The following is a 57,671-nucleotide window of genomic DNA, read 5'->3' as shown; positions in this document are numbered from 1 at the left end:
TCATCTGGCGGACGGACCCGGCCGAGCGATGACCGGCCTTTTGTCCCGGCAGCCCGGAAAAGCAGAAGACCCCAGATGAACTGGGGTCTTCGCCGGTGTCCGAGGGGGGACTTGAACCCCCACGCCCGATAAAGGGCACTAGCACCTCAAGCTAGCGCGTCTGCCATTCCGCCACCCGGACCAGGTGTCTGTCGGCCTCGGGTCTCCCCGCGGCGACATGGACAACAATACCAGGGCTCGGGAGTCCCCCTCACCTGTATATCCCGTGGTCAGTGGGGTACCGCCGGGGCGTCGGCGGCGGGGCGGCGGGGCACGTCAGGCCAGGCCCCTCTCGCGCAGCGCCAGCCAGGTGCGGCTCGCCGTGTCGGGGTCGTCGAGGTCCGCGTCCAGCAGCCGGGCGGCGGTCGTCATGCGGTGTCGCAGGGTGTTGCGGTGGACACCGAGGTCGGCGGCGGCGCGCTCCCAGTGGCCCCGGTGGCGCAGATAGGCGGCGACCGCGCCGACCAGGTCGGTGCGGGTGTAGCCCAGGATCGGGTCCAGCGACGGGGCGGCGGGCGCGCCGTGGGCGGCCAGGTCACGCAGGGTGCCCGGCGGGAGGGAGGCCAGGGTGCGGCCGAGCGCCGGGAGCTGCCGGTGGAGTTCGGCCACGGAGGCCGGGGGGCCGAGGACGGCTCTGGCCCCGGGCAGCCGTTCCCCGGTCAGCCGCCGCACCGCGGCCCGGACCGCCGCTGAGTCGTCCGGCCCGGTCAGGGCCCAGACCTCGTCCGGTTCGGCCACGGCCAGGAGCTGGCGTCCCCCGCCGGCGGCCACCGGTTCGAGCAGGTCGAGCACGTCGTCGACGCCGCCGGTGAGCCCGGCCACGGCGAGCAGCCGGACCCGGGGGGCGATCGCGGGCAGGCCGAGGTCCGCGCCCAGGGACCGGGCGGCGTCGAGGTGGCCGCTCAGCAGCAGCCGGGCCACGCAGGACCGCGCGGTACGCGCTTCCGTGATGCCCCGCCGCCGCTGCTCGCCCCGCAGGGCCAGCAGTGCGCACGCGGTCAGGACGAGCTGCCGGTCGGGGGCCTTCATGGGGCGGGGGCAGCCGGTGGCGACGAAGCCGTTCAGCGGCCCGCGTCCGGTCAGCGGATGGAGGACGACGTCGTCGGCCCCCAGCGGAAAGGTCGCCGAGGAGTGCGGGCCCGCCATCCGCAGCCGGGCGACCTCCGCCGCGATCCGCCGGGCGCTCGCACGGTGCTCGCGCGGCCAGACCGCCACGACCTCGCCCTGGGGGGTGAGCTGGGCGGCCCAGCCCTCCACCGCGTCGGCGAGGGTGCGCACCACGGCGCGGACGGGGTCCGGCCCGGCCGCCGAGCGGACCAGTTCGCGGTGGGCGCCGAGGGCCGCGCTGAGTTCCTCCTGCCCGGCGGCGGCGGTCAGTGACCAGTAGGTGCGCGCGACGGTGAGGAAGGGGGTGGGGGCGGGGACGGCGAGCAGCGGCAGCCCGGCGGACTCGCACGCACGCAGGAGGGTCTCGGGAACGGTGGCGTGCACCGGCCCGAGGCCGATGCCGAGCGCGGTGACGCCGTGGGCCGCCAGCCGGGCGGTGTACGCCCGGACCTGTGCCGTCTGGCCGGTGAGTCCCATCCCGGTGGTGAGCAGCAGTTCCCCGCCGGCGAGATAGGGCGTCGGGTCGGTCAGCTCGCTCACATGGACGCCGGTGACCTCGGCCGGGGGCGCGGCGGTGGGGCTGACGGGTTCGAGGTCGGCGCCCAGCAGGCGTACGAGGTCGTCGAGCGCGGGCACGGGCTCTCCCGGGGTCGGATGTTGTGCGGTTCGCACAGGGTCCGGTGATTATCGGTTGGAACGTCCAAGGATTTCCAGGCCCGCCGCGCATAGCTTCGGATCACCAGCGACCCCGCCCCACGGAAGGACGTCCCGGATGTCCCCTGCTGCTGTCCCCCCTCCCGAGGCACACCACGGCGCCGGGCCGGATGCCGAAGTGAGCCGTACGCCCGAGCCGAACCGCGCCACCGAGGTGAGCCGTGATCCGCGGACCGGCGCCGCCACCCCCGGGCCGCCCGCCACCACCCCGGCGGAACTGTCCGCCGCCCTCGCCGCGGCCGCCCGGGACGCCGATCGGTTCGCCGCCACCGCCCCGGCCGTACGGGCGGGGCTGCTCGCCGCCGTCGCCGACGCCCTGGAGGAGCACACCGGGGAGCTGGCCGCGCTCGCGGACGCCGAGACCGCCCTCGGCCCGGAGCGGCTGCGCGGCGAGGTGGGACGCGCGGCGGCGCAGCTGCGCTTCTACGGGACGGTCGCCACGGAGGGCGGCTGGCTCGGCGTACGCATCGACGGTCCGGGCACGACCGGCTCGGGCGAACTGCGCAGGATGAACCGGCCGCTGGGCCCGGTCGCGGTCTTCGGCGCGAGCAATTTCCCGTTCGCGTTCGGCGTCGCCGGGCACGACACCGCGTCCGCGCTGGCCGCCGGGTGTCCGGTACTGGTCAAGGCGCACCCCGCCCATCCGCTGCTGAGCCGGCGTCTGGGCGATCTGGTGTCCGCCGCACTGCACGCCGCCGGGGCGCCCGAGGGCGCGTTCTCCCTGGTCACGGGCTTCGACGCGGGGCTCGCCCTGGTGGACGCGCCCGAGGTGGCGGCCGTGGCGTTCACCGGCTCGCAGAGCGGCGGCACGGCACTGGTCGAACGCGCGGCGCGCCGCCTGGTGCCCGTGCCCGTCTTCGCCGAGATGGGGACCGTCAACCCCGTGGTGCTCACCCCGGCGGCCGCGGGGGACCGCGGCGGACTCGCCGGGGCGGCCGAGGGCTTCACCGGGTCGTTCACCCTCGGGCAGGGGCAGTTCTGCACCAAACCGGGTCTGCTGCTGGCTCCCGCGGGCAGCGGCGCCGCGGACGCCGTCGCGGGCGCGCTGAAGGAGGTGGCGCCCGGTGTGCTGCTCACCGAGTCCATCGCGGCCGCCTACCGGCAGGGTGTGGCCGATCTGGTGGCGGCGGGGGCCTCTCCGGTCGCCTCCGTACCGGCGCTCACCAGGGGGTTCGCCGCCGAGCCGACCGTCCTGACGGTGCCCGCGCGGGCACTGCGGCCCGGCTCGCGGCTGCTGGCGGAGTGTTTCGGCCCGGTGGCACTGGTCGTGGAGTACGGGAGCGGGGCGCAGCTGCGCGAGATCCTCGCCGCGCTGCAGCCGTCCCTGGCCGCCGCGGTGATCTCCGCCGGTCCGGCCGATCCCGAGCTGCCGTGGCTGGTGGAGCACCTGGCGCGGAGGTCCGGGCGCGTGGTCGTCGACGGCTGGCCGACCGGTGTGGCGACGTCCTGGGCCCAGCAGCACGGCGGTCCCTGGCCCGCGACCAGCAGGCCCGAGGCCACGAGTGTCGGGGCGTCGGCCCTCGACCGCTTCACCCGTCCGGTCGCCTACCAGGGCGTGCCACAGGCCGCGCTGCCCGTGGCGCTGCGCGACGGCAACCCGTGGGGTGTGGTGAGGCGGCTGGACGGTGTGCCGACACCGGCGGCGGCCGGCACGGCGGGAGGCCGGGGATGAGCGGGCCGCTGGAGGGGGTGCTGGTCGCGGACTTCAGCCGGGTGCTGGCCGGGCCCCTGTGCACCATGACGCTGGCGGACCTGGGCGCCCGTGTCGTCAAGGTGGAGCGGCCCGGCTCCGGCGACGACACCCGCTCGTGGGGGCCGCCGTGGTCGGCGTCGTCCAGTACGTACTTCGAGAGCGTCAACCGTTCCAAGCTGGGTGTCGCCCTGGATCTGGCCGACGGCGCCGATCTCGCCCTGGCCCGGGAACTGGCCCGTCGCGCCGATGTCGTCGTGGAGAACTTCCGCACGGGCTCGCTGGACCGGCTCGGCCTCGGCTACGAGCAGGTCGCCGCCGTCAACCCGGGGGTCGTGTACTGCTCGGTGACCGGTTTCGGCAGTGGCGCGGGGGCCGGGCTGCTGGGGTACGACTTCGTCGTCCAGGCGGTCGGCGGTCTGATGAGCATCACCGGTGAGCCGGACGGCGACCCGGCGAAGGCCGGTGTGGCCCTCGTCGACGTGCTGACCGGCAAGGACGCCGCGATCGGGGTGCTGGCCGCGCTGGCGGACCGGGCGCGGACCGGGCGCGGCTGCCGGGTGGAGGTCAATCTGCTCTCCAGCCTGCTGGGCTCCCTGGTCAACCAGGCCCAGAGCACTCTGGAGACCGGTCGTCCGCCGGGGCGGATGGGCAACCGGCATCCGTCCATCGCCCCGTACGAGACCCTGCGCTGCCGTGACGGGCTGCTGGCGGTGGCCTGCGGCAACGACGGCCAGTTCGCCAGGCTGGCCGCGGTGCTCGGCGTACCGGAGCTGGCGGAGGACGGGCGATTCGCCACCAACGCCGCCCGGGTCGGCCACCGTGAGGAGCTGGTGGCCGCGCTGGAGGAACGCCTCCTGGGCGACGACGCCGCCCGGTGGCAGGCGCGGCTCACCGCGGCGGCCGTGCCGGCGGGCCGGGTCGGCACCGTCGCCGACGGCTTGGCGCTGGCCGAGGACCTGGGGCTGTCGCCCACCGTCGCCCCGGCGGGGGGCGGCACACCGGCGCCGAGGCATCCGGTGACGTACTCCACCGGGCTGGTGCGCGGGGCCGAACCGCCGCCGGGGCTGGATGAGCACGGGGACGCGGTACGCGCCTGGCTCGCGGGCCCCGGCACCGGCCCCCTTCCCACCGCCGGCTGACTCACGGAGGCCGCCCGTCCGCGCCACCGGCCCACCCGGTTCCACCGGGTCGGTCCCACGGCCGCCCGCCGCCGGACACCGTCGGCCCGGCCCGGTCGGCGGATGTCCCGTCCGGGACCGGCCCGGACCACGGGCCGGCAGTCGTCGGCGCAGGCCCCGGGGCGCCGTGCCCGTACCGCCGGGCTCAGGCCCCCCGACCTCCCGTCCCCGAACCACCGGCTTCCCCGAACCACCGACCTCACCACTCCCCACGTCCCCGACCTCCGACGAACCGTTCGGATCCGCACGCGAAAGGCAGGACGCCCCATGTCCACCACATCCGGCAAGGCCACCGGCACGGCCCGTACCAGGACCGACCCGCTCGACCTGGCGGGCATCGACGACATGCTCAGCCCCGAGGAGAAGGCGGTCCGGGCAGCGGTCCGGCAGGTCTGCGACTCGGCCGTCGACCCTCATGTCGCCGAGTGGTTCGAGAACGGCGAGCTCCCCGCCATCCGCGAACTCGCCAGGGAACTCGGCGGTCTCGGTCTCCTCGGCATGCATCTGGAGGGCTACGGCTGCGCGGGTATGAGCGCGGTCGACTACGGTCTGGCCTGTCTGGAGCTGGAGGCCAGCGACTCCGGTATCCGCTCCCTGGTCAGCGTCCAGGGGTCGCTGGCGATGTACGCGATCTGGAAGCACGGCAGCGAGGAGCAGAAGCAGCGGTGGCTGCCTCCGATGGCCGCCGGTGAGGCCATCGGGTGCTTCGGTCTGACCGAGCCCGACCACGGCTCCGACCCGGCCGGGATGCGGACGCGGGCCCGTCGTGACGGCGGCGACTGGGTCATCGACGGGCGCAAGATGTGGATCACCAACGGGTCCGTCGCCGATGTCGCCGTCGTGTGGGCCCGTACCGAGGACGAGGACGGCGGGGTGCGCGGCTTCGTGGTGCCGACCGGCACTCCCGGGTTCTCCGCCCCGCTGATCAAGCACAAGCTCTCGCTGCGGGCGTCGGTGACCAGCGAACTCGTCCTGGACGGGGTCCGGCTGCCCGCCGACGCGGTGCTGCCCGGGGTGCGCGGGCTGCGCGGCCCGCTGTCGTGCCTCAACGAGGCGCGCTACGGCATCGTCTGGGGCGCGATGGGAGCCGCGCGCAGCTCGCTGGCGGCGGCACTGGAGTACGCCGGGCAGCGTTCGCAGTTCGGCAAGCCGATCGCGGGCTTCCAGCTGACGCAGGAGAAGCTGGCGCACATGGCCGTGGAGCTGACGTGCGGGACCCTGCTGGCCCTGCATCTGGGCCGTCGCAAGGACAGTACGGGACTGCGGCCCGAGCAGGTCAGCATCGGCAAGCTCAACAATGTGAACAAGGCCCTGGACATCTGCCGCACCGCGCGCACGGTCCTGGGCGCCAACGGGATCTCGCTGGAGTACCCGGTGATCCGGCACATGACCAATCTGGAGTCGGTGCTGACGTACGAGGGCACCCCGGAGATGCACAAGCTCGTCATCGGCCAGGCGATGACGGGGCTGCCCGCCTTCCGCTGAGGCGGCGGCAGGGGAACACCGGGTGGGCCCGGCGCGGTATTCGCGCCGGGCCCACCCGGTGTTCCCCCGAAGGCTCCGCCGTCAGACGTCGGCGGGCTCCCGCTCGCCTGTGCCGCCGGTGTCCGCGGAGACGGGCGCCCGCCGGGGGATGGCGTCGTCGTACGGGGCGTCGCTGCGGCCGTGGGAGCGGTGGACGGCCATGTAGACGAGTCCCGTGACGACGACGACCGCACCGGAGAGCAGCACGATGTAGTTGTCGTACCAGGGCGCCTCCGGCGTGCGGGGCCAGACCATGGTGACGATGGCCACGAGGCCGTAGACCAGGGCCGCGGCATTGACGGGCAGGCCCCACTTGCCGAGGGTGTAGGCGCCGGAGGGCTTCCAGCCCTTGAGCCGTGCGCGCAGCGCGGCGAGCACCACCATCTGGAAACCGAGGTAGATGCCGAGCGAGGCAAAGCTGATGATCTTCGTCAGGGAGTCCTCGGAGAATTTCGCGCCCAGGACGATCACGGCCGGGACGGCCCCGGCGATCAGCAGGGAGTACGGCGGGATGCGCCGGGTCGCGGAGAACTTCCGCAGCAGCCGGCTCCCCACGATCATCTCGTCGCGGCCGTAGCTGTAGGCGAGCCGGCTGGCGGCGGCCTGGAGGCTCATGGCGCAGGAGACGAAGGACAGCAGGACGATGCCCAGGATGACCTTGGTCCCGGCAGTGCCGAAGACGGCCTCCAGCACCCCGGAGACGGGGTCGGTGTTCTCGCCGGAGACGACGGCGGGGATGTCGGCCACGGACAGGACGAGCGCCACGGCGACGAAGGTGGCCGCCGCGCCGCCGACGTAGATGGTCCGGCGCATCGCCTTGGGGATCATCCGGCCGGGGTTCCGTACCTCCTCGGCGACGTCACCGCACGCCTCGAAGCCGTAGTAGTTGTAGATGCCGACCAGGGACGCGGCGGCGAAGGCCCAGAGGTAGGCGCTGCCGTCGCCGGCGCCGAAGCTGTCGAACAGGATGCCGAGGTTGTGGTGACGTTCCGTCAGCAGCAGCCAGACGCCCACCGCCACGGCCCCCAGCAGCTCGGCGGCGAAGCCGATGATGGCGGCGGTGGCCAGCACCCGGGTGCCGAGGTAGTTGATGACCGTCGCGAGGGTCAGGATCGCCAGGGAGCAGAGGATGACGGTGTTGACCGAGGTGTCGAAGCCGAACATGGCGGCGAGGTACGGCCCCGCGCCCGACACCACGCCCGCGATGGTGGTGAAGAGGGCGATCAGATAGATCCAGCCGGTCATCCAGGCGTACCTACGGCCCCACAGACGGCGCGCCCAGGGGTAGACGCCGCCCGCGACGGGGAACTGGGCCACGACCTCGCTGAAGACCATGGCGACCATCAGCTGTCCGGCGCCCGCGATGACCAGGGACCAGATCATCGGCGGGCCCGCCGCGGCCAGGCCGACGGCGAACATGGTGTAGATGGCGACCACGGGGGACAGATAGGTGAACCCGAGCGAGAAGTTCGCCCAGGCACTCATGTCCCGCTTGAACTCGGAGGCGTACCCGAGCGAGGCGAGGTGCTCGTCGTCGCTGCCGTGATGCCCCGTGGGAAGGGTGGGACTCATGGAGACTCCCGTTGATTCGTACCGGAAAGGGAAGGTGACCGGAAGGGGAGGGGAAGGCGCGGTGGGGGAACGCGGGTGTACTGCTGTGTGCGGAGCGGCCGGCGCCGGCTCCGGAGCACCCAGCGGGATGCGTCGTCGGCCCGTGAGCGGGGCCGGAAGTGCGTGGCCCGTAGGATGCTCCGTGATGCGTGGGCGAAAAACTACAAGCCCATGTCTTATTGCACAAGAGCCTTCACTGTTACACGCTGGTGTCGGCGTTCCGGGCGCCGGACCAGTGGTGGCCCGGGGCGGGGCGACCGGACCGTGGGGCCGGAGGTCATGGACGAGGAGAGCGGATGACCACGAGCGGCGCACCGGTGATGCGCGCCCTGCTCATCTCCCCCCTGAACGCGGGGGGCCGTGCGGAGGAGGTCGTGGAGCGCATCAGCAGGGCCATCCTGCTGGGCCTCGTCGTGGACGGTGAGCAACTGCCCACCGAGGTGGAGTTCGCGGGCCAGCTCGGCGTCTCCCCCATGACCCTGCGCGAGGCGCTGGCGATCCTGCGGGAGCAGGGCCTGGTCGCGACGCGCCGGGGCCGCAACGGCGGCACCTTCGTACAGCGGCCGGACAGTCCGCCGCCGGGTCCGCTGAAGGAACGGCTCGCGTCCACCACCGTCTCCCGGCTGCGCGACGCGGCCGACGAGCAGTTCGCCGTCTCGGGCGCCTCCGCGCTCCTCGCCGCCGAACGCGCCTCGGCGGCCAGTGTGCGGCGGCTGCTGCACCTGGTCGAGCAGCTCGCGTCGGCCGACGAGTACGGTGCCCGCATAAGGGCGGACAGCCGCTTCCACATCGAGGTGGCGATGGCCTCGCAGTCCGAGCGGCTGACCCGTCTGGAGGTGAACCTCCAGGCGGAACTGACGGCCCTGCTGTGGCTGCCCGTCGAGCCCCAGACGGTGCTGGAGGAGACGGTCGCCGAGCACCACGCCATCGCCACGGCCATCGCCGAGGAGGACGGAGAGCGTGCTCGCGCCCTGGCCGAGCGCCATGTCCAGCGCAATCTGCGCCGATTGATCGAGTTGCATCTTGTGGTGGCGGAACGATGACTGTGGAGGCGTCCGATGTACCCCGAGAACACCGCGCCCGAGGGCGGGACGGCAGAGGTGGGTAAGGAGCTGGAGACCCTGCTGGAGCAGGTCAGGGGCCTGCTCACGGAGGTCTTCGACCGGCTGGGGACGATCGCCGACGAGGTGGTGGCCCGGCGCAGGTCCGCGCTCGCCGACAAGGGCGCCTTCTCCGTGCGCGATGCGGCGGGCGTCAAGTCGGCGCTCGTCCGGCAGCTCGCCGAGCAGCCCGGCGCGGACGGATTCGGGTTCTTCACCGCGCCCGGTGTGCTGCGGGACCGCGACCGGCACTTCGAATGGTGGCAGCGCGGCGGAGCGGGAGTCGTCCGGCTCCAGCTGAACATGGACCCCACCAGCGTGGACGTGTACGACTACTTCGAGATGGAGTGGTTCACCGCCGGGCGTGACCGCGGGCGGCGCTCGGTCTTCGGTCCGTACGTGGACTACTACGGCGCCGACCGGTACGTCATCACCCTCACCGCCCCCGTCACCGACGAGGTCTTCGTCGGCGTGGCCGGGGCCGATCTGCGGGTCGCCGAGTTCGAGCCGCTGCTGCTCGGGGCGCTGCGCGAGACCGGGCACGACGCGGTGCTCGTGGGGCCCGAGCGGCGGGTGATCGCCGCGAACACCTCGCGCTGGCTGGTGGGTTCCCGGCTGCCGCGGGTGCCGCGGGCAAGCGAGGGCGGGTTCGTCGCGGTCGGGGAGGTCGGACTGGACAGCGACTGGGTACTGGCGCTGGCACCCCGCGCGTAGCCCGTCCGCTCGCGGAACGGGGCGCCCGGCCCGCCGAAGCACGGGACGCGCCGGAGCGCGGGGCCCGCCACAAGCGGGTCAGGACGGGGAACGGCGGGACGAGGGACCGTACGGCCGACGGGGCCGTACGGTCCCTCGTCGTTTTCCGCCCCCGTACCGGGCTCGGGTGAACCGCACCCGGCCGGCACGGAAACAACTTCGGCGGACCTATTGACTTACAAACTCTAGGTTTAGAGTATTTGCCTCACCACTGCTCGCCGCGAGAAGTTGGAGAGTCCCACGATGACGGGCACCGCAACGACCGACGCCGCCCCCTACTTCGACGTCGCCGACCCGGGTTTCTCGATCACCTCTGCCGCCGTGCACGAGGCGCGCGAGAGCGGCTGGTACGCCCGGACCAACTACGGCCTGGCGATCCTGCGCTACGACGAGGTCGGCAGACTGCTCAAGCACCCCCGGCTCCGCCAGGGCAGCGTGGCCTGGCCCGCGCACAACGGCGTGACCGAGGGCCCGTTCGCCGACTGGTGGGCCAGCTGGGTGCTCAACAAGGAGGGCGAGGAGCACCACCGGCTGCGCCGGCTGATGAACCCGGCCTTCTCCCCCAAGCTCATCGGCTCCCTCGTACCCCGGTTCCAGGCGCTCGCCGACGAGCTGATCGACGGTTTCGCCGAGGCCGGCCGGTGCGAGTTCGTCTCGGAGTTCGCCGAGCCCTACGCAGCGCGCGTGATCGCCGTCATGCTCGGCATCCCCGAGTCCCAGTGGCCGGTCATCGCCCGCGAGTCGACGACGCTCGGACTGGCGATGGGCGTGACCGTCCGCCAGGACCTCGGCCGGATCGAGGAGGCCCTGGCCGCGCTCTACGCGTACGCCGACGAGCTGATCGCCGACCGCCGCCGCCACGAGCGCGACGACTTCGTCTCCCGCCTGGTGAGCGCCAGCCGCGACACCGACAAGCTCAGCGACGCCGAACTGCGCGACGGCCTGCTGCTGCTGATCTTCGGCGGCTTCGACACCACCCGCAACCAGCTGGGGCTGGCCATGCAGTCCTTCGTCCGCCACCCCGGCCAGTGGCGGCTGCTCGCCGAGCGGCCCGACCTCGGCACCAGGGCGGTCGAGGAGGTCATGCGGGTCAACCCGACCGTCCGCTGGGTGACCCGCGAGGCCGTCGAGGACTTCACCTTCCAGGGCCTGGACATCGAGGCCGGCACCACCGTCCATCTGTGGAGCGAGTCGGCCGGCACCGACCCCCGTGTGTTCAGCGAGCGCTCCTTCGACATCACCGCCGAGCGCAAGCCGCACTTCGGTTTCGGCGGCGGCGCCCACCACTGCCTCGGCCACTTCGTCGCCCGCAGCGACATGAGCGAGGCCCTGCCGCTGCTGGCCCGGCGCATGCGCGACCCCCGGATCGGCGAGGGCGCCGAGTGGCTCCCCGACTCGGGCAACACCGGCCCCGTCCGGCTCCCCCTCACCTTCACCCCCGCCTCCTGAACAGGGAGCGGGCGCACCAGAGCGAGAGGAATCCCCATGAAGGTCACCGTCGACATGGCCCTGTGCCAGGACCACGGCCAGTGCGCCATCGCCTCGCCCGCCGTCTTCCGCATCAACGACGAGGGCAAGCTGGAGTACGAGAGCGAGCCCGACGACCCGCTGCGCGACGAGGTCGAGGAAGCCGCCGACGTCTGTCCCGTCCAGGCCATCCTCGTCCAGGACTGACGGAGAACGCCCATGACCGCACACGTCGCCGTCGTCGGAGCGTCACTCGCGGGCCTGCGGGCCGCCGAGCAGCTGCGGGCGGCCGGTCACACGGGACCCGTCACGGTCTTCGGCGCCGAGCCCCATCTCCCGTACAACCGGCCCCCCTTGTCCAAGGAGCTGCTGTACGCGCCGGGCGCGGCCACCCCCGCCGAACTGCACACCAAGGTGGCCTTCCGCCGCCGGGCGTCGGTCGCCGACGTCACCTTCCGGCTCGGTCTGCCCGTCGTGGCGGCCGATCCCCGGGGCGGGCGGCTGTCGCTGGGGGACGGTTCCTCCGTGGCCTTCGACGCGCTCGTCGCCGCCACCGGGCTGCGGCCCCGGCGCCTGGAACTCCCCGGCCCGCTCGCCGGCCGCCATGTTCTGCGCACCCTCGACGACTGTGTCGCGCTGCGCGGCGCCCTGCGGCCGGAAGCAGCGGTCGTCGTGCTCGGCGCCGGCTTCATCGGCTGCGAGGTCGCGGCGACCGCGCGCCGGCTGGGCTGCCGGGTCACCGTCGTGGAACCCTGCGGCGGGCCGATGCAGCGCGTCCTGGGCACGCGGCTGTCCGAGGGGGTCCGGCGCCACCACGAGGCCGCCGGGGTGGAGTTCGTCATCGGACGGTCCGCCGCCCGCTTCCTCGGCGACGGCTCCGTCACCGGGGTGGCCCTCGACGACGGGAGCACGCTCGCCGCCGACGCCGTCGTCGAGGCGGTCGGCTCGGTGCCCAACACCGAGTGGCTGGCGGGGAACGACTTCCTCGATCTGAGCGACGGCGTCCTGTGCGACAACCGGCTCATGGCACGGGGTGCCGAACGCCTCGTCGCCGTCGGCGACATCGCCCGCTTCCCCAACCCCCTCTTCGACGACGTGCCCCGCCGCGTCGAGCACTGGTCCATCCCCACCGACACCGCCAAGCGGGCCGCCGCCACCCTCATCGCGGCCCTCACCGGGGCCGAGTCGGGCCCGGACCCGTTCGCCCCGGTTCCGTCCTTCTGGAGCGACCAGGCGGATCTGCGGTTCCAGAGCTTCGGCTCACCCGCCCTCGCCGACGAGGTACGGGTGGTGGAAGGCGACCCCGGCCGTCCGGCGGACGGCGTCCTGGCCACCTGCCACCGGCACTCGGCCCACGTCGGAACCGTCGCGATCAATCTCCCGCCCGCCCGTCAGCGCGAACTGCGCGGGGCCTTCGCCACCCTCCCCGCGGCCGTCTGACCGCCGGGAACCCCTCCGCGCCACCGTTGCCGGCAACCACCCCGCGACACCGTTCCTCCCGTCTGCCGCGAGACCACTGCGAGGTACCCATGACCATCACGTCCCCGAGCACCACCACCGCCCTGGACCGGCACCGCGAACGCAATGCCGACCAGGACGCGGTCGACGCCGTACAGAAGCGCATCGCCGACGCGGGCGTCGAGTACGTCTACTACCAGTCGGTGACCGTCAACGGCCGCGTCATCGGCAAGGTGGTGCCCGCCGTGCACCTGCTCCGCAACCTGGAGAAGGGCGTACAGATGCACCGCACGGTGCTGGCCGACTTCCAGGTCGACCGCGCCGGCAATCTCCTCGGCGGCGGCACCCAGGCAGCCGAGTTCACCGCCGTCCCCGACCTCGACACCTTCGCCGTACTGCCCTGGGACACCGGCGTGGGCCGGTTCTTCTGCCGCCTCTACGAGCCCGAGCACCGCGCGGAGATCGGCGGAAGGCCGCTCGCCACCGACGTACGCGGCAATCTCATCCGGCTCCACGCGGAGTTCACCGCCCGCACCGGCCTCGAACTGCGCTCCGGCTGTGAACCGGAGATGACCTGGACCGGCCCGGGGCTGGAGGTGCGCCACCGCCCCGACGACAGCCCGGCCTACCGGGTGGACCTCCTGGAGCGCAGCCGCCCGATCTACCAGAAGGTGATGACCTACGCCAGGGCACTCGGCTTCGACATGATCGAGGGCGACTACGAGGACCCGGGCCAGATCGAGCTGAACTGGATGTACGACCACGCCGACCTGACCGCCGACCGGCTCGTCACCTATCGGCAGATCTGCCGCCAGGTGGCCCGTGAGCTGGGTGTCACCGCCAGTTTCATGCCCAAACCGGCCACCGGCGCGATGGGCAACGGCTGCCATCACAACCTCAGCCTGTGGCGCGGCGGGGAGAACGTCCTGGCCGAGCCCGGCCGCCGGGACCTGCATCTGACCGAGACCGGCCGCCACGCGCTGGGCGGCATCCTGTCCCATGCCGCGGGCGCCATGGCCGTCATGGGGCCGACCGTCAACTCCTACAAGCGGTACTGGGACTCGGGCCAGTTCGCCCCCTCGCGGATCAACTGGGGCATGGACAACAAGACCTGCACGGTGCGCCTGTCCGCCAACGGACGGCTGGAGTTCAAACTCCCCGACGCCATGGTCAACCCCTACCTCTCGCACGCCGTCCTGATCGCCGCGATCTCCGACGGCCTGGACAACCGGATCGACCCGGGCCCGCCGCAGCAGGGCTCCAGCTACGGCGCCGGGTCCCGGTTCACGGCGCTCCCGCTGACCCTGGGCGAGGCCCTGACCGCCTTCGCCGGCGACACCGTGGTCCAGCGGGCGCTGAGCGAGGAGACCGCCGACCTCTACCACGCCTACAAGTCGGACGAGTGGGCCCGCTTCTGCGGGGCCGTCACCGACTGGGAGCACATGATGTACTCGGAGGACACCCCGTGATCACACCACTGCGTCTCGCCTGCATCGACTCGGACGCCCCGCCCCTGTTCCTCCTGGACGACCCCGTCAAGGGACGGCTCGGCTACGAACCGGCCGTCGGCGAACTCCTCGCCGCGGAGCTGGGCCGCCCCCTGGAGTGGGTCTTTCTGCCCTGGTCCCAGATGCTTCCCGCCGTCCGGCGCGGCGACGCCGACGGGGTGCTGTGCGGCCAGGGCGTCACCGAGTCACGGCTGCGCGAGGTCGACTTCACCCGGCCCTACGCGGTGTTCCACGAGTCGGTGCTCGTACGCCGGGGCGATCCGGTGCGCACCCCGGCCGATCTGCGGGGCCGCCGGGTCGCGGCCATCGCGGGCAGCACCAACATGGCCCTGGCCGAGACGTTCGGCGGCGCGGTGACGGTCGCCTTCGGCGGTGACACCCACGATGTGTTCGGCGACATGCTCGCGGCGCTCAGATCCGGCGAGGTGGACGCGGTCGTCGACGACGACGTGGTGTTCGTACCGCTCGGCGAGCACCCGGACTTCGAGCAGGCCTTCACCGTACGGACGGGAAACCACTGGGCCGTGGGCGTCGCCAAGGACCGCCCGGGCGACCTCGCGGCGCTGGACGGCGCGCTCGCCCGGATCATCGCCGACGGCAGGCTGGAGCGCGCGTGGGCCGAGTGGCTCCCGGGCCTGGAGTACCCCTTCGCGGGTCAGGGCGCCGGGCCGGGCCCGTCCCCGGGCGCGGTCGCGCGGGGCCCGGCGTGAGGCCCCGTATCGCCGTGATCGGCCGCCGTGCCGTCTCCGTCTCCGGCCTGCGGTTCAGCGCCACCGTCGCCGCCGAGGCCATCGGTGACGCCGTCTTCGGCGCCGGCGGGGAGCCGCTGGTCCTGCACGGCGGGCAGCGTGACCGGCTGGCCGAACTGCCCGCGCGGCTGGCCGGGTTCGACGGTGTCCTGCTGCCCGGCGGCTCCGATCTCCATCCCTCGCGCTACGGGCAGGCCCCGCACCCGCGGACCGAGCCGGACCACGACGAGCAGGACGAACTCGACCTCGCCGTCGCCCGCGCCGTCATCGCCCTCGGAATCCCCGCGCTGGCCGTCTGCCGGGGCATGCAGGTGCTCAACACCGTCTGCGGCGGCACCCTGGTCCAGCATCTGGCGGACGGCCCGGTGCCCCATCTGGACGCACTGCACGAGGTCACGGTGGAACCGGGCTCCCGTCTGGCGTCCGTGGTCGGGGACAGCGCGTTCAAGGTCTCCTCCTACCACCACCAGGCCCTCGGCCGGCTCGGTGACGGGCTGCGGGTGGTGGCGCGGGCGGCGGACGGCTGCGTCGAGGCGGTGGAGCACACCGAGGCGGACGTACTCGCCGTCCAGTGGCACCCGGAGGACCTGTTCGACCACTCCGGCCAGGACGCCGCTCTCTTCCGCGATCTGACCGATCGTGCCGCCGCACGGCGTGCCGCGACCCGAAAGGAACGCCCAGCATGACCAAGCCCACCGAAAGCCGGGCCCTGGCCGTCCGCGCGGAGCTGGAGCAGCGCTTCGCCGGGCTCGCCCTGCCCACCCGGCCGTACATCGACGGGCGGTGGACCGACCCCGCCGCCGGGGGCACGTTCGACCGGATCTCCCCGCGCGACGGGCGCCTGATCGCCCGCGTCGGCGCGGGGGACGCGGAGGACGTCGACCGTGCGGTGAGAGGTGCCCGGCGCGCCTTCGACAGCGGTGTCTGGTCACGGCTCCCGCCCCGGCGACGGCGCCTGGTGCTCCAGCGGCTGGCCCGGCTGGTCGAGGAACACGCCGAGGAACTGGCCCTCGTCGAGTCCGTCGACATGGGAAAGCCCTACACCGACGCGCTCGCCGTCGATCTGCGGGTGACGATCCAGTCGCTGGACTTCTACGCGGAGGCGGTGGACAAGCACTACGACGAGGTGGCGCCCACCGGCCCGGACACCCTCGCCACCATCACCCGGGAGCCGCTGGGGGTGGTCGGCGCGGTCGTGCCGTGGAACTTCCCGCTGATGATGGCCGCCTGGAAGATCGCGCCCGCGCTGGCCGTGGGCAACTCCGTCGTCCTCAAGCCGGCCGAACAGTCCCCGCTGACGGCCCTGCGGTTCGCGGAACTGGCCACCGAGGCGGGCGTCCCCGACGGCGTCCTCAATGTGGTGCCCGGCCTCGGACCGACCGCGGGAGCGGCTCTCGGCCGCCACCCCGGCGTCGACGCCATCGCCTTCACCGGCTCGGGCGAGGTCGGCCGGGAGTTCCTGCGCTACGCGGCCGACTCCAACCTCAAGGAGGTCTCGCTCGAACTGGGCGGCAAGTCCCCGCAGATCGTCATGGCCGACGCACCCGACCTGGCGGTGGTCGCCCGCGCGGTCGCGAGCGGCGTCTTCTTCAACCAGGGGGAGGCGTGCTCGGCCGGGTCGCGGCTCCTGGTCCACCGGGACATCGAGGAGGAACTGCTGGAACGGGTCCTCGCGGAGAGCCGCCGGCTCGTGGTGGGCGATCCGCTCGACCCGCGCACCGACATCGGCGCGCTGGTGGAGGAACGGCATCTGGAACGCGTCCTCGGGTATGTGCGCGGCGCGGCCGACGACGGTGCGCGGCTCGTCCTGGGCGGCGACCGGGTCCTCGCGGAAACCGGCGGCTACTACGTCGAGCCGACCGTCTTCGACCGGGTCGACCCGCGGTCGCGGATCGCCCGCGAGGAGGTCTTCGGACCGGTGCTCTCGGTCTTCTCCTTCGAGAACGCCGAGGAGGCGGTGCGCCTGGCCAACGACACCGACTACGGTCTGGCGGCCGCGGTGTGGTCGAAGGACCTGTCCACCGCGCACCGGCTCGCCCGGTCGGTCCGCGCCGGCACCGTATGGGTCAACTGCTTCGACGACAGCGACATCACCGTCCCGTTCGGGGGCTACGCGCAGTCCGGGTTCGGAGGCCGCGACAAGTCCCTGCACGCGCTGGAGAAGTACACCCAGCTGAAGTCCACCTGGATCCGGCTGTGAGCGCGCCGGTGCGGGTGCCCGTCGTACGGCGGTCCGAGGTGGAGCCACCGGGCGGCGCGCCCCCGGGCGGGCGTCCGCGGATCGCGGTGGCCGTGTCGCTGAACTTCCCCGGGATGACCGAGCCGGTGGCCGGCCTCGTACGGCGGTTCACCCGATGGTGCTCGGGGGGTGGGCCGTGGGGGCGGGCGGTCGGGGGGCCGTGGGACCGCACTCCGGACAGTGACCGACGCGCTGTATTTTTTGTGGCTCGGTTCTCCCCCCAGACTCCGTCCGGGGGGACCCCCACCGGGGGGCCTTCAGTGTGTGTCGACGGTCGATCGTGCTCGACCGCTCGTACCTCGCGGCCTCCGCGCGTTCTCCCTTTCGACACCCACGGCCCCCTTCGGCTCACTCACCAGGCACAAGGCGTGAGGGGACGGTGCAGGCGACCACAACCGGTGGGGACAGGCAGGGTCGACACCCACGGCCCCCTTCAGCTCACTCACCAGGCCCAAGGCGTGAGCGGGCGGTGCAGGCGACCACAACCGGTGGGGACAGGCAGGGTCGACACCCACGCCCCCTTCGGCTCACTCACCAAGCACAAGGCGTGAGGGGAGGGCGGAGGCGGCCAGAACCGGTGGGGACAGGCGGGTTCTCCCCCTTCGGCTCAGGGGGTGGGCGGCGACACGCCGTGGGAACACACGTACAGCGGGTATGCGTACGAACACATCAGGTGACGCTACCGTCGCATGCGTGACCGCTCGTACGCCTCCTCGCCCCCGCCCCCTGTCGCCCCTGCGTGAGCATCTGCGCGACACCTTGTGGTTCGCCCCCACGGTGGGGCTCGCCTGTGCCGTGCTGCTGTGGTGGGGGGCTTCGGCGGTGGATGCCCGGCTCGTCGAGTACCTCCGGGAGGAACGGGCGTACGAGGAACTCGGTCGGCTGGTCTCGTTCACCGAGGACGCCAAGACGATCGTGACGACGATCAGTTCGGCGATGATGACCTTCATCGGTGTCGTCTTCAGCATCTCGCTGGTCGCGGTGCAGATGGCCAGTGGACAGCTCACGCCCCGGGTGGTGCGGATCTTCGTCCGGAGCAGGATCAGCAAGCTCACGCTGACGGTGTTCCTGGCGACGTTCCTCTTCTCCCTGCTGGTGCTCACCTCGTACGAGAGCGTCACCGATCCCCGGCGGGTGACCTCGGTGCCGCTGCTGCAGAGCCTGATGACGATGGCCTTGCTCGGGCTGAGCCTGCTGCTGTTCATCGCGTATGTGTCCTCCACACTGCGGCTGATGCAGGTGGGGCCGGTGGTGGACCGGATCGCCCACGATGCCGTACGGATGCTGGCGCGGGAGCCGGGCGGGGGCGGGGAGGCGCCGGAGCTGCCGGGTGAGGTGGCGCGGCTCGCCCACCGGGGGCGGGCCGGGGTGCTGAAGGATGTGCATGTCGCGCGGCTGGCGCGGGTCGCCCGGCGGCACGGTGTGGTGCTGCGGCTCATTCCCCGGATCGGGGACTTCGTGGTGCCGGGGACGCCGGTGCTGGCCGTGCACGGTCGTGAGGAGGCGCCGATCGTACGGGTCCCCCGGTTCACCATGTCGGTGGGCACCGAGCGGACCTTCCACCAGGATCAGGGGCTCGGGCTGCGGCAGCTGTCGGACATCGCCATACGGGCGCTGTCGCCCGCGGTGAACGATCCGACGACCGCGGTGCAGTGTCTCGACCGGATCGTGCAGTTGCTGTCGGTCATGGCGGACAGGCCGCTGGGGGCGGTCCACCACCGGGACGGCGGCGGGGTGCTCCGGCTGGTGCAGCCCGTGCCGACCTGGACGGATCTGGTGGATCTGGGGCTGGCCGAGATCCGGGGGGCCGCGGCCCCGGCACCGCAGGTCACCCGGCGGCTGATGGCCGCGATCGACGATCTGCTGCTGCTCGTTCCGCCGGGGCGCCGGGAGCCATTGGAGCGGCACCGGACCCTGCTGGAGCGCGAGGTGGTGCGCGCCCAACCGGAGGAGGCCGAGCGGGAGTTCGCCCTCCGGCCCGACCGCCAGGGAATCGGCTGAGCGGGCCGGCAGGGGCACGGACTGTCACAGCCGGCACCGCCAGGCGCCGAGCGGGGGCGTGTGCGACACCGAAGGGCGCTCCCCCGGCGCCCTGCGCTTGGTGCCGAACGGGAAGGTGCGCGGGGAGAGGCTCTCGGCGGTCCGCGGATCGGTGACGCTCGACCGGATCTCGGACCGGACGAACTCGGCCGCCGTCTCGTTCGCGTTCTCGTCGACGAGCAGGTCGGTGTACGAGCGCAGCATCGCGCTGAGGCCCCCCGCGCTCCAGGCGGCCTCATAGGTGGCCGTGCGCTCCTCCTCGCTCACCTCCAGGGCCGACCGGGTCGGCATCTCGCAGACGGAGCCGCCCTTGGAGCGGCGCTGGGCGGCCCGGAACTCGGGATAGCCCGCCTTGTGCTCCTCGACCTCGGGACCGGACAGCGGGCGGTTCCAGGCGGGCAGGGCATAGGCCGGGGTCCGCTGGAAGACGGTCAGTTCGGCGGCCTGTTCGGCGATGACGGGGATGATCTGGACACCGGAGGACCCGGTCCCGATCACGGCGACCCGCCGGCCGGTGAAATCGGTGCGCCCGGGCCCGGCCGCGGGGCCCGGCGGCCTCCGGTCCGACGGCTGCGGCGGTGTCCCGGCGGAGATGGGCTCAACCCCCGGGACATGACTGTGCGGCCTTCCGGAGCGCTCCGGAAGGCCGCACGGTCATCAGCAGGGGCCGATCGGCCCGGCGGGGGCGGGTGCGCCGGTAAGCCGGCGCTCATCGGCGGTGCCTCAGCGCTTGCGCCGCAGCGCCGCGATGTTGTCGTAGCCGATCCGCGCGTACTCCAGCGACTGGCCGGGCACCGAGCCGCTGGGCGCGTTGTCCTGTTCGACCATCGGGTTGTGGTAGTTGCTCTCCCCGACCCGGGAGAAGAACCGCTCGTAGTCGATGTCGCCGGTACCGAAGGGCACCATGTCGTATCCCATGCCGCTGCCGGTGTTGATCACACCGTCCTTGGCGTGGAACAGCGGGTAGCGCTTGTTGTAGCGGTCGACCAGCCGCGCGGGGTCGAAGACGCTGGTGCGCTGCTGCCCGTCGTGCGCGGTGTAGGTGTGGAACTTGTACCGGGCCACGTGCGCCCAGAAGATGTCCATCTCCAGCCAGACGTTGCGCGGGTCGGTCTGCTTGAGGAAGTACTCCAGCTTGCGGATGCCGGAGCTGCGGGTCGGACGGCCCTGCGCGTCGAGCGGACCGCCGTCGAGCAGGAAGTCGTACGCGCCGTCGTGGTTGTGGGTGTAGAGCTTGATACCGGCACGGCGGGCGATGGCGCCCATCGCGTTCCAGCGTTCGGCGGCGACGTCCCATTCGGCCTTGGTGGAGCCCCAGGTGGGGTCGCCACCGGTGCCCATGTGGTCCATGCCGAGGATGTTGGCGATCTCCAGGGCCTGCTTGAAGCGGTCCAGGTCGGGGGTGCTCAGCGGCCACGAGCCGGGGATGAAGCCGTGGTTGCCCTGGGCCCGCAGACCGAAGTCGTCCAGCCAGGAGCGCAGCAGATGGGCGCCCTGGACGGTGTCGAGGTTGCCGCCGCCGGGGGCGTTGGCGTGCTGGCCGTACCCGGCGAACTCGACCTGCTTGTAGCCGTAGCGGGCGAGCTGCTTGAAGACCTCGCGGAAGCCGGACGGGAGATCGCTGGTGAGCGGGTCCCGGCCGATCGCGTCGCGGACGGTGTAGAGGATGAGGCCGCGCTTGTGGGCGGGGACCAGGGCCTTCTTGTCATGGCCGTGGCCGTGACCCTTGCCGCGGCCCTTGTCGTCCGCGAGGGCGGGCGAGGCGCCGAACACCGGGGCGGCGACGGCCGCGGCCCCGACGGCGGTGCAGGTGGTGAGGAAGCGCCGGCGGTCCACGCCGAGGGTGCGGCGCAGGGAGTCGTCGGTGCCGGGTTCGTCCTTGAACGGGGTCACGGTCTCTCTCTTTCGGCTGGGGTTTCGAGTGGTGCGGAGCCTCGGTTGAGGCCGGCGAGGTGGAGCAGCAGGGACTTCACGTCGGTGGCCGCGACACGGCCCTCGACTGCGCGGGGGGTGGAGCACAGGATGAGCGGACCTTCGTCGTCGCTCGGGGGGAGGCGGCCGTGGCTGCCCCGGATGGGTGAGGGGTCGAGGGGCACGACCGCGAGGCGGTAGCGCATGCCGAGCTTCTTGCGGGCGACCGCCTTGGCGGCCTTCAGCCGGACGTAGGGGTCCTGGGGGTCCATGAACAGCTCGACCGGGTCGTAGCCGGGCTTGCGGTGGATCTCGACGAGCTGCGCGAAGTCGGGGGCGCGGTCGTCGTCGAGCCAGTAGTAGTACGTGAACCAGGCGTCGGGCTCCGCGACCGCGACGAGTTCGCCGGAGCGCGGATGGTCGAGTCCGTGGGCCTTCTTGCCCTCGTCGTCGAGGAGTTCCTCGACGCCGTCGAGTCCGGCGAGGGCCTCCCGGGTGGCTTCGAGGTCCTCGGGCCGCTTGACGTAGACATGGGCGAGCTGGTGGTCGGCGACGGCGAAGGCGCGGGAGGCCATCGGGTCGAGGTACTCCATGCCGTCCTGGGTGTGGACCTCCAGCAGCCCGGCCCGGCGCAGGGCGCGGTTGATGTCGATGTGCCGGCTGACCCGGGTGATCCCGTACTCGGAGAGGGCGACGACCGTGCGTCCCTCCCGCCGGGCGTCCTCCAGCAGGGGGGCCATGGCGGCGTCGAGTTCGGCGGCGGCGCGGTGGGAGCGCGGGTCGTCGGGGCCGTACCGCTGGAGGTCGTAGTCGAGGTGCGGGAGGTAGCACAGCGTCAGATCGGGGTGGCGGGTGCGCATGATGTGCCGGGTCGCGTCGATGATCCACTGGCTGGAGACGAGGTCGGCGCCCGGTCCCCAGAAGTGGAAGAGGGGGAACTCGCCGAGCCGGGAGACGAGTTCGTCGTGGAGCTCCGGGGGGCGGGTGTAGCAGTCGGGCTCCTTGCGGCCGTCGGCGTAGTAGATCGGCCGGGGGGTGACGGTGAAGTCGGTGTCCGCGCCCATCGCGTACCACCAGCAGACATTGGCGACCGTGTAGCCGGGGTGGGCGCGGCGGGCCGCGTCCCACACCTTGTCGCCGGAGACCAGTCCGTTGTGCTGGCGCCACAGCAGGACGTCGCCGAGTTCGCGGAAGTACCAGCCGTTGCCGACGATGCCGTGCTCGGCGGGGAGGGTGCCGGTGAGGAACGTGGACTGGGCGGCGCAGGTCACGGCGGGCAGCACGGTGGACAGGGGCGCCTGGGAGCCGGAGCTGCCGAGGGCCTTGAGATGGGGCATGTGGTCGAGGAGCCGGGGGGTGAGACCGACGACGTCCACGACCAGGAGGGGGGTGGGGCTCGGGGTGTCCGTCATGGCAGCTCCTTGAGGCCGAGGCCGACCAGCAGATCGCGGGCGAGAGTGAGTTCGGCGGCGATGCCCTCGGCGAGCTGGGTGCGGGTGCGCGGCCGCAGCTCGGCGGGGAGGGCCTGCCAGGTGTACGTCTCGACCTCCAGGTGGCGGGTCAGAGGTACGGGGCCGCCGACGAGCCGGGTGAGGGTGTCCTGGAGGACGGGGAGGGTGGAGGTGAGCGGCGGGGCGGGCGGGGCGTGGAGGGGGACGTGGAAGTGGGAGCGCCAGGGGGACGATTCGGGCAGGACCTGGCCGAGAACGGCCTCGTCGAGGTCGTCGGTGCCCCGGAGTCCGGCCGCGGTGCGGGTACGGGTCTGGTGGAGGAAGCGGGGTTCGGCGAACGCGCCGAGGGCGGCCCGTACCTCGGGCAGATGGGGTTCGCCGGCGTGCAGGGCGGCGGACAGCTGCGCCTTGGGGATGGTGATGGAGGCGTCGGCGAGCGCGGCCAGCGCCTGCCCGGGGTCCTCGAAGGAGGTGGCGAGGTGGCAGGTGTCGATACAGACGCCGATGCGGGGGGAGCCGACGGCGGCCAGCGGTGCGATGGCGTCGGCGGTGGTCTCGACGACACAGCCGGGCTCGGGTTCGAGGGCGATCCGGATGGACTTCCCGGTGAGTTCGGCCTGTGCGTCGAGCCGTTCGGCGAGTGTGGTGAGCGCCGCGGTGGCGGTGACGGACGCGGTGGCGTCGAATCCGGTGCGCCAGGCGAGCGGCAGGGTGGAGATCGTGCCCTCGGCGACGTCGTCGGGGAGGAGGGCGGCGAGCAGCCGGGCCAGATCGGTGGTGTGGACCAGCCGCTCGGGCTCGGTCCAGTCCGGCCGGTAGACGCGGTACTTGACCTCCTCGGCGCCGAATCCCTCGTAGGGGAAGCCGTTGAGGGTGACGACCTCCAGTCCGCGGCGGTCGAGTTCGGCCTTGAGTCCGCGCAGCGCCGACGGGTCGGTGATCAGGGCGCGGGCCGCCTCCCGGGCCAGCCAGAGGCCGATGCCGAGGCGGTCGCGGCCGAGCCGCCTGCGCACGGGTTCGCAGTGGTCGCGGAGCTGGGCGAGGACCCCGTCGAGGGTCTCCGCGGGGTGGACGTTGGTGGAGTAGGAGAGGTGGACGGTGGAACCGTCGGGGTGGCGGAAGCGCATGCGTCCCTCCCCTCATTCCCCGCCGCGGAGGATGGAGTTGCCCTCGTGCAGGGCGTCCGGCGCGGGGAGGTCGAGCTGGAGCCGGCCGCTGATGCCGTAGAAGGCGACGGGGTTGCGCCACAGGACCTGGTCCACGTCGTCGTCGGAGAATCCGGCGGCGAGCATGGCGTCGCCGACCTTGCGGGTCTTCAGCGGGTCGCTCCTGCCCCAGTCGGCGGCGGAGTTGACCAGCACCTTCTCCGTGCCGTACGTCCGCAGGATCGTGACCATGCGGTCCTCGTCCATCTTGGTGTCCGGGTAGACGGAGAAGCCGAGCCAGCAGCCGCTGTCCTTGGCGTGCTGCACGGTCGTCTCGTTGAGGTGGTCGAGCACGACGTGCTCGGGGGGCAGCGCGGACTCGCGGACGGCGTCGACGGTGCGGTGCAGTCCGGCGAGCTTGTCGCGGTGGGGGGTGTGGACGAGGGCGGGCAGCCCGTGGTCGGCGGCGAGCTGGAGCTGGGCGGCGAGCGCGGTGTCCTCGGCGGGGGTCATCGAGTCGTACCCGATCTCGCCGACGGCGACGACGGAGTCCTTGACGAGGTAGCGGGGCAGCTCGTCGAGTACGGGCGCGCACCGCGGGTCGTTGGCCTCCTTGGGGTTCAGCGCGATGGTGCAGTGGTGGGCGATGCCGTACTGGGCGGCCCGGAAGGGCTCCCAGCCGAGCAGCGCGTCGAAGGAGTCGTAGAAGCTCTCGGGCGAGGTGCGGGGCTGGCCCAGCCAGAAGGAGGGTTCGACCAGGGCGCGGACTCCGGCCGCGTACATGGCTTCGTAGTCGTCCGTGGTCCGGGAGGTCATATGGATGTGGGGGTCGAAGATGCGCATCAGGACTCCTCGGAGTGCTCACCGGCGAGGGCCAGCACACGGATCAGATCGGGGGGTGTGGCGCGGCCCGCGGCCGTGCGCTCTGCGGCGAAGTCGGCGAGCATCCTGGCGAGTTCGCCGTCTCCGGCGGCGCGGCGCTCCAGGTCGGCGACGGCGTCGACGTCCACACCGGTGAACAGGCATTTGAGGACGGCGTGCCGCCAGGCGTGGGTGTCCAGGTGCTCGGCGGCGTAGGGACCGACGGCCGCGGCGACCAGCCGGGTGTCGTTGGTGCGCAGGGCGTCCTCGACGAGCGGCAGCGCGGCACCGGGCGGGGTGAGGCCGCCGAGCCGGGGCAGGGCGATCAGGAGCGCGCGGCGCTCGGCGGCGGTGCCCCGGGCGTAGAGCCGGGTGAGGGTGTCGGCCCCGGCTCCGGCCGCGGTGAGCAGCAGGACGCGTACGGAGTCGGCGTGCTCCTGGCCGCACAGGCGGCCCGCCTCGGCGAACCGCAGCTCCCAGACGGGCGTTGTGCCCCGGCCCGGGGTGGGGACGGTGGCTCCGGTGGCGGTGCCGCTCGCGCCGGCGGGACGGTCGCCGTTGCCGGGGCCGTTCGCCCCGGCGGCCGATGTCAGGGCCGCGTCTAGCCAGGCCCGGGCGCTGTCGTCGAGGAGTGCGTCGAGTTCCTCGCGGGACCTCAGCATGCCGGTGTTCCCTTCGCGCGGAGGAACTCGATGGACCTGCGGGCCTGTTCGGGGCCCGCGTGGGAGTGACGGGGCAGTTCCACGACGGTCAGGCCCTGGTAGCCGGTGGCGGCGAGCGCCTCAAGCACCGGCGGGAAGTCGATCTCGCCGTCTCCGAACGGAAGGTGCTCGTGGACGCCCCGGCGCATGTCCTCGATCTGGACATGCCGCAGCCAGGGCGCCGCTTCCCGTACGCACTCGGCGGGCGGGAGCTCCTCCAGACACTGGCAGTGCCCGATGTCGAGCGTGAGCCCGAGGTGTTGGGGGCTGCCGAGCAGCGAGCGCAGATGGTGGAAGTCGTCGATGGTGGCGAGGAGATGCCCGGGTTCGGGCTCCACGGCGAGGGGGACGCCCGCGGCTTCGGCCGCGTCGAGCACGGGCGTGAGGGACTCCACCAGCCGCTTCCACGCGGTGTCCGGGTCGGTGCCCTCGGGGGTGATGCCGCTGAAGCAGTGCAGGGCGCGGGCGCCGAGATCCGCGGCGACGCGCACGGAGGTGATCAGCAGGGCGGTACGGGCGGCCCGGCCGCCGGGATCGGCGTCGAGGAGCGTGGGGCCGTGCTTGCGGCGCGGGTCGAGCACATAGCGGGCCCCGGTCTCGACGGTGACGTCGAGCCCCAGCTCGGCGAGGCGGGCGGCGGTCTCCCGGGTGCGGCCGGCGAGGCCGGGCGCGAGCGGGTCGAGGTGCATATGGTCGAGCGTCAGCCCGACACCGTCGTATCCGAGGTCGGCGAGCAGCGCGAGCGCGTCGGCGAGGCGGAGGTCGGTGAGCCCGTTGGTGCCGTAGCCGAAGCGGAGGCCGGATACCGGCGCGGGGCCGGGGACCTGCCCGGTCGCCGGGGTCGGCGCGGGCCCGGGGGTCGGCGCATGGCTCATGTGAGGCTGACCTTTCGTGCGAGTGCGCGGGCGAGCGGGACGAGGCCCGTCAGCGCGAGTGCCGTCGCGGTGCCGGTGGTGTTTCCGGCGCGGGCCGCGAGGGCGGCCTGGAGCGGGATCATGGCCCGGATGCCCCCACCGACGGCCCGCTGGGTGAGCGGCGGGGAGGGGTTGAGCGCGGCGTGCGCGAAGCCCTTCCCGGCGGAACGGATGTACGCGCCCGCGAGTGCGGTGGCGATGAGCGAGGCCGGGGCGCGCCCCGTGCGCTCCCCCGCGGCGAACAGGCCGGTCCCCAGGGTCGCGGCGAGCGCGGCGAGCGGGGTGCCGGTCGATCCGCCCTGCGTCTCGTGCCGTGACACGGAGGTGACGGCGTAGGTGTGCGCGCCGAGCGCGAGCGCGGCGGGCAGGGCGGCGGCCGGGCCGTGCCCGCGGGCGATTGCCGCCGCTGCCGGGGCGCGGCTCACCGTACGGGTGCCTGGGGCCGGGCGCGCCGACCCGCCTCCGGGGGCCGACGCGGCCCACGCGGCGGACGCGTGACGGAATCCGTGTGGCGGTGCGCCGGTACGGGAGTTCGGCTGTGGGGCGCCCGTGCCGGCGGGGGCGGGGGCCGGTGCTGCGCCGGAGCGGTCCGGCCGGCCGGCAGCGGGCGCCCGGGACGCCGTGGCCGTGGCGCCCAGGAGCAGATCCAGGGATCGCGCCGCCGCCATGGCCGCCGGGCCCGCCTTGGTGTGCTTGAGGTGGAGGTCGTAGGACCAGACCGTGGCGGCGAGTGCGGTGGCCACGGCCAGCGCGGGGCGGCCCGCGCGGGAGGCGAGGGTCAGGCCGGTGGCCGTGAGGACGGCCGCCGCCGTGAGGGCGGCCCGGGGGGTGATCCGCCCGGAGGGGATCGGGCGGTGCGGGCGGTCGATCGCGTCCTCGTCGCGGTCCGCCCAGTCGTTGAGGGCCATGCCCGCCTCGTACAGGCACAGCGAGGTGCCGATGGCGAGTGCGGTGCCCCGGCCGGGGCGGACTCCGAGGGCGGCGGCTCCCGCGAGGGCGTCGCCGGGGACGGTGAAGAGCGCGGACACCCGGAGCAGTTCGGCCCATGCGCCGAGCCGGTCGCGGGTGGTGGCACCGCCCGCCGGGTCCCGGCCGTAGTCGCGCGGGGGTCCCCCGGGGACCTCCTGCCCACCGCCGCCTCCGGAGGACCGTACGGGATCCGGCTCCCGCCGGTCGTCGGGCGCGGAGCGTACGGCGGCCTCGTGCCCGGCTCCGGACCCCTGACCGGAGTCGGGCACCGCGGCCCCCTGTCCGCCCGGCGCCCGCCCGGACAGACCGGACAGACCGGACTCGCCGGCTGCCGGCGCCGCCCCGCCGAGGGGCGCTGCGGCGCCGGACCCGGCGTCCGGGGACCCGAGCGCCGTGCGAGCGGCCCCGGTCACGGCCGGGATCCCCGGCGATGTGTCCCGGGGGCGCGCCGACCGCACCCCCGGGACGGGCTGCCCGGGCGCCCGGGCTGCTCCGGGCGCCCGGAGTTCCTGGGTCCCGCGCCGGGGCAGGGCGGCGGGTCCGGGGCGGCGCGGGCGTGCCAGCCCGGCGAGAGCCTCGGCGGCCGCCCGGCCCGCGATCGTGGCGCGGCTCAGGCGCGTACGGAGGAATCCGCCGAGCGCGTCGGTGCCGCCGCCCCCGGGTCCCGCGGTGGTCATCCGGCCCAGGAGGGTCACCGGACCTCCCGCAGCCGCCGGGCGAACGCGAGCAGTTCGCCGTACTGCTCGGACAGCGCGGCGGGGCCGCCGTCCGGGTCCTTGAAGTAGAAGCCCAGCGCGGGCAGCGGCCCGGAGAGCCCGGCCTCGTGGGCGCGGGCCACCAGCCGGGCGAGGTCCAGGACGAGGGGCGCCGCGAGCGCGGAGTCGCAGCCCTGCCAGATGGTCTGGAGGATCATGCGGGAGCCGAGGAAGCCGTCGAAGGCGATGTGGTCCCAGGCGGTCTTCCAGTCGCCGAGCGCGGGAACGTCGTCGATGTGGACCTCGCCCTCGGGAGTCCGCCCGAGGACATCGCTCAGCACCCGTTCCTTGCCCGCGTTCTTGGCCGCCGCCGCGGCCGGGTCGGCCAGCGCTGCTCCGTCCCCGCCGCCGAGGAGATTCGTGCCGGACCAGGCCCGTACGGGCAGGGCGCGTTGCACGAACATCGGGGCGAGCACGGAACGGAGCAGCGTCTGACCTGTCTTGCCGTCGCGGCCCGCGTGGGGAAGTCCACTGGCCTCGGCGGCGTCCATGAGGTCCGGGGTGCGCAGCCCGGTGGAGGGGGTGAAGTTCACGAACGGGCAGCCGGCGCGGATGGCGGCCGCCGCGTAGAGGGAGCTGGGGGCGAGCCGCCGCGCGCCCTCCGCGGGGAGGGGTTCGGTGGAGGAGACGTTGACGACCACGACGCGTGCCAGGTCGTGGCGGTCGCGGAAGGCGCGGAGGTCGTCGGCGAAGGTGCCGATGAGTTCCTCGTCGGTGCGGGCGTCGCCGGGCAGCGGGCCGCCGGGGCGTATCTCCCCGTCGGCCGCTTCGAGCTCGCCGCGGATCGCGGTGGCGAGACCGTGCGGCAGCACTCCGGCCCAGGTCAGCTCCTCGGCCCGCTTGGTCAGCGGGGTGCAGGCGGTGTCGTGGCCGCCGAAGACCAGGGACGGCAGGGAGGGCAGTCCGGCGTGGGTGAACGGCTCGGTCTCGGTGACCATGCCCGTCGGCGGATGCAGCCCGGCGGTGACCGCCGCGCATCCGGCGACGGCCGTGGTGGCCACGGAACCGCGCGCTCCGACGAACCAGACTCCGGTGCGTACCCGGTCACCGACGCCTGCGTTCTCGACGGTGCGTGCTGTGTCGCTCGTCACGGACTGCCTCCCTGCCAAGATCACGTACTCGTGTCACTGATGGTCACCGCTGTGACCGGGTTGGTTGGGTGACGGCGGGCGGGGGGTACGGCGCCTCCCCGCCCGCCGCCGTCTGAGGGGCCCTCTAGGAGGACAGCTCCTTCAGGGTGATGTTGCGGAAGGACGCCTGGTCGCCGGCTCCGTGGTTCTGGAGGCCGATGTAGCCGTCCTTCAGGCTGCGCTTCGGGTCCTTGTTGGTGAAGTCGTTGATCTTCGCGCCGTTCAGGAAGACCTGGACACGCTCACCCTGGACCTTGATCTCGTAGTTGTTCCACTGCCCCGGAGGCCGCAGCACCCGGTCGCGGGCCTTGAGGTCGGCCGACTTGAAGCCGTAGACCGAGCCGGTGGTCCGCGCGGGGGCGTCCGTGGCGTCGATCTGGATCTCGTAGCCCTTGTTCACGGCCGACCAGGGGTCGTCGGAGGCGGGGAAGCCGATGAAGATCCCGGAGTTGTCGTCACCGTCGAGCTTCCAGTCCAGCTTCAGGGAGTACGACTTCAGCTCCTTGGCCTGGTACCAGAGCATTCCCATGCCGCCCTCGGAGCGCAGCTCACCGTTGACCACGTTGAACTTGCCGGGACCGGCCTGCTTCCAGCCGTTGGTGGTCTTGCCGTTGAAGATGGACCGCTCGCCCTTCTGGGGCTTGCAGTCGGCCTTCACCTGGCCGGACGCGTAGCGCAGACCGCCCAGCAGGTGGTCGCGGAAGGCCGGCTCGGCGTACGACTCCTTGGTGTGGCCGCCGCCGGTGTAGAAGGAACGGCCGCCCTCGTAGGTCTGGCACCAGGCGATCGGGTGGTCGCCCTTCATCGTGCCGCCCTGGTAGGTGGTCTCGTCGAGGGACGCCAGCACCTTGGCCTGCTCACGCGGGTTGGTGCCGTAGTTGTACCACTCGTCGGTCCGCACCCACTCCTCGCCCAGGTGCTTGGTGGCGGGGTGCTTGTGGTCCTCGACCCGCACGGTCGCGGGCTGGATCTGCGGGTGACCGGAGAAGTAGGCGCCGACGAGGCCGCCGTAGAACTTCCAGTCGTACTCGGTGTCGGCCGCCGCGTGGACGCCCATGTAGCCGCCGCCGGTGGCGACGTAGTTCTCGAACGCCTTCTGCTGCTCGGCGTTGAGGACGTCACCGGTGGTGGAGAGGAAGACAACCGCGTCGTAGCGCGCGAGGTTGCTGGTGGTGAACTGCGCGGCGGACTCGGTGGAGTCGACCGTGATGTTGCTGGTCTTGCCCAGCTCCTTCAGGGCCGCGGTGCCGGCCGGGATGGCGTCGTGGCGGAAGCCGGCCGTCTTGGAGAAGACGAGCACGCGCTTGGCGGTGCGGTCCGGCGGGGTGTTGGAGAGCTCGAAGTCGTCGACGTCGTAGAGCGCTCCGGCGCCGCCCTTGAAGACCAGGAACAGCTCGGTGGACTTCTTCGGCACGCCCCTCAGCGGGATGTCGATGTCCTGGAAGGTCTCCCAGCTGCCGGTCACGGGCACGGGCCCGGAACCGAGGATCTTGCCGGTCGGCGATCCGGTGCGGACCTCCAGGAAGCCGCCCGCGCCACCGCTGGAGATGCGCGCGGTGAGCTTGGTCGAGCCGGCCAGGTTGTACGGCTTGAAGGAGATCCAGTCGTCGTTGTCGATGTCACCGACGGTCTTGCCGCCGTTGGCGGCCGGCTTGTCGTAGGTGCGGATGCCGGACTGGGCGCTGAAGTGCTCGGCCTGGCGGTGGCGCGGCTGGAGCTGCACCTGGTCGTTGGTGGTCAGCGGCGCCTGGCCGCCACCGCCGTTGTCGGTGTACTCGGCCGCGAAGACGCCGTAGATGTTGGCGTTGGGGTCGTGCCCGCCCTCACCCGAGGTCTTGATGGTGCCCGAGCAGCCGTTGGCGGAGGTCAGCTTGTGCGCGTGGCTGTCGTGGCCGAGGAGGTAGTTGACCGTGACCTTCGTGCAGTCGATGGCCCCGGCTTCCTGGTCCTCGGGGTCGGTCACCTTCACCTTGAAGGGGATCTCGTCGCCGAAGTTGAACAGCGCGCCGTCGGCGGGCAGTTCGAGCGTCACCTTCGGGGCGGTGTTGCCGACCACGATCCGGACGCTGGCGGCCGCGGTGCGGCCGGTCGGGTCCTTGACGGTGACGGTCGCCGTGTAGGTGCCGTTCTTCTTGTACCGGTACGAGGGGTTGGGCTCGGTGGACTTGCCTCCGTCGCCGAAGTCCCAGGCGTACGTCAGGGCGTCGCCGTCGGGGTCGGCGCTTCCCTCGGAGGAGAAGTTGACCCGCAGCGGGCCCTTGCCGGACGTCTTGTCCGCCTTGGCCTCGGCCGAGGGCGAGCGTCCGCCGGTCGCGTTCTCGATGCGGTACAGCGCCGAGTGCTCGTTGCCGCCGAACCAGGCGGTGCCGTAGTCGAGGACGTACAGCGCGCCGTCGGGGCCGAACTGCATGTCCATGACCTGGGTGCCGGTCCACGGGAACGGGTTGATCTTGGAGACCGCTCCGTCGGCGCCCTGCTCGATCCGCTTGATCCAGCGGCGGCCGAACTCACCGGCGAAGTAGTCGCCGTCGTACGCCTCGGGGAACTTCACCGGAGACGGGTTGTCCGGGTCGTAGCGGTAGACCGGTCCGCCCATCGGGGACTCGCCGCCGCCGCCGAACTCGGGCACGGAGCCGCCGTCGTAGGGGATCCACGCCTTCTTGGCGGGCGGCAGGTCGACGAGTCCGGTGTTGTGCGGGGACTCGTTCTTGGGCGCCGCGCAGTCGAAGGTGGCTCCGGACGTCTTGGTCGCGAAGTCGTAGTCCACGTACGGGACGTTGAAGGTGTTGCACAGCGGCCAGCCGTAGTTGCCCGGCTTGTCGACCTTGACGAAGCCGACCGCGCCGGCGGGACCGCGCTTGGGGTCCGCGGCACCGGCGTCGGGGCCGTAGTCACCTATGTAGGCGACACCGGTCTTCTGGTCGACGCTGAAGCGGAACGGGTTGCGGAAGCCCATCGCGTAGATCTCGGGCCGCGTCTTGGCGGTGCCCGGCGCGAAGAGGTTGCCCTCGGGGATGGAGTACGAGGCGTCCGCGTTCACCTTGATGCGCAGCAGCTTGCCGCGCAGGTCGTTGGTGTTGGCGGAGGTGCGGCGGGCGTCGTACGCGGGGTTCCGGTTCGGCCGGTCGTCGATGGGCGTGTAGCCGTCGGAGGCGAACGGGTTGGAATCGTCACCGGTCGACAGGTAGAGGTTCCCCTGTGCGTCGAAGTCGATGTCACCGCCGACGTGGCAGCAGATGCCCCGGGTCGCGGGGACGTCGAGGACCTTCTTCTCGCTGGCGTTGTCCAGGGTGCCGTCGGCCTTGAGGACGAAGCGGGAGAGGCGGTTGACGCTCTCGAACTTCGCGAAGTCCGCGGCGGTTCCCTCGTTGGGGGCGTCACCGGGCGGGGTGTCCATCGGCGGCGCGTAGTAGAGGTAGACGAACCGGTTCTCGCTGAACTTCGGGTCCAGCCCGATGCCCTGCAGGCCTTCCTCGTCGTGCGAGTAGACGGGGATCTTGCCGACGACCCGGGTGTTGCCCGCGAAGTCGGTCATCCGCAGTTCGCCGTTGCGGGAGGTGTGCAGCACGCTGCGGTCCGGCAGCACCGCCATGGACATCGGCTCGCCGGTCTCGGCGGCGCCCTTGGCGAGGGTGACCTGCTGGAACGATTCGGCGGCCGGCTCGGGATCAGCGGCGGCAGCGAGCTGCGGTGCGGTGAAGCTGAACGATGTGGCGGCGAGAAGGCCGCCGGTGAGGAGCGCGAGTGCTCTGCGCGCTCGTGGTCTTCTTCGGTTCGTGTGCACGAAATTTTCCTCCGGGATGGACCGGTAGTACGGGCGGGGGTGCCGTGGAACCGGAGTGCGCCGTCACGCCGGGAACCACCTATGTCCTGTACACAACTGGGACGGTAGACGGGTTCGTCCAGATCTGAAAGCCCTTGCGCAGAAGGGAAGTTCAACTTCTTCCCAGCGCAGGACAAAGACGGACCCGGGCAGGCCGGACCGACCCGGCGGCAGATCGGTCCGCCGGGCCATGACATCTGGTCCCACCTGCTGTTACGACCCTCGAAGGGGGCTAGTCGCCACTCCCGAAGGCCGCGTCGAACGAGGCGGTGGGCGGGTCGAAATCGAACCGCTTCAGGTCGGCAAGCGCTTGTGGCGCACCGGCCAACCGGTCCATTCCGGCGTCCTCCCACTCCACCGAGATGGGGCCGCCGTAGCCGATCGACCGCAGCATCCGGAATACGTCCTCCCAGGGGACGTCACCGTGTCCGGCCGAGACGAAGTCCCAGCCGCGCCGGGGGTCGCCCCACGGCAGATGCGAGCCGAGCCGGCCGTTGCGGCCGTCGAGACGCTTGCGCGCCTCCTTGCAGTCGACGTGGTAGATCCGGTCCCGGAAGTCGTAGAGGAAGCCGACCGGGTCCAGGTCCTGCCACACGAAGTGGCTGGGGTCGAAGTTCAGCCCGAAGGCCGGGCGGTTGCCGACGGCCTCCAGAGCGCGCTTGGTGGTCCAGTAGTCGTACGCGATCTCGCTCGGGTGCACCTCGTGGGCGAACCGCACGCCCTCCGCGTCGAAGACGTCGAGAATCGGGTTCCACCGCTCGGCGAAGTCCTCGTAACCGCGGTCGATCATCGACTCCGGCACCGGCGGGAACATCGCCACCAGATGCCAGATGGACGATCCGGTGAAGCCGACGACGGTGTCCACCCCGAAGGCCGCCGCGGCACGCGCGGTGTCCTTCAGTTCGGCCGCGGCCCGGCGGCGTACGCCTTCGGGCTCACCGTCGCCCCAGATCCGCGCGGGCAGGATCCCCTGGTGCCGCTCGTCGATCGGGTTGTCGCAGACGGCCTGGCCCACCAGATGGTTGGAGATCGCCCAGCACTTGAGGCCGTACTTCTCCAGCAGCGCGTGCCGCCCCGGGAGGTACTCCGGGTCCGCGAGCGCCTTGTCGACCTCGAAGTGGTCTCCCCAGCAGGCGAGTTCGAGCCCGTCGTAGCCGAAGTCACGGGCGAGCCGGCACACCTCCTCCAGGGGCAGATCGGCCCACTGGCCGGTGAAGAGTGTGAACGGACGTGGCACGGGGGTCTCCTAGGGTCTTCCGTTTTGATCAGGCTGGATGAGGGAGCGGGGTCTGGCGCCGTGCATCGCAAGGCGGAGGAGGGAGTCCATGCGGAGCATCGGCGACCGACGACAACGCAGCGAGGTGCGGTGCCAGGGCACGCGAGCCCAGAAAGATCCGAACGAGAGGCCCTAGTCGTCTGCCTGTACGGGGGTGTAGACGGCGTTTTTCTCGGCGCTCTCCTCCACCGCGGCGAGCACCCGCTGCACCTGGAGTCCGTCGGCGAACGACGGGTCCGGGTCCCCGCCCGAGGCGATCGCCTCGACCAGATCGCGCGCCTGGTGGGTGAAGGTGTGCTCGTAGCCGAGCGCGTGGCCCGGCGGCCACCACGCCTCCAGATACGGATGGTCCGCCTCGGTGACGAGGATGCGCCGGAAGCCGGAGGAGGCCGCGGGCTCGGTGTGGTCGTGGAAGGACAGCTCGTTGAGCCGCTCCAGATCGAAGGCGAGCGACCCCAGCTCACCGTTGATCTCGAACCGCAGGGCGTTCTTGCGGCCCGACGCCATCCGGGTGGCCTCGAAGGAGGCGAGCGCCCCCGAGCCGAGGCGCCCGTTGAACAGGGCCGCGTCGTCCACCGTGACCGGGCCCCGGCCCGCGCCGCCGGAGCCCGAGAGCCCGGCGGACGCGCCCGTGAGCAGCGGACGTTCCCGTACGAAGGTCTCCGCCAGGGCCGAGACCCCGACCAGGCGCTCCCCCGCCAGATGCTGCGCGAGGTCGACGATGTGCGCGCCCAGGTCCCCGAGCGCACCCGAGCCCGCGTGTTCCCGCTGGAGCCGCCAGGTCAGCGGGAACTCCGGGTCCACCAGCCAGTCCTGGAGATAGATGAACCGCAGATGGCGCAGGGTGCCGAGCCGGCCCTCGGCGATCAGCCGGCGCGCGTACGCGACGGCCGGGACGCGCCGGTAGTTGAAGCCCACCATCGCCAGCTGTCCGCGTGCCCGGGCACGCGTCGCCGCGGCCGTCATGGCCTCGGCCTCGGCGACCGAGTTCGCCAGCGGCTTCTCGCACAGCACATGCTTGCCCGCCTCCAGCGCGGCGACCGCGATCTCCGCATGGGAGTCACCCGGAGTGCAGATGTCGACCAGCTGCACATCGTCCCGGGCTATGAGGTCGCGCCAGTCGGTCTCGGCCGCCGCCCAGCCGTGCTTGTCGGCCGCGGCACGCACGGCTGACGCGTCACGTCCGGCGATCGCGGCCAGGACCGGTCTGACCGGCAGATCGAAGACCCGGCTCACATTGCGCCACCCCTGGGAATGGGCGGCTCCCATGAACGAGTATCCGATCATGCCAACGCCTAGTGTCGGCGGTGCGGCCTCACTGTCCCTGTGTTCCATACGGTTTCCTCCTCGTCGGTCTGCTCGTCGGGGGCGGGCGGCCCGGTCAGATGAAGCCGGTGGGCAGGTACTGGTCGACGTTGTCCTTGGTGACGACGGCGGAGTACAGGGTCAGCGAGTTGGGGATCTCCAGCTCGGCCAGCCCGCTGATCCCCTTGCCCTGCGCCACCGCCCGGGCGACGTCGATGGCGGAGGCAGCCATCGTCGGCGGGTACAGGACGGTCGCCTTCAGCACGCTGTTGTCGGCCTTGATGGCGTCCATGGCGGACTTGGCCCCGGCGCCGCCGACCATCAGGAAGTCCTTGCGGCCGGCCTGGGCGATGGCGCGCAGGGCGCCCACGCCCTGGTCGTCGTCGTGGTTCCACAGGGCGTCGAACTGCTTCTGCGCCTGGAGCAGCTGGGCCATCTTGGCCTGGCCGGACTCGACGGTGAAGTCGGCGGCCTGGCGGGCGACCTTCTTGATGTTGGGGTAGTTCTTCAGGGCGTCGTCGAAGCCCTGGGTGCGCTGCTTGGTCAGCTCCAGGTTGTCCAACCCGGCCAGCTCGATGACCTTGGCGTTGGGCTTGTCCTTGAGCTGCTGGCCGATGTAGTTGCCGGCGTTGAGGCCCATGCCGTAGTTGTCGCCGCCGACGTAGCAGCGGTACGCCTGCGGGGAGGCGAAGACCCGGTCCAGGTTGATGACGGGGATGCCCGCCTTCATGGCCTGGAGGCCGACCTGGGTGAGCGCCTTGCCGTCCGCGGGGAGGATGACGAGGACGTCGACCTTCTTGTTGATCAGGGTCTGGACCTGGCCGATCTGGGCAGCCGTGTCGTTGGAGCCCTCGGTGATCTCCAGGGTGACGTCGGAGTACTTCTTCGCCCGCGTCTTGGCGTTGTCGTTGATGGCGTTCAGCCAGCCGTGGTCGGCCTGGGGTCCGGCGAAGCCGATGGTGACGGCCTTGCCGGGCGCGTCGTCGGCGACCGGGGCGTTGTTGGCGGCCGTCTCCTTCTTCTTGGGCTCGTTGCTGGTGCAGGCGGTGAGCAGGGCGCCGGCGGAGACCGCTGCGGTCCCGAAGAGCAGTCCTCTGCGGCTCGGCTTCGAGTTTTGTGGCATGGCGAATGAAACCCTTCGGCTGGGCGTGGCGTGGGTGAGGGAGGGTCGGGGGTGGACGAGGGTGGTAAGGCGCGCGGAACGCGGGCGGGTGAGCCGGTCAGGCCTCGCCGCTGTTCCGCAGTGTGCGGTGCTGCACCAGGACCGCGGCGACGATGATCGCGCCCTTGGCGATCTGCTGGACGGCGCTCTCCAGGTTGTTGAGGGCGAAGATGTTGGTGATCGTGGTGAAGATCAGGACGCCGAGCACGGAGCCGACGATGGTGCCGCGGCCCCCGCTGAGGAGGGTGCCGCCGATGATCGCGGCGGCGATGGCGTCGAGTTCGTAGAGGTTGCCGTTGGTGTTCTGGCCGGAGCCGGAGAGCACGACGAGCATGAAGGCGGCGATGCCGCAGCACAGTCCGGACAGCAGATACAGGTAGAGCCGCTGCCGCTTGACGTCGATACCGGCGAGCCGGGCGGCTTCCGCGTTGCCGCCGACGGCGAAGGTGCGGCGGCCGAAGGTCGTCCGGTTGAGCACCAGCCAGCCGATGACGACGACGGCCGCGAAGACCAGCACCAGCGGCGGGATGCCGAGAATATAGGCGTCCTTGACGCCGAGGTCGAGCACCGAGTCGACGGTGACGATCTGGGTCTTGCCGTCGGTGATCTGGAGGGCGAGGCCCCGGGCGGAGGCGAGCATCGCGATGGTGGCGATGAAGGGCACCATACCGCCGTACGCGATCAACAGTCCGTTCACCAGCCCGCAACCGAGGCCGACGATGATCGCGGTGAAGAGGATCCCCGCGAAACCGTACTCCTGGGTGGCCAGCGTCGTCGCCCAGACCGACGCCAGGGCCACCATCGCGCCGACGGAGAGGTCGATGCCGCCGCTGGTGATGACGAAGGTCATGCCGACGGTGACGACACCGATGATGGACGCCTGGGTCAGGACCAGCTGGAGATTGCTCGTGGCGAGGAACTCGTCGGGCTTGGTGAATCCCCCGACCACGATCAGGGCGGCGAGGACGCCGAGCAGGGAGAGATTACGGACGTCGAGGCGCATTCCCAGCGGACGACGCGAACCACCGCCCGCCGGCGGCGACTTCACAAGGCTTGTCGGCGCGTCCTGCTGCGCCGGAGAGGCTGGCTGCGTCATGCCGTCGGAGTTCCTTCCATCACAAGGTCGAGTACGCGGTGCTCGTCGAGGTCACGGGCGTCGGCCGTGTGCACGACGCTGCCCTCGCGCAGCACCAGCACCCGGTCGGCGAGGCCCAGGACTTCGGGCACCTCGCTGGATACGAGAAGTACGGCCAGGCCCTCGTCGGCCAGCCGGCGGATCACTGCGTAGAGTTCGGCCCGCGCTCCGACGTCCACGCCCCGGGTGGGCTCGTCGAGGAGCAGCACCTTGCAGCCGCGCAGCAGCCAGCGGGCCAGTACGGCCTTCTGCTGGTTGCCGCCGGAGAGGGTGCGGATACGGGCGTCGGGGTTGTCGGGGCGCAGGGAGAGTTCCCGGGTCGCCTTCTGCGCCTCGGCGCGCTCCGCCTTGCGGTCGATCCAGCCGGCCCGTGAGAAGCGGGAGAGGGTGGAGATCGACACATTGCGGGTGACGGACTCGATCAGCAGCAGGCCCTGGGCCTTGCGCTCCTCGGGGGCGAGCCCGATCCCGGCGCGTACGGCGGAGCCGACGCTGCCCGGGCGCAGGGGCACGCCTTCGACGAGGACCCGGCCGCCGTCCGGCCTGCGGGCGCCGTAGATCGTCTCCAGGATCTCGGAGCGGCCGGAGCCGACGAGCCCGGCGAGGCCGACGATCTCCCCCGGGTACAGCTCCAGGTCGACGGGGTCGAACTCCCCCTTCCGGGTGAGCCCTTCGGCCTTGAGTACGGGCGCCTTGTCCCGGGCGCCCCCGGGCGCGGGGCGCTCGGGGAAGATGTACTCGACGTTCCGTCCGGTCATCAGCGAGACGATCTCGTTGGTCGGTGTCGACTTGGCGGGCAGTCCCACCGCGACGGTCCGGCCGTCCTTGAGGACGGTGACCCGGTCGCCGATGCGGCGGATCTCCTCCAGCCGGTGGGAGATGTAGACGACGGCGACACCGTCGGAGGTCAGGTCGGCGACGACACGGAAGAGGTTGTCGACCTCGTCGGGGTCGAGGGCGGCCGAGGGCTCGTCCATCACGATGAGACGTACGTCGTGGGAGAGCGCGCGGGCCATGGAGACGATCTGCTGCTGGGCGGCGGAGAGGTCCCCGACGAGCCGGGCGGGATCGATCTCGGGGTGGCCGAGCCGCTGGAGAAGCCGGGCCGTGGCGGCGCGGGCCTCACCGGCCCTGATGACGAAGGCGGCCGTGGTGGGCTCATGGCCCAGATAGACGTTCTCGGCGACCGACAGCCCCTCCACCAGGTCGAGTTCCTGGTAGATGGTGGCGATACCGAGACCCATCGCGGCGATGGGCGACTTGAGCGAGACCTCCTCGTTCCGCCAGGTGATGGTGCCGCCGTCGGGCTGATGGGCTCCGGCGAGCACCTTGATCAGGGTGGACTTGCCCGCGCCGTTCTGCCCGAGGAGACAGTGCACTTCACCGGCGATGACCTCCAGGTCCACGCCGTCGAGCGCGCGGACGCCGGGGAACGACTTGGTGATCCCGGACATGGTGAGCAAGGGTGGTTCTGGTGCCATGACAAATCCCCTCGGCGGGTGCGGCCGCCTGGCGTGTCGCGTGGGAAACGAGGTGCTGGACGGCGTCTGGTACGTGTGGGGGGCACGAGTGATGTACGTGTGGGCGCGCTCGGGTGAGGGCGGTGGCCGTGCCTGTCGTGGTGGCACGTGTTACCTGCCGCGCTGAGCGGTGCTGTGGTTACGGTCGGTAGTGGTCTGGGGGTTCGGGACCCCCGGTTCGGGGTCCCCCGTTCGTACTGCGAGTCGTTCGTACTGCGGTTCGTTCGTCGGGAGGGCGGGGTGCGGGTGTTGCGGAAGTCGTCGGGTGCCGGCCCTGTGTCAGGCCGGCGAGAACAGATGGTCGCTGATGAGCCGCGCCGCGCCGATCACTCCGGCCTGCGCGCCCAGTTCACCGATCACGATGGGCAGGTTCCCGGTGGCCAGCGGCAGCGACTGGCGGTAGACCTGGGTCCGCACCGCGGCCAGCAGCGTGTGGCCGAGTCCGGTCACCCCGCCGCCGATCACCACGAGTCCCGGGTTGAAGAAGCTCACGAGTCCGGCGATGACCTGGCCGACACGGTTGCCGCCCTCCCGGATGAGTTCGAGTGACGTGGTGTCGCCCGCCGCCGCGGCCGCCGCGACATCGGCGGCGGTCAGCTGCCCCGCCGTCTGGAGCCGTTCGGCCAGTTCCGGGGAGCGGCCGCTGCGGGCCGCCTCCTCGGCGTCGCGGGCGAGCGCCGCGCCGCTGAAGTGGGCCTCCAGGCAGCCCTTGTTGCCGCAGGCACAGGGGCGTCCGTAGGGGTCGACCTGGATATGGCCGATGTCGCCGGCGCTGCCCGTCGTACCGCGGTAGACCTCACCGCCGACGACGATGCCGCAGCCTATACCGGTACCGATCTTGACGCAGAGGAAGTCGGCCACGGAACGGGCCACCCCCGCGTGCTGCTCCCCGGTGGCCATCAGGTTCACGTCGTTGTCGACCATCACGGGGCAGCCGAGATCCTGGCTGAGCGCCTCCCGCACGGGGAAGCCGTCCCAGCCGGGCATGATCGGCGGCGCGACCGGGATGCCCTCGGGGAAGCGGACCGGCCCCGGGACACCGATACCGGCGCCGTCGAAGCCCTCGGCGAGACCGGTGGCCTTGAGCTTGGCCGCCATCGACAGCACCTGCTCGAAGACGGCGACCGGCCCCTCGCGGACGTCCATCGGATGGTTGAGGTGCCCGAGCACCTCCAGCTCCGCGTTGGTGACGGCGACGTCTATCGAGGTGGCGCCGATGTCGACGCCGAGGAAGCGCAGCTCCGGCGCGAGCCGGATGTTGTGCGAGCGGCGCCCGCCCCGGGAGGCGGCCAGCCCGTCGGCGACGACCAGGCCGGTCTCCAGCAGCCGGTCGACCTCGACGGCCAGCTTGGACCGGGAGAGATCCACCAGATCACCCAGCTGGGCACGGGAGTTGGGCCCTCCGTCGCGCAGCAGCCTGAGCAGCCGCGCCTGGTGCGCGTTGGCAGGTCGAGCGGTCATGCGTCTCAATGCCCCTCCCCTCCCCTGGCCATCGGCGTGGGGACCCCATTCGGCCCTGACTGATCAGGCTTTCGAGGGGAACGTAGCAGCGCTTGCACCGAGTGGGAAGAACTTGAGCAGAGATCAGACATAACTTTTTCCACACTCTGGACAAAGCCGGGATCATGCGAGGACGATCAAGAACGCCCAGAGGCTCCGCCACGGGACAGGGGCGCCCAGGAAGGGTGCGGGTTACCGGTGCGCGGTCCGCGCGGAGGGGTCCGCGTGCACGGGCCTGTGCACGCGGTCCGTGCGCAGGTGTCCGTCCGCGCGGGCCGCCGCAGCGGTGGTCCCGGCGCGGTTCCCATCACGCGTGTGCCTTCCACGCGCTCGCATCCGCGAAGACATCGGGCGCCGGCGTGCAGCGGCGGGCGCGGTGCCCGCGCCCGGGCATCGTGGGGCCGGACCGACCCGTCCCCGGCCCAGCGAGCCCGCACGCCCCGCGGTATCCGGGCCCACACGGTCCGCACACGGCCGGCCCGTGCACAGGTCCCCGCCCCCGCGTGCCGCCACGCGGGTCACGCCGTGCCCGGGTGCCGTGCGCTCGCGTCCGCGAACAGACCGGCGACGGCGAGCCCGGGCGGGCATGCTGCCCTCACACCGTCTGCCCGGCCCGGCGGACGGTGTGCGCGTCCAGGCGTACGGACCGGAGGGGCAAGCCAGCTCCCGGACGCGGCGGCGGATGGGGCCCGGGCCGGCGTGGGTAGGTCCTCTTTCCCCGACGATCCGGCGGGAGTCCCGGGCCCGTCGGCCGGGCCCGGGAGGGCAGGCCCGCGCGCCGGTCGGGCCGGAGCCGTCGGCGACTCGCGCGGCGGCGGACGGCGCCCGGTGTACGTGACCCGTGCGCCGGGACAGGCGGCCGGGCCCCGGGCTCAGGGGTGGTCCGTCCGCAGGAGGTCCTCCAGCCGGTCGAGGAAGACCAGCTGGGCCTCCACCAGCTTCCCGCGTGCGACCGTCACCCCGGCCCACTCGGCGCGGTCGATCTCCGGGAACTCCTGGACGCGGCCCGAGCGCGGCGGCCACTCCATGGTGAAGGTGCCGGGCACCACCAGGGCGGTGTCGAGGTCGCCCTCCAGCGCCCAGAGCGTCACGGTCTTCCCGCTCGACTGCCGGTTCTCCCCCAGGGGCAGCCACTCGCCTTCGGGTGGCGCGAGCCCCAGCTCCTCCTCGAACTCCCGCCGTGCCGCCGCCATGGGCTCCTCGTCGGGTGTGTACTCACCCTTCGGGAACGACCAGGCCCGCTCGTCCCTGCGCGCCCAGATCGGGCCGCCCATATGGCCGATGAGCACCTCGGTCCCGGTGCCCCGGCCGCGGAACAGGAGCAGGCCCGCACTTCGCTTCGCCACCATGCCGTCAGTGTGCCGGGCGACGGCGGCGGTGGGCCGACGAACCGCTCAGGGGCAGCGGACGATCTGGCCCGCGTACGAGAGATTGCCGCCGAACCCGAACAGCAGCACCGGGTCGCCCTTCTTGATCTCCCCGCGCTCGACCAGCTTGGCGAACGCCATCGGGATCGACGCGGCGGAGGTGTTGCCGGAGTCGACGACATCGCGGGCGACGACCGCGTTCACCGCGCCGATCCGCTGGGCGACGGGCTCGATGATCCGCAGGTTCGCCTGGTGGAGGACGACGGCCGCCAGGTCCTCGGGCGCCACGCCGCCGCGTTCGCAGACGCGACGGGCGATGGGCGGGAGCTGGGTGGTGGCCCAGCGGTAGACGGTCTGGCCCTCCTGGGCGAAGCGCGGCGGGGTGCCCTCGATCCGTACGGCGTGCCCCATCTCGGGAACCGATCCCCACAGCACCGGCCCGATCCCCGGCTCCTCGCCCTCCCCGACCGCCTCGACGACCGCCGCGCCCGCGCCGTCGCCGGTGAGGACACAGGTGGTGCGGTCGGTCCAGTCGGTGATGGCCGTCATCTTGTCCGCGCCGATCACGAGGGCCCGTTCGGCGGATCCGGCGCGTACGGCGTGGTCGGCGGTGGCAAGCGCGTGCGTGAACCCGGCGCAGACCACGTTCAGGTCCATCACCGCGGGCGAGCCCATGCCCAGGCGGGCCGCGACCCGGGCCGCCGTGTTCGGGGAGCGGTCGACGGCGGTGGAGGTGGCGACCAGCACCAGGTCGATGTCCTGGGGGGTGAGCCCCGCCGCGGCGAGCGCCTTCGCCGCCGCGTGGGCGGCCAGCTCGTCGACCGGTTCGTCGTCCGCCGCCTTGTGCCTGGTGCGAATACCGACGCGGGTACGGATCCACTCGTCGCTCGTGTCGACGAGGGCCGCGAGATCCTCATTGGTGAGCACGGTGGCGGGCTGGTAGTGCCCCAGCGCGGCGATACGCGAACCGATCATGGACGGGGTCCCCTTCTGCGGACATTCGAAGGCCCCAGTCTTGGCCGCTACCACCTGGTACGGCGACAGGTGACCCGACAGGATTCGGACCCTGTTTTCTGTAGGGGACGCTACCAGGGCCGTTCGCGCTTCCCGCCGATGGCGATCCGGAGCGCCCCGAGGGCCGCGCAGAGCCGCGGGAAGCCCGGCGCCGTCCGGGAGCCGGCGGATCACCTGAAGCACCGCGGCCGGATGGCCGCGACGGGCCGCGCTCTCGATGACCTGCCGCAGGGCACGGACCTCGTCCGAGCCTCCGCACGCGACACCAGCGGGCCACGATCCGGTGTCACGGTGACCGGCCGCCCCTCGCCCCGTACGGCCGGTACAGGACAATGAACGGCGTCGGGGTCAGTCAGCAGCACGTGTGCAGACACCTGCACGAGATCGGAACGGATCACCATGGGACGGGTCACCGAGCGCCGCCGCACCATTCGGATCAGGGACGGCGCGGTCTCGGCCCGCCCGGACACGCTGGTGGCGGAGGAGCCACTGGAGATCCGGCTCAACGGCAGGCCCCTGGCGATCACCATGCGCACCCCGGGCGACGACTTCGCACTCGCGACGGGTTTCCTGGTCAGCGAGGGCGTGATCGCGACGGCGGACGACGTGCGGACGATCGCGTACTGCGCCGGGGCGACCGCGGAGGGGGTGAACACGTACAACGTGGTGAACGTGAGTCTCGCCCCGGGGGTCCCGCTCCCGGACTTCAGTCTGGAGCGGAACGTCTACACCACCTCCTCGTGCGGTCTGTGCGGCAAGGCCAGCCTGGACGCCGTACGGACGACCGCGCGGTTCCCGATCGCCGACACTCCCCCGGTCCGCCTCGAACCCGCGCTGCTCGCGACGCTCCCGGACCGGCTGCGGGAGGCCCAGCGGGTCTTCGACCGGACCGGGGGGCTCCACGCGGCCGCCCTCTTCTCCGAGGAGGGCCGCATGCTGGACGTCCGCGAGGACGTGGGCCGCCACAACGCCGTGGACAAACTGATCGGGCGGGCGGTGCGCGACGGCGGGCTGCCGCTCTCGCGCGCGGTGCTGCTGGTGTCCGGGCGGGCCTCCTTCGAACTGGCGCAGAAGGCGGTGATGGCGGGAATCCCGGTCCTGGCCGCGGTCTCCGCGCCGTCCTCGCTCGCCGTCGACCTGGCCGCCGAGACGGGACTGACGCTGATCGGCTTTCTGCGGGGTCCGAACATGAACGTGTACGCGGGAGAGCACCGCCTCGCCCTGGGCACGGAGGTCTGAGACCCCCGTGCCCGGGTGGGTCACGCGTTCATGAAGTGGTGTACGGGCAGGGCGCGTTCCACGATCCGGATGTCGCCCAGCCAGCCGTGCAGCAGCTGGTCGAGAACACCGCCGTACTCGTAGCCGCCGACCAGCCAGGGCAGTCCGACGGTGGTGAGCCCGGTGGTGCGGGTGGCCGGGTTACGGGCCACGGGGCAGCCGTCCACGTACAGCGTGGTGTGGCGGGTGTCGTTGACCACGGCCACGTGCCACCACACGGAGCGCTCCAGCTCATGGCTCCAGCTGGTGATCGTACGGGGCTGGTTGAGCGGCGCGTACGCCCACTGGACCGCCGGCCCGTCGGACAGCGACAGGGTGGCGACCATCTCGTCGAGGTCGCCCTCGGTCTTGCCCGCCGCCTTCAGGGTGCCGCGCCGGCAGATCATCGCCGACCACGCGTGCCGGCTCGCCTGCCAGTCCTCGGGCAGCCGGACGAAGACCTCGATGGTGTAGCCGGACCGGAACGTCTTCGTGTTGAGCGGGGCCTTGTCCGCCGTACGCAGATACGCGCCGCGCAGCGGGGGCTTGCCGCCGTCGAAGTACAGACTGCCGTGGCCCGGCTGGTCGGGGTGGTGGCTGTCGGACCAGCGCAGCGCGTCGGCCGGGCTGCCGGACACGGTCTCCCGCAGCAGGTCGTTCCCGTGCCCGGAGAGGTCCTTGACGCGCAGGGAGGCGTCGGCGGGGCTTCCGTCGGGGCGCGCGCCGCCGGAGCCCGTGCCGTCGAAGCGCCAGTACGCGACGGTGCCGGGCACGAGCAGCTTCGACGCGGGACGGGCGGGGCGGACGGGCGGGGGCGCGAAGCCGGCGAAGCGCTGCTCGAAGTCGACGGGAACGGAGAAGTCGTCCTGGGGGCCGGTCACCTCGATCTCACGGCGCTCCAGTTCGTTGAGGTCGTCCCAGTCGCGGCCGAGGATCCACGGGGAGACGGTCTCGACGTCGATGGTGCCGCGGGCGAGGTCGAAGCGGTAGAGGCGGATCATCGCGCTGCCGCCGTAGTAGCGGTTCTGGTAGTTGGCGATGTGCAGATGGACGTCCCGTCCCGCGTTGTTCTTCACCGTGGTGCGGGCCGCGGGCCAGTAGTGGCCGTTGAGCGTGAGGAAGATCTGGTCGTGGTCGGCGATCAGCTCCTCCCACAGGCGCTTGCCGTGCGAGGAGAAGCGGGCCGGATCGCCGTACTCGTCCGCGTACACGAGATCGTGGGTGGTGAGGATGACCGGGGACTTCGGGTGCCGTGCCATGACCTCCTTCGCCCAGGCGAAGGAGGCGGCGGAGGGGCGCCAGTCGAGCGCGAGCACCAGCCATTCGCGGCCGCCCGCGCGGAACCGGTGGTACGTGTTGTACCCGTCGGGGGACGCGCCGCCGAAGGTGGGCAGCCCCCGCAGCCGCTTCGGCCCGAACGCGTCCAGATACGGGGTGCGCCCGCGGCTGTCGTCGGTCCGCGAGTCGACGTCGTGGTTCCCCGCGACGACGCTGTAGCCGACGCGCCGCCGGTCGAGGATCTCGAAGGCGTCGCTCAGCGGGGCGAATTCCTCCTTGAGCCCGTGCTCGGTCAGGTCGCCGAGGTGGGACAGGAAGACGATGTTCTCCTCCCTGCCGCGGTCGAGGATGTACCGCAGGGACGCCTTGACCGGCTCGTCCTTGATGCTCTCGCCGTCGAAGAGGTACTGGGTGTCCGGCATGACGACCACGGTGAACCGCGGGTTCTCGGGGTCGGGCCGCCAGCCCGCCCCGCCGCCGGGCTTGCGGCCGTCCTGCGGGGTGGCCGCGGCGACGCCCGCGCCGACGGCACCGAGCCCGGCGGCGGCCCCGGTGATCCCGGTGGCACGGAGGAAGGTACGGCGGCTGGCGGCGTTCTGGGGGCCGCTGGGCCGGTGGAGCGGGCTGCACATGGATGTCTCCGCGGACTGTTGTTGTCGGTTCAAACAACTGTCAGCAAACCTCCGCGTGTGTGCGCTCGGGGGCCACGGGGATGACCACCGGACGAACCCTCCGTGAACGCCCCGGACCTGCGCGTTCCGCCCTGCCCGGACACAGCGTTCGGCCCTGCCCCGGCATCCGCGTTCGGTCCTGCCCGCACCTGCGCCCGCAGCCCGTCCCGGGCAGGTCGGGCCCGCCCGGACCCCGCTTCCCCGCCGTCCTGCGCGAGTTGAGCCCGCCCCGCGCCGGCGACCTCGCCCCGTCGGGCGCCCCCGTGGCGTACCCGCACCGGGGGCGCCGCCCGGAACGAGCGCCTCAACTGCGCGCGGCGGCACCCGCCTCCGCGCTCGCCCGCGGCTCGCGGAGCCCACCCGGACCACCGGCGACCGCGGGCTCAGGGGCTTCACCGCGTTCGCCCGGGTCTCCACCGGGTTCGATCGGGTCTTCGCCGGGCTCGTGGGGATCGCGGGCCCGCCGCTTCGCGAGCACCGCACCCACCATCAGCTGGAGCTGGTGAAAGAGCATCAGCGGCAGCACCGCGAGGCTCGCCTCCGCCCCGAAGAGCACCGTCGCCATCGGAAGCCCCGCCGCGAGGCTCTTCTTCGAGCCCGCGAACTGGATCGCGACCCGGTCCGCCCGCCCGAAGCCGAGCCGCTTCGCCCCGTACCAGGTCAGCGTGAGCATCAGCGTGAGGAGTACCACCTCCACCAGGAGCAGCGCGCCCAGCCGCAGCGGAGTGACCCGGCTCCACACCCCCGCGTTCATGCCCGCGCTGAAGGCGGTGTAGACGACCAGCAGGATCGACCCCCGGTCGACGTAACCGAGCACCTGCCTGTGGCGGGTGAGGAAGCCGCCGACCCAGCGCCTCAGCAACTGCCCCGCGAGGAACGGGACCAGCAGTTGCAGCACGATCCGCAGCAGTGAGTCCGGGGAGAAGCCGCCCACGCGGCTTCCCAGCACCAGCGCCGCGAGCAGGGGTGTGAGGACGATCCCGGCGAGACTGGAGAACGACCCCGCGCAGATCGCCGCGGGAACGTTCCCGCGCGCCAGGGAGGTGAAGGCGATCGACGACTGGATCGTCGACGGCACCAGACACAGGAACAGCAGCCCGCTGTACAGCTCCGGGCTGAGCACCCGCGGTTGCAGCACGGCGGCCGCGAGCCCCAGCAGCGGGAAGACCACGAAGGTCGCGGCCAGCACGGTCGTGTGGAGCCGCCAGTGCCGCAGCCCGTCGAGCGCCTCACGTGTGGACAGGCGCGCGCCGTAGAGAAAGAAGAGGAGGGCCACCGCTCCGGTGGACGCGCCGCCCACCACGTCGGCCGCGCGCCCGGTCGCCGGGAGCAGTGCCGCGAGGGCCACCGTGCCCAGCAGCGCGAGTACATAGGCGTCGACCGGCAGCCGGGCCGGCAGACGCACACCCCGGCGCCGCGGCCGGGGGCCGCCGTCGCGGCCGGGTCCCTCGCCGGAACCCGGCCCCGCCCGGCGGGGCGACCGGCCGGACGGCCCGCGCGAGGACCTGCGGGGGGAACCGTTCGAGGAGCTTCGGAACGGTGGACGGGACCTGCGGCGGCTCATGGACTCCCTCGTGGTGCTCGGCGGTCCTGCGGCCGGACCAGGGGTCCGTCCATGCTGCCCCTCCCCCGACTCATCGGGAAAGACATATACCGCTCTCACTGTCATCACGGAATGCGATGACCGGCGTTACGATCGGACGATGTACGACCCCGTTCAGCTGCGGACCTTTCTCGCGGTCGCGCAGACCCTCAGCTTCACCCAGGCCGCCCGCCGGCTCGGTCTGCGCCAGTCGACGGTGAGCCAGCACGTACGGCGGCTGGAGGACGCGACCGGCCGCCGGCTGTTCGCCCGGGACACCCACAGCGTGGACCTCACCGAGGACGGCGAGGCCATGCTCGGCTTCGCCCGGACGATCCTCCGGGCCCATGAGCGCGCGTCCGCGTTCTTCACGGGCGAGCGGCTGCGCGGACGGCTGCGCTTCGGCGCGTCGGAGGACTTCGTGCTGACGCGGCTGCCGGAGATCCTGGAGTCCTTCCGCAACGACCACCCCGAGGTCGACCTGGAACTCACCGTCGAACTCTCGGGCACGCTCCACCAACGGCTGGAGGCCGGCCGGCTCGATCTGGTGCTCGCGAAGCGCAGGGCCTCGGACACCCATGGCGAGCTGGTGTGGCAGTCCGCCCTGACCTGGATCGGGGCCCCTCGGCTGCGGGTGGATCCGGAGCGTCCTCTCCCGCTCATCCTGTTCCCGCCGCCCGGGATCACCCGCGCCCGTGCCCTGGAGGTGCTGGAGGCGGAGGGCCGCGTCTGGCGTATCGCCTGTACGAGTACGAGTCTGAGCGCGCTGATCGCCGCGGCCCGCGCCGGTCTCGGCGTGATGGCCCACGCCCATGGGCTGATCCCGCCCGGCCTGGTCCCCGTCCCGGCCCGCGCCGGGCTGCCCGACCTCGGCACCGTGGACTTCGTCCTGCTGCACGGCCGCCGCGCGGGCGGCCGGAACGCACCGGAGGCGGCACAGGCGCTGGCCTCGGCGATCCTCGCGGGCGGCGACCGGCTGCACCGCGACCCCGGACCGCCGCGACGCTGACCTTCCGCGCGGGTGGCCCGCCCCCGGGGACCGCCGGGTCCCCGGCCCCACTCAGGCGGCATTGACCAGTCCGGGACCGGCCGGATTCGCACGTGCGCCCGGCGGCGCCCGAGGACCGGCACAGCCCGTAAAGCGCGAGTGCGTGCACCGTACAGATTTCGTGGAGATTCCGGCCCGGCCCGCTTACCCGGAGGTCAGAGGTCCGTCCGGCCCTTCCGCATGTGCCCGGATATCTGCGTCTGACCTGTGCTGATGCCATTCGTCCACAGTTCCCGAACGGTCTCCCGCTCTCGCCCGGCGGTGGGGTAGCGTCGCGGCGCTGTGCGGAGCGCCCCAAGGAGCAGGCCATTGCGCGAGTTCACCGTCCCACCGCTGGACGCGCCCCCTCAGGTCGGCGGACTGGCCGATACCGTGTTCGATCATGCCCGCCAGGACCCCGGCCGGGCCGTGCTGAGCCGGGGCGACGCCGCGGGCGGATGGCGGGACGTGACCGCGGCGGAGTTCCGCGACGAGGTGCTCGCGCTGGCCAAGGGCCTGATCTCGCAGGGGGTGCGGTTCGGGGACCGGGTCGCGCTGATGTCCCGTACGCGGTACGAGTGGACGCTCTTCGACTTCGCGATCTGGACGGTCGGCGCCCAGTCCGTCCCCGTATACCCGACCTCGTCGGCCGACCAGGTCCTGTGGATCCTGCACGACTCCGAGGTCACCGCCTGTGTGGTGGAGCACGAGGACCACGCCATGACCGTCGGTTCGGTCGTCGGCCGGCTGCCGTTGCTCAAGCGGCTGTGGCAGCTGGACACGGACGCGGTGGCCCGGCTGGCGGAGTCGGGCGCGCACATCGACGACGAGGTGGTGCACCGGCACCGGCGCGCGGTGACCCCGGACTCGACGGCGACCGTCGTCTACACCTCGGGAACCACCGGCCGCCCCAAGGGCTGTGTCCTCACCCACGCCAACCTCATGTTCGAGACCGACACGCTCGCCGAGCGCTGGGGCCCGGTCTTCCACGCCGGGCCCGGTGAGGAGCCCGCCACGCTGCTCTTCCTGCCGCTGGCGCATGTCTTCGGACGCATGGTGGAGGTGGCGGCGGTCCGCAGCCGGGTCAGACTCGCGCATCAGCCGGACCTGCGGTCGAGCGCGCTGCTCCCGGCGCTCGCGTCGTACCGGCCCACCTTCTTCCTGGCCGTGCCGTACGTCTTCGAGAAGATCTACGGTGCCGCGCGGCGCGGGGCGGAGCGCGAAGGCAGGGCCGGTTCCTTCGACAAGGCCGTCGAGGTGGCCGTGCGGTACGCGGAGGCGCTGGAGCACCGGGCGTTCGGGCTCGGACCGGGGCCGTCGGCCGCGCTGCGGGTGCAGCACCAGTTCTTTGAGCGGGCGGTGTACGGGAAGATCCGCGCGGCGCTGGGCGGCCGGGCGCGGCACGCGATGTCGGGGGGCTCGGCCATGGACCGGCGGCTCGGCCTCTTCTTCGCGGGCGCGGGCGTCACCGTCTTCGAGGGGTACGGGCTGACGGAGACGACGGGCGCGGCCACCGGGAATCCCCCGGAGCGGACGAAGTACGGCACGGTCGGCCATCCGGTCCCGGGGACCGCGGTCCGTATCGCGGACGACGGGGAGGTGTGGCTGCGCGGGCCGCAGGTCTTCTCCGGATATCACGCGGATCCGGAGGCCGGCGCCGCCGCGCTGCGCGGGGGCTGGCTGGCGACCGGCGATCTGGGGGCGCTGGACGACGACGACTATCTGACGATCACCGGGCGGAAGAAGGAGATCCTGGTGACCTCGGGCGGCAAGAGCCTCTCGCCCGTACCGCTGGAGGATCGGGTGCGCTCGCATCCGCTGGTGGCGCAGTGCATCGTGGTCGGCAACGACCGTCCGCACGTCGCGGCGCTGGTCACCGTCGACCAGGAGGCCGTCGACCACTGGCTCGCCATGCGCGGCAAGCCCGCGCCGGCGCCCGCCGAGCTGGTGCGGGACCCGGATCTGGAGCGGGAGATCCGGCGCGCGGTGGTCGCCGCCAACACCCTCGTCTCCCAGGCCGAGTCGATCCGTACGTTCCGGATTCTGGCGCATCCCTTCACCGAGGAACACGGGCTGCTGACCCCGTCGCTGAAGCTCAAGAGGAAGGCGATCGAGGCGGCGTACGCGGCCGAGGTGGCGGCGCTCTACCGCTGAGCCACCGCTGAGCGGACATCGCTCGACGTTACCTGACGGTTCATCAAATAACGCTGCATCAGTTATTGACGACCCGTCAGGTCCAGCACAGAATTCGGACATCCCCGATGGGAGGGATCCACTGTGTTGCGAACCGTCCGCACCCTCGCCGCGGCCACCGCGGCGCTGCTTCTCGCCACCGCCTGCAACTCCGCGTCCACGTCGGGAGAGTCCTCCGGATCGTCCGGGAAGGGCTCCTCCGTACGCGGCGTCACCAAGGACTCCATCAAGGTCGGAGGCATCGTCTCCATGACGACGGCCAGCGGCTACTCCAAGAAGGACACCGACCTCGGCGCGAAGGCGCGCTACGACCGCGCCAACGCGGAAGGCGGGGTCAACGGCCGGAAGATCGACTACCTCGGAGCCGAGGACGACGGTCAGGATCCGGCCAGAAATCTCGCGGCCGCGCGCAAACTGGTCCAGCGGGAGAAGGTGTTCGCGGTCTCCCCGATGAGCTCCGTGACCTTCTCCGCCGGAGACTTCCTCAATCAGCAGAAGGTCCCCACGTTCGGCTGGGGCACGGTCCCGAGTTTCTGCGGGCCCGAGTACATCTACGGCTTCGGCGGCTGCATGGTCCCGATGCCGGGCGGCACCATCACCCAGAGCTGGCCCGAGAGCCTGGCGCAGGTGCTCGGCGGCGCGAAGGGCAAGTCCGTCGCGATCCTCGCCACGGACAACGACGCCGGCACCTTCGCCATCCGCACCTACAAACAGGGCTTCACCGCGGCGGGCTTCGAGGTCGACTTCGCCAAGGCCATCGTCCCCGCCACCTCGCTGCCGAACGACTGGTCCGCGTACACCAAGGAGATCCTGCGCAGCAACGGCGGCAAGGCGCCCGACGCCATCGTCTCCGTGATGCAGACCCCGTACAACATCGGCCTGTTCACCGCGGTGAAGCGGGCCGGGTACAAGGGCGTGATCACCGATCCGACCGACTACGACCCCGGACTGCTGGCCAAGGACGCCACGCGCCAGGCGCTGGACGGGGTGCATGTGCTGCTGTCCTTCGAGCCCTTCGAGTCGGGCACCCCGGCCATGCAGCAGTTCAAGGAGGACATCCGGAAGGCGGCGGGCAAGGACGTACCGCTCAATATGCACATGATGACGGGCTATATGTCCGCCGACCTCTTCCTCTCCATCGCCGAGAAGGCCGGGAAGGACCTGACGGTGGAGAGCTTCCAGAAGGCCGCGAAGGGCTTCTCCGACACCGGGACCATGGTCGGTGACCGGGCGATGCCGAAGGGTCAGCGGGAGTCGTTCGGCTGCGGAGCGCTCGTCCAGCTGAAGAACGGGGCGTACAAGATCTCCTCGCCCTTCAAGTGCTACCAGCCGATCCCCTTCAAGTAAGGGGGCGTCCCTCATGGCGGATCTGCTGGGCTTCGTGCTGAGCGGGCTGGTGTCGGGTGCGCTCTACGCACTGCTGGCGACGGGACTCGTCCTGTCGTACTCGGCGTCCGGGCTGTTCAACTTCGCCCACGGCGCGACCGCGTATCTGTGCGCGCTCGCCTTCTACGAACTGCACTCCGGGTTCGGCTGGCCCGCCGTGCCCACCGCGCTGCTGCTCGTCCTCGTGGTCGCCCCCGGCATCGGCTGGGCACTCGACCGGATGATGTTCCGCAAACTCGCCCGGGTCGGCGAGACCGCGCAGATCGTGGCCACGATCGGTCTGCTGGTCGCGCTCCCCGCGCTGGGTCTGTGGGTGGTGGAACTGCTGGAGCACGCGGGTGCCCCGGTGAAACCCGCGGAGAACCAGTTCGGCCTGCCGGGAGTCGGGCCCAGCCCGGCGACGTCCTGGCAGCCGCTCGACGGGGTCGGCGTGGACTCCGACCAGCTCATCACCTGGGTGACCACGGCGGTGGTCGCGGTCGCGCTGTGGGTGCTGCTGCGGCACACCCGCCTCGGGCTGCGGCTGCGCGCCGCCGTCGACAACCGGGGGCTGGTGGAGCTGCGCGGCATCAGCGCCGACCGGCTCTCCTCCATCGCGTGGATGCTGGCCTCGGGGCTGGCGGGGCTGGCGGGAGTACTCGCCACCCCGCTCCTCGGGCTCTCCGCGCACGACTACACCCTGTTCCTGTTCGTCTCGGCGACGGCCGCGGTGCTCGGGCGGTTCGCCTCGATCCCGCTCGCCTTCGCCGGCGGGCTCGGCCTCGGCGTCCTGCAGAATCTGGTCGCCGGCTACGCGTCCTTCGCGGACCGGATCACCGGGTTCCGTACGGCGGTGCCGTTCCTGATCCTGTTCGGCGGGCTGCTGTTCCTCACCCGCCGCGGCCGGACCGCGGGCATCGCGGCGGCGGACGCCCCGCCGATCGACTATCTGGCGGGCCGGTCGTGGCGGCGCACCTGGGGTCCGTGGGCGGTGGGCGGGCTGCTGCTGGGCCTCTCCTTCTACACCGTCACCACCCCGTTCTGGAGCGGGATCCTCGCCCAGGGGCTCGCGATCTCGCTGGTCTTCATCTCCTTCACCGTGGTGACCGGCCTCGGCGCGATGGTCTCGCTGGCACAGGCGACCTTCGTGACGGGCGCGGCCCTGGTCGCGGGTCTGCTGATGAGCCACGGCTGGCCGTTCGTGGCCGCCGCCGCGATCGGCACCTGTGTGGCGGCGGTGCTGGGCGCGCTGGTGGCCCTGCCCGCGCTGCGCCTGGGCGGCCGTTCCCTCGCCCTCGCCACCCTGGCGCTGGCCTTCCTCGCGGACCAGGTGCTGTTCCAGATGGGCTGGCTGCGGAACGGGGACACCGGGTGGGAGATCCCGCGCCCCGTGTTCGGCCCCGTCGATCTGACGGACGACCGGGCGATGGGGCTGGCGCTCCTGGTCCTGGTCGCGGTGGCCGTGGCCGCCCTGAGCGCGCTGCGCAACTCCCCCTCCGGCCGCGCGATGCTGGCGGTACGGTCCGCTCCCGCGGCGGCGCTCGCCAGCGGGGTGTCGGTGATCCGGACGAAGCTGCTGCTGTTCACGCTCTCGGCGGGGCTCGCGGGCTTCGGGGGCGTGATGTACGCCTCGTACAACACCCGGATCACGGCGACCGACTTCACCGCGATGACGGGCCTGATCTGGCTGGCGGTGGTGGTCGCGGCGGGTCTGCGCCGGCCGCAGTTCGCCGTGGTCGCCGGACTGGTCTTCGCGATCGTGCCGCATCTGCTGTCGGAGTACGTGACCGAGTCCGCGCATCTCCCGGTGATTCTCTTCGGTCTCGCGGGCCTCGCCCTCGCCAACGACCCCGACGGCTACTGCGCGGCCGTGTCCGTACGCCGTCACGCCCGCGCGCTCGCCAAGGGCACGGCGGCACCGGGCGCGGGTGCGCGTACCGGCACCGGCACGGGTGCGGGTATCGGCTCCGGAGCCGGGAAGGAGGCCGGTGCGGGCGCGGCGGCCGGATCCGGAACCGACACGGAAGCCGGTGCGGGCGCCGCGGCCGGAGCCGGCGCGCCGGGTGGGACGGCACCGGTCGTGGTCACCGGTACGGCGGACGGGAAGCCGTCGCCCAACGGAAGCGGGAGCGCGGCCCCCGGCCCGGGGTCCTCCGCCCCGGCCACGGTGCCACAGCCCGTCGGCGCGCCGCCCGGGGAAGGGTCCCGGACGAACGGCTCGGGAGCCGCCCGCGCCAACGGCTCCAAGGGCGCGGACCCGGTACCGGAAGGAGCCGGGCCGGATGCCCGGGTGCCGGCCGGTGCCCCCGTCCTCCGGCTCATCGGCGTGGACGCGGGATACGACACCGCGCCCGTCCTGCACGGTGTCGACCTGGAGCTGCGCCCCGGGGAGATCCTCGCGCTCCTCGGCCCCAACGGGGCCGGGAAGTCGACGATCTGCCGGGTCGCCGCCGGGGTCATCACCCCCACCCGGGGCACCGTGCGGGTCGGAGCGCGGGACGCCACCCGCGACGGCCCGGTGGAACGGGCGCGCGGCGGAGTGCTGCTCGCGCCCGAGGGGCGGGGCATCTTCCCGTCGCTGAGCATCGAGGAGAACCTCACCCTCCAACTGGGGGACGCCGAGGCCAGGGACGCCGTCTACGAGCGGTTCCCCGGGCTCGCCGGCCGGCGCACGGTTCCGGCCGGGTCGCTCTCCGGCGGTGAGCAGCAGATGCTCGCCCTCGCCCCGCTGCTCCAGCGTCCGCCGGAGGTACTGATCGCGGACGAGCCCTCGCTCGGGCTCGCCCCCCGTGTCGTCGAGGAGGTGTTCGGGCTGCTGACCGATCTGCGGGCGCGCGGCACCGCGCTGCTGCTGGTGGAGGAGAAGGCGGCCGAGGTGCTCGGGATCGCGGACACCGTGGCCTATCTCGCCCAGGGCGGTGTCTCCTGGTGCGGCCCGCGCGCCGAGGTGGAGACGGACCGGCTGACCGAGGCGTATCTCGGGATCACGGAAGGGGTCCGGCCATGAGCGGGTATGTGCTGGAGGCGTCCGGTGTGGGGGTGCGGTTCGGCGGGATCCGGGCCCTGGACGGAGTCGGGCTCGGGATCGCGCCCGGCGAGGTCTGCGGGCTCATCGGGCCCAACGGCGCGGGCAAGACGACGTTCTTCGACGTCGTCTCGGGCATCCGGCGGCCGGACGAGGGGCGGGTGCGTCTGAACGGAGTGGACATCACCCGCCGCTCGCCGGTCTGGCGGGCCCGTCACGGCATGCGCCGGACCTTCCAGCGCCAGCAGCTGTTCGGACAGCTCACGGTCGCCGACAATCTGCTGGTGGCGCAGGAGTGGCGCGGCGGCGGCGGAGGGCTCGCGGCGGATCTCGTCGCGTCGCCCACCCGGCGCACGAGGGAGACCGCACGCCGGGCCAGGGCCTCGGCCGTGCTGCGCGACTGCGGTCTCGACGCCCTCGCCGACGGCTACGCGGGTGCCCTGCCCGTGGGCCAGGCCCGCATGGTGGAGCTGGCGCGGGCGCTGGCCGACCCCCCGCGGGTGCTGCTGCTGGACGAGCCCGCCTCGGGGATGTCCGGCGACGAGCGGGCGCGGCTGGCCGCCGTCGTACGCCATCTCGCGGACGAGGAGGGCTGTGCGGTCCTCCTCGTCGAGCACAATGTGGCGTTCGTGATGGAGCTGTGCGCCCGGGTCGTCGTCCTCGATCTGGGCTCGGTGCTGGCGGAGGGCACGGCCGCCGAGGTACGGGCCGACACCAAGGTCGTGGAGGCGTACCTCGGCACCACCTGAGGCACGGCCGTCCCCGTTCGGCCCCGGCGATCGGATCGTGGAGCAGGAACCGTCCGCGTGAGCGGTTCTCCCTGAACCGTTCGAGATCGCCGGGGCCGAACCCGCCGTACGCGGAGTGCGGTGCCACCGGAGGGGTCCTTCACTGAAACGAACGTTCCCTTCAGCGGGATACCCGCCGGAGCGCCGCGGCCCGCGCAGACGGGCGACCGGCATTCGGGTGGACGTTCCCGATGCCCCGGCCGGCGGCATCACGGCCGTACCGCGCCGCCCGGGACGGTGGCGGGAGGCGGCCGGGGGCACACCGCGGCCCTCGTGGGCGCGTCGCGGGAATGCCGTCACCGGGCCGTACGTTTTTCCTGGAACTCCACGGGCCTCCCCGGACTCCGCGGGTTTCCCGGAACTCCGCGAAGGTACGTACGTGAGTGCCCCCCGACGACGTAAGGATCCACCCCTCGTGAGCAAGGTCCCCTCCATCACCCTCAACAACGGCCTCCGGATGCCGCAGCTCGGCTTCGGCGTCTGGCAGGTGCCCGACAGCGAAGCGGCGAAGGCGGTCTCCACGGCGCTGGAGGCCGGGTACCGGAGCATCGACACCGCGGCCGTCTACGACAACGAGGGAGGCACGGGCCGCGCCGTCACCGCCTCCGGAATCCCCCGCGAGGAGCTCTTCGTCACCACGAAGCTCTGGAACGACTCGCAGGGGTACGACAAGGCCCTGCGCGCGTTCGACGCCTCGCTGGAGCGGCTCGGCCTCGACTACGTGGACCTGTATCTGATCCACTGGCCGATGCCGTCCAAGGGCCTGTACACCGACACCTACCGCGCCTTCGAGAAGCTCCTGGCCGAGGGCCGCGCCAAGGCGATCGGCGTCTGCAACTTCCCCGCGGAGCACCTGGAGCGGCTGATCGACGCGTCCTCGGCCGTCCCCGCGGTCAACCAGATCGAGCTGCACCCCCAGCTCCAGCAGCGCGAGCTGCGCGAGATCCACGCCCGGCACGGCGTCACCACCGAGGCGTGGTCGCCGCTGGGCCAGGGCAAGGGGCTGCTGGAGGCCCCGACGGTCATCGCCGTCGCCCGCAAGCACGAGCGCACCCCCGCCCAGGTGGTGCTGCGCTGGCACCTCCAGCTCGGCCATGTGGTGATCCCCAAGTCCGTGACCCCGTCACGGATCCGCGAGAACATCGACGTGTTCGACTTCGAACTGGACGCGGACGACCTGGCGGCCTTCGCCGCGCTGGACGAGGGCAAGCGGCTGGGCCCGGACCCGGCGACGTTCGACTACGTCTGAGCGAGGATCCGCGGGAGGGGGGGGGGGGGGGGGGGGGGGGGGGGGGGGGGGGGGGGGGGGGGGGGCGGCCCCGGCCCCCCCCCCCCCCCCCGCGCGCCCCGCCCCCGCCCCGCCCGC

At 72.4% G+C, this 57,671-nt stretch carries 43 protein-coding genes and 1 tRNA gene (1 of these 44 running past the window's edge); 21 read left to right on the top strand and 23 right to left on the bottom strand.

What is annotated here, in order from left to right:
* Positions 1–32, top strand: partial view of a class I SAM-dependent methyltransferase gene (locus ACFYT4_RS16120; protein ID WP_389268952.1) — the end only. 730 nt of this gene lie to the left of the window's left edge; the window shows 32 of its 762 coding nt (coding positions 731–762); the start codon falls outside the window, past its left edge; the stop codon is at positions 30–32.
* A 64-nt stretch (positions 33–96) separates the two neighbouring features.
* Here ACFYT4_RS16120 and ACFYT4_RS16115 read toward each other — a convergent pair.
* Positions 97–181 (bottom strand) — tRNA-Leu (locus ACFYT4_RS16115).
* A 134-nt stretch (positions 182–315) separates the two neighbouring features.
* A complete protein-coding gene (locus ACFYT4_RS16110; RefSeq protein ID WP_389268768.1) occupies positions 316–1,782 on the bottom strand; it encodes a PucR family transcriptional regulator ligand-binding domain-containing protein in 1,467 nt (488 codons plus the stop codon).
* A 136-nt stretch (positions 1,783–1,918) separates the two neighbouring features.
* Here ACFYT4_RS16110 and ACFYT4_RS16105 point away from each other — a divergent pair, with 136 nt between their 5' ends.
* The 3 genes from ACFYT4_RS16105 to ACFYT4_RS16095 all read left to right on the top strand — a co-directional run bounded on the left by ACFYT4_RS16105 (position 1,919) and on the right by ACFYT4_RS16095 (position 6,216).
* Positions 1,919–3,532 (top strand): aldehyde dehydrogenase family protein, encoded by a 1,614-nt coding sequence (locus ACFYT4_RS16105; protein WP_389268766.1) that lies wholly within the window; start codon positions 1,919–1,921, stop codon positions 3,530–3,532.
* The gene (locus ACFYT4_RS16100; protein WP_389268764.1) at positions 3,529–4,692 is read left to right on the top strand and encodes a CaiB/BaiF CoA transferase family protein; all 1,164 of its coding nucleotides are present in this window, start codon (positions 3,529–3,531) and stop codon (positions 4,690–4,692) included. Before ACFYT4_RS16105 ends, ACFYT4_RS16100 begins: the two co-directional genes overlap by 4 nt.
* A 306-nt stretch (positions 4,693–4,998) precedes the next feature.
* The gene (locus ACFYT4_RS16095) at positions 4,999–6,216 is read left to right on the top strand and encodes an acyl-CoA dehydrogenase family protein (RefSeq protein WP_389268761.1); all 1,218 of its coding nucleotides are present in this window, start codon (positions 4,999–5,001) and stop codon (positions 6,214–6,216) included.
* A gap of 81 nt (positions 6,217–6,297) precedes the next feature.
* Here ACFYT4_RS16095 and ACFYT4_RS16090 read toward each other — a convergent pair whose 3' ends face one another.
* Positions 6,298–7,827 carry an APC family permease gene (locus ACFYT4_RS16090; protein WP_389268759.1) on the bottom strand — a complete coding sequence of 510 codons (1,530 nt, stop codon included), beginning with the start codon at positions 7,825–7,827 and terminating at the stop codon, positions 6,298–6,300.
* A gap of 335 nt (positions 7,828–8,162) precedes the next feature.
* On the opposite strand from ACFYT4_RS16090, the gene ACFYT4_RS16085 reads away from it, so the two are divergent.
* The 10 genes from ACFYT4_RS16085 to ACFYT4_RS16040 all read left to right on the top strand — a co-directional run bounded on the left by ACFYT4_RS16085 (position 8,163) and on the right by ACFYT4_RS16040 (position 19,141).
* Positions 8,163–8,909, top strand: coding sequence for a FadR/GntR family transcriptional regulator (locus ACFYT4_RS16085; RefSeq protein WP_389268757.1), 747 nt, complete (start codon positions 8,163–8,165; stop codon positions 8,907–8,909).
* A gap of 15 nt (positions 8,910–8,924) precedes the next feature.
* A complete protein-coding gene (locus ACFYT4_RS16080; RefSeq protein WP_389268755.1) occupies positions 8,925–9,680 on the top strand; it encodes a cache domain-containing protein in 756 nt (251 codons plus the stop codon).
* Positions 9,681–9,962: 282 nt separating this feature from the next.
* Positions 9,963–11,168 (top strand): cytochrome P450, encoded by a 1,206-nt coding sequence (locus tag ACFYT4_RS16075; protein ID WP_389268753.1) that lies wholly within the window; start codon positions 9,963–9,965, stop codon positions 11,166–11,168.
* A 36-nt stretch (positions 11,169–11,204) separates the two neighbouring features.
* Positions 11,205–11,393, top strand: coding sequence for a ferredoxin (locus ACFYT4_RS16070; protein ID WP_389268751.1), 189 nt, complete (start codon positions 11,205–11,207; stop codon positions 11,391–11,393).
* Positions 11,394–11,405: 12 nt separating this feature from the next.
* Complete coding sequence (locus ACFYT4_RS16065; RefSeq protein ID WP_389268749.1) at positions 11,406–12,626, top strand: NAD(P)/FAD-dependent oxidoreductase; 1,221 nt, start codon at positions 11,406–11,408, stop codon at positions 12,624–12,626.
* Positions 12,627–12,715: 89 nt separating this feature from the next.
* Positions 12,716–14,113, top strand: coding sequence for a glutamine synthetase family protein (locus ACFYT4_RS16060; RefSeq protein WP_389268747.1), 1,398 nt, complete (start codon positions 12,716–12,718; stop codon positions 14,111–14,113).
* Positions 14,110–14,862 carry an ABC transporter substrate-binding protein gene (locus tag ACFYT4_RS16055; RefSeq protein WP_389268745.1) on the top strand — a complete coding sequence of 251 codons (753 nt, stop codon included), beginning with the start codon at positions 14,110–14,112 and terminating at the stop codon, positions 14,860–14,862. The genes ACFYT4_RS16060 and ACFYT4_RS16055 overlap by 4 nt, the downstream gene beginning before the upstream one ends.
* Positions 14,859–15,587 (top strand): gamma-glutamyl-gamma-aminobutyrate hydrolase family protein, encoded by a 729-nt coding sequence (locus ACFYT4_RS16050; RefSeq protein ID WP_389268743.1) that lies wholly within the window; start codon positions 14,859–14,861, stop codon positions 15,585–15,587. The genes ACFYT4_RS16055 and ACFYT4_RS16050 overlap by 4 nt, the downstream gene beginning before the upstream one ends.
* The gene (locus ACFYT4_RS16045) at positions 15,584–17,101 is read left to right on the top strand and encodes an aldehyde dehydrogenase (protein ID WP_389268741.1); all 1,518 of its coding nucleotides are present in this window, start codon (positions 15,584–15,586) and stop codon (positions 17,099–17,101) included. The genes ACFYT4_RS16050 and ACFYT4_RS16045 overlap by 4 nt, the downstream gene beginning before the upstream one ends.
* Before the next feature lie 732 nt (positions 17,102–17,833).
* Positions 17,834–19,141, top strand: a complete 1,308-nt coding sequence (locus ACFYT4_RS16040; RefSeq protein ID WP_389268739.1) for a DUF2254 domain-containing protein — start codon at positions 17,834–17,836, stop codon at positions 19,139–19,141.
* Between the two features lie 24 nt (positions 19,142–19,165).
* On the opposite strand, the gene ACFYT4_RS16035 is transcribed toward ACFYT4_RS16040, so the two are convergent.
* The 18 genes from ACFYT4_RS16035 to ACFYT4_RS15950 all read right to left on the bottom strand — a co-directional run bounded on the left by ACFYT4_RS16035 (position 19,166) and on the right by ACFYT4_RS15950 (position 43,080).
* Positions 19,166–19,678 carry a hypothetical protein gene (locus ACFYT4_RS16035; protein ID WP_389268737.1) on the bottom strand — a complete coding sequence of 171 codons (513 nt, stop codon included), beginning with the start codon at positions 19,676–19,678 and terminating at the stop codon, positions 19,166–19,168.
* Positions 19,679–19,903: 225 nt separating this feature from the next.
* Positions 19,904–21,073, bottom strand: coding sequence for a sugar phosphate isomerase/epimerase family protein (locus ACFYT4_RS16030; protein WP_389268736.1), 1,170 nt, complete (start codon positions 21,071–21,073; stop codon positions 19,904–19,906).
* Positions 21,070–22,503 (bottom strand): alkaline phosphatase family protein, encoded by a 1,434-nt coding sequence (locus ACFYT4_RS16025; RefSeq protein ID WP_389268734.1) that lies wholly within the window; start codon positions 22,501–22,503, stop codon positions 21,070–21,072. Before ACFYT4_RS16025 ends, ACFYT4_RS16030 begins: the two co-directional genes overlap by 4 nt.
* Complete coding sequence (gene eboE, locus ACFYT4_RS16020) at positions 22,500–23,669, bottom strand: metabolite traffic protein EboE (RefSeq protein WP_389268732.1); 1,170 nt, start codon at positions 23,667–23,669, stop codon at positions 22,500–22,502. The genes ACFYT4_RS16025 and eboE overlap by 4 nt, the downstream gene beginning before the upstream one ends.
* A gap of 12 nt (positions 23,670–23,681) precedes the next feature.
* Positions 23,682–24,530, bottom strand: a complete 849-nt coding sequence (locus tag ACFYT4_RS16015; RefSeq protein ID WP_389268730.1) for a TatD family hydrolase — start codon at positions 24,528–24,530, stop codon at positions 23,682–23,684.
* Positions 24,530–25,210, bottom strand: a complete 681-nt coding sequence (locus ACFYT4_RS16010) for an EboA domain-containing protein (protein WP_389268728.1) — start codon at positions 25,208–25,210, stop codon at positions 24,530–24,532. The genes ACFYT4_RS16015 and ACFYT4_RS16010 overlap by 1 nt, the downstream gene beginning before the upstream one ends.
* Complete coding sequence (locus tag ACFYT4_RS16005) at positions 25,204–26,124, bottom strand: sugar phosphate isomerase/epimerase family protein (protein WP_389268726.1); 921 nt, start codon at positions 26,122–26,124, stop codon at positions 25,204–25,206. The genes ACFYT4_RS16010 and ACFYT4_RS16005 overlap by 7 nt, the downstream gene beginning before the upstream one ends.
* Positions 26,121–27,446: an SCO3242 family prenyltransferase gene (locus tag ACFYT4_RS16000; RefSeq protein WP_389268950.1), complete on the bottom strand. Its 1,326-nt coding sequence runs from the start codon at positions 27,444–27,446 to the stop codon at positions 26,121–26,123. The genes ACFYT4_RS16005 and ACFYT4_RS16000 overlap by 4 nt, the downstream gene beginning before the upstream one ends.
* A 377-nt stretch (positions 27,447–27,823) precedes the next feature.
* On the bottom strand, positions 27,824–28,978 hold the full coding sequence (locus ACFYT4_RS15995) for an inositol-3-phosphate synthase (protein WP_389268724.1): 1,155 nt from the start codon (positions 28,976–28,978) through the stop codon (positions 27,824–27,826).
* 124 nt (positions 28,979–29,102) lie between these two features.
* On the bottom strand, positions 29,103–32,801 hold the full coding sequence (locus ACFYT4_RS15990) for a ThuA domain-containing protein (RefSeq protein WP_389268722.1): 3,699 nt from the start codon (positions 32,799–32,801) through the stop codon (positions 29,103–29,105).
* Positions 32,802–33,072: 271 nt separating this feature from the next.
* Entirely contained in the window at positions 33,073–34,077 is a 1,005-nt protein-coding gene (locus tag ACFYT4_RS15985; protein ID WP_389268720.1) for a sugar phosphate isomerase/epimerase family protein, read from the bottom strand.
* A gap of 171 nt (positions 34,078–34,248) precedes the next feature.
* A complete protein-coding gene (locus tag ACFYT4_RS15980; protein ID WP_389268718.1) occupies positions 34,249–35,451 on the bottom strand; it encodes a Gfo/Idh/MocA family protein in 1,203 nt (400 codons plus the stop codon).
* A 46-nt stretch (positions 35,452–35,497) separates the two neighbouring features.
* Entirely contained in the window at positions 35,498–36,544 is a 1,047-nt protein-coding gene (locus ACFYT4_RS15975; RefSeq protein ID WP_389268716.1) for a substrate-binding domain-containing protein, read from the bottom strand.
* Between the two features lie 97 nt (positions 36,545–36,641).
* Positions 36,642–37,679 (bottom strand): ABC transporter permease, encoded by a 1,038-nt coding sequence (locus tag ACFYT4_RS15970; protein ID WP_389268714.1) that lies wholly within the window; start codon positions 37,677–37,679, stop codon positions 36,642–36,644.
* Entirely contained in the window at positions 37,676–39,199 is a 1,524-nt protein-coding gene (locus ACFYT4_RS15965; RefSeq protein ID WP_389268712.1) for a sugar ABC transporter ATP-binding protein, read from the bottom strand. Before ACFYT4_RS15965 ends, ACFYT4_RS15970 begins: the two co-directional genes overlap by 4 nt.
* Before the next feature lie 318 nt (positions 39,200–39,517).
* Entirely contained in the window at positions 39,518–40,699 is a 1,182-nt protein-coding gene (locus ACFYT4_RS15960; RefSeq protein WP_389268710.1) for an ROK family protein, read from the bottom strand.
* 911 nt (positions 40,700–41,610) lie between these two features.
* Positions 41,611–42,087, bottom strand: coding sequence for an NUDIX domain-containing protein (locus ACFYT4_RS15955; RefSeq protein WP_389268708.1), 477 nt, complete (start codon positions 42,085–42,087; stop codon positions 41,611–41,613).
* Between the two features lie 45 nt (positions 42,088–42,132).
* Entirely contained in the window at positions 42,133–43,080 is a 948-nt protein-coding gene (locus tag ACFYT4_RS15950) for a beta-ketoacyl-ACP synthase III (protein ID WP_389268706.1), read from the bottom strand.
* A 438-nt stretch (positions 43,081–43,518) separates the two neighbouring features.
* On the opposite strand from ACFYT4_RS15950, the gene fdhD reads away from it, so the two are divergent.
* Positions 43,519–44,358, top strand: a complete 840-nt coding sequence (gene fdhD, locus ACFYT4_RS15945; protein ID WP_389268704.1) for a formate dehydrogenase accessory sulfurtransferase FdhD — start codon at positions 43,519–43,521, stop codon at positions 44,356–44,358.
* A 20-nt stretch (positions 44,359–44,378) separates the two neighbouring features.
* Here fdhD and ACFYT4_RS15940 read toward each other — a convergent pair whose 3' ends face one another.
* Together ACFYT4_RS15940 and ACFYT4_RS15935 are read right to left on the bottom strand one after the other, a co-directional pair.
* Positions 44,379–46,286: a LamG-like jellyroll fold domain-containing protein gene (locus tag ACFYT4_RS15940; protein ID WP_389268702.1), complete on the bottom strand. Its 1,908-nt coding sequence runs from the start codon at positions 46,284–46,286 to the stop codon at positions 44,379–44,381.
* A 343-nt stretch (positions 46,287–46,629) separates the two neighbouring features.
* A complete protein-coding gene (locus ACFYT4_RS15935) occupies positions 46,630–47,730 on the bottom strand; it encodes a bile acid:sodium symporter family protein (protein ID WP_389268700.1) in 1,101 nt (366 codons plus the stop codon).
* Positions 47,731–48,028: 298 nt separating this feature from the next.
* Between ACFYT4_RS15935 and ACFYT4_RS15930 the strand changes: the two genes are divergently transcribed.
* From ACFYT4_RS15930 to ACFYT4_RS15905, 6 genes are all read left to right on the top strand, one after another.
* Positions 48,029–48,916, top strand: a complete 888-nt coding sequence (locus ACFYT4_RS15930) for a LysR substrate-binding domain-containing protein (protein WP_389268698.1) — start codon at positions 48,029–48,031, stop codon at positions 48,914–48,916.
* Positions 48,917–49,264: 348 nt separating this feature from the next.
* Positions 49,265–51,088 carry an AMP-dependent synthetase/ligase gene (locus ACFYT4_RS15925; protein WP_389268696.1) on the top strand — a complete coding sequence of 608 codons (1,824 nt, stop codon included), beginning with the start codon at positions 49,265–49,267 and terminating at the stop codon, positions 51,086–51,088.
* 123 nt (positions 51,089–51,211) lie between these two features.
* Positions 51,212–52,474 carry an ABC transporter substrate-binding protein gene (locus ACFYT4_RS15920; RefSeq protein ID WP_389268694.1) on the top strand — a complete coding sequence of 421 codons (1,263 nt, stop codon included), beginning with the start codon at positions 51,212–51,214 and terminating at the stop codon, positions 52,472–52,474.
* Between the two features lie 13 nt (positions 52,475–52,487).
* Positions 52,488–55,499, top strand: a complete 3,012-nt coding sequence (locus tag ACFYT4_RS15915; RefSeq protein WP_389268692.1) for an ATP-binding cassette domain-containing protein — start codon at positions 52,488–52,490, stop codon at positions 55,497–55,499.
* Entirely contained in the window at positions 55,496–56,266 is a 771-nt protein-coding gene (locus ACFYT4_RS15910) for an ABC transporter ATP-binding protein (protein WP_389268690.1), read from the top strand. The genes ACFYT4_RS15915 and ACFYT4_RS15910 overlap by 4 nt, the downstream gene beginning before the upstream one ends.
* A gap of 454 nt (positions 56,267–56,720) precedes the next feature.
* A complete protein-coding gene (locus ACFYT4_RS15905; protein ID WP_389268688.1) occupies positions 56,721–57,554 on the top strand; it encodes an aldo/keto reductase in 834 nt (277 codons plus the stop codon).
* Positions 57,555–57,671 lie beyond the last annotated feature (117 nt).

This window comes from Streptomyces sp. NPDC004609, from assembly GCF_042873655.1.
Taxonomy (GTDB): Bacteria; Actinomycetota; Actinomycetes; order Streptomycetales; family Streptomycetaceae; genus Streptomyces.
This window is presented reverse-complemented; position numbering and strand designations above follow the sequence as displayed.

Excerpts from the sequence above, each read along its gene's own strand:
- ACFYT4_RS16105 (WP_389268766.1), top strand. The coding sequence starts at position 1,919 with ATGTCCCCTGCTGCTGTCCCCCCTCCCGAGGCACACCACGGCGCCGGG.
- ACFYT4_RS16100 (WP_389268764.1), top strand. The coding sequence starts at position 3,529 with ATGAGCGGGCCGCTGGAGGGGGTGCTGGTCGCGGACTTCAGCCGGGTG.
- ACFYT4_RS16095 (WP_389268761.1), top strand. The coding sequence starts at position 4,999 with ATGTCCACCACATCCGGCAAGGCCACCGGCACGGCCCGTACCAGGACC.
- ACFYT4_RS16090 (WP_389268759.1), bottom strand. The coding sequence starts at position 7,827 with ATGAGTCCCACCCTTCCCACGGGGCATCACGGCAGCGACGACGAGCAC.
- ACFYT4_RS16085 (WP_389268757.1), top strand. The coding sequence starts at position 8,163 with ATGACCACGAGCGGCGCACCGGTGATGCGCGCCCTGCTCATCTCCCCC.
- ACFYT4_RS16080 (WP_389268755.1), top strand. The coding sequence starts at position 8,925 with ATGTACCCCGAGAACACCGCGCCCGAGGGCGGGACGGCAGAGGTGGGT.
- ACFYT4_RS16075 (WP_389268753.1), top strand. The coding sequence starts at position 9,963 with ATGACGGGCACCGCAACGACCGACGCCGCCCCCTACTTCGACGTCGCC.
- ACFYT4_RS16070 (WP_389268751.1), top strand. The coding sequence starts at position 11,205 with ATGAAGGTCACCGTCGACATGGCCCTGTGCCAGGACCACGGCCAGTGC.
- ACFYT4_RS16065 (WP_389268749.1), top strand. The coding sequence starts at position 11,406 with ATGACCGCACACGTCGCCGTCGTCGGAGCGTCACTCGCGGGCCTGCGG.
- ACFYT4_RS16060 (WP_389268747.1), top strand. The coding sequence starts at position 12,716 with ATGACCATCACGTCCCCGAGCACCACCACCGCCCTGGACCGGCACCGC.
- ACFYT4_RS16045 (WP_389268741.1), top strand. The coding sequence starts at position 15,584 with ATGACCAAGCCCACCGAAAGCCGGGCCCTGGCCGTCCGCGCGGAGCTG.
- ACFYT4_RS16025 (WP_389268734.1), bottom strand. The coding sequence starts at position 22,503 with ATGACGGACACCCCGAGCCCCACCCCCCTCCTGGTCGTGGACGTCGTC.
- eboE (WP_389268732.1), bottom strand. The coding sequence starts at position 23,669 with ATGCGCTTCCGCCACCCCGACGGTTCCACCGTCCACCTCTCCTACTCC.
- ACFYT4_RS16015 (WP_389268730.1), bottom strand. The coding sequence starts at position 24,530 with ATGCGCATCTTCGACCCCCACATCCATATGACCTCCCGGACCACGGAC.
- ACFYT4_RS16010 (WP_389268728.1), bottom strand. The coding sequence starts at position 25,210 with ATGCTGAGGTCCCGCGAGGAACTCGACGCACTCCTCGACGACAGCGCC.
- ACFYT4_RS16005 (WP_389268726.1), bottom strand. The coding sequence starts at position 26,124 with ATGAGCCATGCGCCGACCCCCGGGCCCGCGCCGACCCCGGCGACCGGG.
- ACFYT4_RS15980 (WP_389268718.1), bottom strand. The coding sequence starts at position 35,451 with ATGGAACACAGGGACAGTGAGGCCGCACCGCCGACACTAGGCGTTGGC.
- ACFYT4_RS15975 (WP_389268716.1), bottom strand. The coding sequence starts at position 36,544 with ATGCCACAAAACTCGAAGCCGAGCCGCAGAGGACTGCTCTTCGGGACC.
- ACFYT4_RS15970 (WP_389268714.1), bottom strand. The coding sequence starts at position 37,679 with ATGACGCAGCCAGCCTCTCCGGCGCAGCAGGACGCGCCGACAAGCCTT.
- ACFYT4_RS15965 (WP_389268712.1), bottom strand. The coding sequence starts at position 39,199 with ATGGCACCAGAACCACCCTTGCTCACCATGTCCGGGATCACCAAGTCG.
- ACFYT4_RS15960 (WP_389268710.1), bottom strand. The coding sequence starts at position 40,699 with ATGACCGCTCGACCTGCCAACGCGCACCAGGCGCGGCTGCTCAGGCTG.
- ACFYT4_RS15955 (WP_389268708.1), bottom strand. The coding sequence starts at position 42,087 with ATGGTGGCGAAGCGAAGTGCGGGCCTGCTCCTGTTCCGCGGCCGGGGC.
- ACFYT4_RS15950 (WP_389268706.1), bottom strand. The coding sequence starts at position 43,080 with ATGATCGGTTCGCGTATCGCCGCGCTGGGGCACTACCAGCCCGCCACC.
- fdhD (WP_389268704.1), top strand. The coding sequence starts at position 43,519 with ATGGGACGGGTCACCGAGCGCCGCCGCACCATTCGGATCAGGGACGGC.
- ACFYT4_RS15940 (WP_389268702.1), bottom strand. The coding sequence starts at position 46,286 with ATGTGCAGCCCGCTCCACCGGCCCAGCGGCCCCCAGAACGCCGCCAGC.
- ACFYT4_RS15930 (WP_389268698.1), top strand. The coding sequence starts at position 48,029 with ATGTACGACCCCGTTCAGCTGCGGACCTTTCTCGCGGTCGCGCAGACC.
- ACFYT4_RS15915 (WP_389268692.1), top strand. The coding sequence starts at position 52,488 with ATGGCGGATCTGCTGGGCTTCGTGCTGAGCGGGCTGGTGTCGGGTGCG.
- ACFYT4_RS15910 (WP_389268690.1), top strand. The coding sequence starts at position 55,496 with ATGAGCGGGTATGTGCTGGAGGCGTCCGGTGTGGGGGTGCGGTTCGGC.